The sequence below is a fragment of the Thermodesulforhabdus norvegica genome (assembly GCF_900114975.1).
Classification (GTDB): domain Bacteria; phylum Desulfobacterota; class Syntrophobacteria; order Syntrophobacterales; family Thermodesulforhabdaceae; genus Thermodesulforhabdus; species Thermodesulforhabdus norvegica.
Window position 1 is genome coordinate 1 of record NZ_FOUU01000006.1, and the last position, 57671, is coordinate 57671.

Consider the following 57671-nt stretch of genomic DNA (forward strand, 5'->3'; position numbering starts at 1 on the left):
CTTTTTCTTGTTTACTATGAGGCCCATACGTCGGCGGAGCATGACGGTGATCCGTCGATAACCATAACGGGGATAACGTTGGATCAGCTGGTAAATGGCCTGTTCGACCTCGCGGTCAACTGTTACCGGTTTGCGCTTTCGAGGCTTGTACTGAACCGTTGACCAGGGCACCCCTAACCATTCGGCAACTTTTCGCAAGCTGACCTTATGGCCCTGGGCCTCAAGCTCCGTTTTCACTCGCAGCACGAGCTCTCTTCCTCGCTGAGAATAGCTTCGGCTTTTTTTAAAACATCGATCTGCAGCACCAGTTCACCGATCTTTTCCCTGTGCCGCTTGAGCTCCTTCTGGTAAACCGCCTCCATGGATTTCGGATTGACCTTGAGGGCCTGTGTGCCGAACTCAATGAACGTATCGATCCATTGCTGGATCTCGCTCTGCTTCAGATCGTGCTCGCGCGCCACGTCCACGATGGTCTTGTGACCCTTGAGGACCTCCAGCACGATCTCCCTTTTACGATTGGCTGTCCATCATCTTTGGATACGAAACGGCTTGACGACTTTCCCTTCCATCACGCTCCCCCTTTCCAGAACCAGATTTACCTCTTATTACTGGTCCAGTCCAGTTGGGGGTCACTATAGGGGGGCAGTAGTTGTATTTTACGCGCAGTTGAGGCGAGCATAACGGCTTTGGTATCTTTGCAAAGATAAACGTAAAGAAAAGAAGGGAATGGAGAGAGAAGGAAACAGAAGTTAAATAGAATTGCTTTCCCTATTACCTGCCTTGCTGCCTAATCCCAAGTAAATACGCATTTTTCGAATCGGGCTAGGCGCTCATTGCAGCCGGGGAAAAACACGACGTCAACTCATCAAGGCCCTGCAGAAGGCCGCCGGTAAGGAACTGGCTGAGAAGGCAAAACACGAAAGGGGAGAACTCGATTAACGACCCGCGTCAGCCGCCGCGAAGCAAGGGAGCAAAGCAACCGAGTGGAGCGGTCGGCTGCACGGGATGTTAGGCGTTAAGCCGGCTCCCTTTCTAGCTCCAATGGCGGTCGGAAGATTCTGCTTAAGAGGAATACTTCTTCGGCCTTCTTGTTTAGCGAGATGTAAACCTCCATAGGATTTTCCGCTATTTGCCTAAACAAATCTTCTACGCGCATTTCAGTAATTTCTAATCCAATCCAACACTCAACCAAACCTTGAGCAAACGGTCCCCACCTAAAATACCGTTCAACCTCACCGTTCTTAATTTCTTCGGCGGGCACAAAGCGGCAATGATAAAGGGCAACTTCCTGCAGACGTAAGTCGGTAAAATCCGGTAAGCAGTAAAATATCCATCTTGCTTGCCCTATCATCTCTTGTTGATGTAGAGTAATATTGAACCGGGGATGAGAGGCTTCGGTTAATGGCCTTTTGAATTGGAGTCCTACTATTTTGTTACCCACAACTAAAACTCTATCCACCGGACAAAGTCTCTCTTTAACATGACCGATGGAATATGTCAATACTCTGTAGCCAAGACGCCGGAAGTATTCCTTGATGTTTAACAAAACCCACTCGATGTAGTTGTTTTCGGTCGGGATCGCCATAGGAGTCACTCGCTTTGCGTGAATACGCCTAACGGCCTGCGCTTCAGCTGGCCGCGAAGCGCAGCTGAGCGGGTCAGCTGAAAGCGCTTGTTAGGCCACCCCCTCTCTGGCAAACACATATTCTTCTCACGCTTAAATACTCTACAGCGTTTCTAATCCGCTCGTTTCATCCGACAATCCTGTAAGGAAGATCAACATCTCCGCCTGTCTGGTTTGGCCCATCTCCTTGGCTTGAGGAGTATAGAGCCTGTCAGGCAACTCTCGACTAAACCGTTCGATCAGCTTAACCGCACTAGCCAAATCAGGTGTCCAATCGTCAAGCCCCACAATCGAAAGCAACCGCGCAATACCAACCCATCCCATAAATTCCAATGTGTCAGCATCGTGGAAGAGGATCACCTCGTTGCGGTCCACCGGATCCACGTAAAACATATGCCCCCGAATGATCTCTTTCACCAATGGTGTTTTTTCCATAGGAAAACCAACTGAAGCGAGTATCTCATCCGCAATCAGAGCTGATCTTTCGGCATGATCCACTCCTGATTGCTTGTAAGGTTCAAACGCGCCGATATCGTGTAGATAGGCCGCGGCAAAGAGACACTCCTCATCGACTTTCATTCCCTGTAACTCGGCTAAGTGCAATGATAACTCGTAGACTCGCTTGAAATGTGACACTCCCCAAGCGGGGTGCTCAAACTTCTCAACAAAAGAAAGAATCTCTTGCTTCCACATTCGCTGTAATCCCCTCACCTAGACAAATGATGTCTACTTAGCCGATGAAACTGACCAACGCCAAATGGGCGGCCTAACATTGAACTCACCTGACCGAAAATGCGATAGCATTTTCGGTCAAGTGTAGCGGTTCGTTATAGTTTTACTTCTCTATCTTGAATTAAAATTAAAAGCATAGGCATTCCACCTTCACCATTTTTTACCATTTTACTATAATTGTTGTAATCATTAAAATCGTTGAATTCATTCACTATACTCATTAATGAATTTAAATTTGACCCTCTTCTTTGTCCTTTAATCAAGGATTTACTCGTAACATGAATTAAGTCCCATATAATTGCACTCCAATTTTGACATCTGTATGGTTGTTTGCTAAACCTTAAAGTAGTATTTCCAAGTAAAGTCCAAAGAAAGGTGGTGGACCAAGTTGTAGTGACATTAGCATCCCAAGGAATAAAAATAACTTGAGGTTCGATATGCTCCCATAGTATCAAATATTTAAGTGCCCTACTCCTATTATTCCAATAATAAGGCCAATATCGTTCTGGATTATGTGGACAACATAATGAAGTAGAGTACAAATTTGATGGAAACTTGAATGAGCGATCATTATCATATAATTATTCTTTTTGACATAAATTATCGATTTTAAAATGTTTTTTTGCTTGTGCAATAAAAGCACTATTAATAATGGGTTTCTTACTTATATCAAATAAAATAAATATTACTAACAAATCGCCCAATTCACATTTATTAAATCGCACATTTGATAATCTGGTAACTTGTGGCTTTTGGTGTACATATATAGATGCAAATTTAACTATAAAGCCATTTTTACTTAAAATGGGTGCTAATTTTTGATTTAAAAAATCAATTCCTACATTTCTTTGTAATAAGTATTGTCTTATTATTTCTTGTTCTTCTTTTGAGAGATCAATACCAGTCCATGAATGAATTGCTGCATTTAAAATATCTTCTTTGTGTTGAAGACATATTGCTTGAAAATTTTTATATCGATCTCTCCACATTTCTCTATAACCTCCAGGGTCACTTGCCGCTATGGAGCAAGGCCGACGGCCGCAGCGGAATAGCGGTCAAGTGCACCCATTTGTTCGACTCATATAATTGGATTATTCAACCTTTTTACCCGCGAATCCTGACCAAGTAAATTAAAGTTTCCCGCATGTAATCCTAATATAATGTTCATAGGATATGCGGCCATCAGCCCATCAACCATTTTAAGATGTAATGCCCTAGCTGAACCTCCAACAAACAGTGCTGGTGCAAGATGCTTACCATCTTCATTTATTAACTTATAGATATCACAACTTTCATACCAGTAGTGACCGGCAATCAAAGTGCCAAGAAAAGAAACTAGTAATTCATGGAAAGGGACTAAGCTTTTACATTCATGTGCTGCTATTATTCTTTCTGATGGCACAAAGAAAAAACGTCTCTTTCCTGATGCATAATCTGCGTCTTTGATATTTAAAATTTCTTCGTCTTTAGGTATGACAACTATATCTGGAGTAAAATATATATATTCGCCAACATGAGATTTAATCCTAACCTGCTGTCGAATTTCTATGACTTCGTCGTCACATGACATCTCCATATAAGAAAAATTTTCAGGATTTCCATTAGGTGTAGTCAAGTATCTGAATGAATTATCGGCATCTAAGTTTTGTGGCACTCCACTAAACCTATTTTCCTCATAAAATTGAACTAGGGCTAAAAAACAGCCAATTTCAAAATAAGCTGACAAGGCTCTATCAGTTTTAGAATATACAGTACCAAATTCGTTTGAAAATTCTCGTATCTTCTTCTTTACTTTATTTAGCCAGACTAAATCACTCGAATTCATTGTCTGCCTCTTCCCAGGGTCTAGCTAATCGGTAAAGTAAATCCTGATAATGATTTGCCTGCAAAGCCCAAAAGTCGATATTTAGTTCTGCTATAATTTCTTCGAATTTATTGTGACACTTTTGTATCTATTTTATATCGTCACTAGTTATCAATAAGCGCCCAAATTTTATACGTGAATTTGTAATGAGACCTGACTTTGAGTTGCTAAATGTAGAGCTCGATAATGGCCCCAATACTACCTGATAAAAAGCATTTAAGGCACAAACGATATTGATCTTTTGAAGAGACCAACCTTTCTTTTCAGCCAACAACCAAAAACGATGTTGCTTCTGAGCAAGGTAGCTAATTCCCCGTGCTAGATTTTCGTATCTGGAATTCAAAGCATATCGAATCTTAGTATTAAGATTCTTACACAGAATGTTTAGTAGTTCATTCATTTTTCAATGTCGAACTTTTTATTCTACCCAAAATCTCCATTACGCCCGAAAAACATATTTCCTGCCGATAATTTTTTATCTATCCTGGAAGTCTCTGTAAAGCAGAAATCGGACGGGAAGGGAAATTTTTTGACTCGAATCTACGAAATGATTGTCATAATCATCATATTACATATGTTATAGGGATTGTGTTCAACCTGGAGCCTGAATATGAGTGGAGTTGACGAGAAGTTGCAGATCATACTGGAAGGTTAATTCACCTTCTTGAGGGAAAAGAGGTTGGCCCTGCCGAAGCATCAGCCGCACTTGGTGCAGTAGGTGGCAGCAGTTCCTGTTATTTGCCAGAAAGCACAAAGACTAAACCTTTGAGCAAACACCGGATTTTCTCCTGACCGCACTAAATCAGCGCACCGGCGTCAATCCGTGGCAGATCCAGCAGGCTGCTAATGCCATCCGCATTTACCGGAATCACTGTCGTGGGGGAACTGGGCCTAAAGATGATATACAGAAGGTTGTCGGCAGTTCCGACAGTGAAGAGACGTTGATCGGCAGGATGCGCGAGGTAACTCGATTGCGACGCTACGCAAAAGCACGGAGAAAACATATCTGCATTGGACGCCGAGATTTCTGCGTACCGCAAGCACTCCGGGCTTACTGGTGGGCCTGCTGCGTCCGATGTGAAGGCGTTTCTTACGCGCCTGGCAATGGTAGAGAACGTGGGCGTATAGACGCAGAATCAGGCATTCATTGTATTGCCTTTTCTTTTCAGGGCCAAGCGAAGGGTGGAGGCGTCCAGACGGTATTGTCCGCCGGCAAGGTTCAGGTGTTGCTAGAAGCTTTCGAGCCCGATTACAAGTTGATAGTGAAGCTGCTTTGCGGAAACGGTTTGTGCTTGATGGAGTTGCTTCGTCTCCGGATTAAGGATATCTACTCAGATGTTGGTCTGACAACCGTGCTAAACGGTAAGGTAGACAAGGATCAAACGGCTCTATTGCTCCAATCTTTGTGCAAAGAACTGCATGTCCATACGGAAAAAGTGAGCAAACGGCATAAGACGGGCCTGGCCGATAGTTGCAAATAATTATCGATGTAGTTATTTTTAGAAAACAAAGGTGAAAATTCGAAGGAGGCTTCTCATGAAAGTAAAAATAGATTACGAGCTTTGCATGGGAGATCGTAATTGTAATTCCCTCTGCCCCGAAGTGTTCGGCTTTGACGAAGATAAGCTAAGGGCGGTCGTTTTGGTAGAAGAGGTTCCCACACATCTGGAAGATACGGTTCGCCGGGCCGCCCGAGAATGCGGAGCCAGTGCCATAATCATCGAAGAATAAGGGGGTTATACATGGATGCTCTGAAAGCCATAACCGAACGTAGGGCCATAAACTTCTTCGACCCCGGTAGAAACGTTCCCGAAGAGACCTTACAAAAAATCATCGAAACGGCAAACCTCGCCCCCTCATCCTTCAACCTCCAGCCCTGGCATATAATAGTCGTTCGGGATGCCGAAAAGAAAAAGATACTCAGGCAGTGCGCCATGAACCAGCCAAAAGTAGAGGAAGCCCCCGTTGTTTTGATAGTCGTGGCGGATCCTTATGCCGTTGAGGAGCATCTGGAAAGAGTTCTCGAAGATCGGCTCAAAAAGGGATATCTGACCGATGAAGGTCAGAAAGAAGCAGTCCGAAAGGCCGTAAAAAAACTCTACGGTGAGCCCGATTCAAAGAAACGAATCATATTCGCCACAAAAAATACGGCCTTCTTCGCAATGACTCTGATGATAGCCGCCAGGGCCTTCGGGCTGGAAACCCATCCCATGGATGGATTTGACGAAGATTGTGTAAAGAAAGAATTCGCAGTTCCGGAAGATAAGATAATTCCTTGTCTTATCGCCATGGGATACCCAAAACCCGATCTTAAGCTGTTGGAACGACCGATGAGACGCCCTGTTAACGAGTTTATTCACGATGACCTATGGTAGAGGCTTGCAGGTTCATTTACCGATCATTTTCTGGGGCAGGTAGAAAACGACCTGGGGAAAGGCCGTAACTATAACGACCATTAAAATCATAATCAGAAAAAAAGGAAAAGTGGCCCTTAATATCCGGGCAATGTCCTCACCGGATATTCCCTGAATGACAAAAAGGCTGAAACCGACAGGAGGGGTTATCTGGGACAATTCCACCATGAAAACCAGGAAAATTCCAAACCATAGCGGATGAAAACCGGCTGCCGTAACGATTGGTAATGTGATGGGGAGTGTCATTACGACAATCGATATCCCGTCGAGTATCATGCCGAGGAACAGGTACATAACCCCCAAAACCATAATAAGCACGTAGGGAGAAAGTTTCATAGCCGCTATAAACTCGCTGATAGACCTTGCAATGCCCGTAAAACCCACAACCTGCGAGAGAAAGGCCGCTCCCATAATTATGAAACAGATCATACAGGTTGTTTTTACTGCCTGGAAAAGAGTCTCCGAGAAGATTTTCCGGTTCATATTCCCGGAAAAAAAAGCCAGAGCGTACGCACCCATCACACCGATTGCCGCTGCTTCTGTTGGTGTGGTTATCCCCAGATAAATGCCTCCGAGCACCGCAAAAATCAGTCCAAAGGTGGGCAGGAGCTGACGGAGTCTCCTGAACCGCTCTGCCCATGAATAATCTTCTCTTTCCTGCGGCACAATCGACGGGTTCAGCAAAGCCCTTATCATTATGTAACCGGAATACATCCCGGCCAGCATCAAACCGGGAATGATTCCGGCAATAAAAAGCTTACCTATGGAAACGTCGGACAAGACGCCGTAGATTATCATTATGAGGCTTGGTGGTATCAAAAAACCCAGAGTTCCCGCCCCGGCAAGGGATCCCAGAGCGATGTCTCGATCATAACCTCTCCTTGAAAGCTCACTCAAAGTAATACGGCCTACCGTTGCGGTTGTGGCCGCGCTGGAGCCTGATATAGCCGCAAAGAGAGAACAGGCGAATACATTTATATGAAGTAGCCTTCCCGGTACCCTGGTAAGCCACGGTACCAGGCCGTTTAAGAGCTGAGTTGAGATAGCCGTGCGATACAGCACTTCTCCCATAAGCACAAAGAGGGGCAATGCAGTCAGTGACCAGGAGTTAAGGCTGTTCCAGACCGAATTAGCTATCAGTGCTCCCATTTTACTCCAGATGGAGATGGACGGGGGGAGCTGAAAATTATAAAGAAGCATGCCGCACATTCCCGCCAGCATAAGAGAAAAGCCTATCCATAACCCCGCCAGAAGGAAGATAAACATAAGGGTAAACATGAATAAAGCAAGGATTATCGGATCGGAAATCATGGCTTCCTACCCGCTATAATCTGGCTTGAGATTTTGGAGAATACGCCGAACGAAGGCTATCGTGAGAAAAAGAAAACCTGCCACCACAGGAATTTGCGGAATAAATAGCGGTGTCTCCGCTATAGAATCCGCCCTCATTCCCAGGCTAAAAGTGTCTTTGACCATGAAAAAGGAGTGGTAAGTGCAGAATGCCGAAAGCACTGCACCTACAAAAGAGGTCAGGGTGTCGAGAAGACGGTACTTCCCCGGACTCAGTCTGGAAGTCAAGAGAGTAATTCTAATATGACCTTCCTCGGTAAGGGTATGGCCGAGGCCGAAGGCCACTATGGAAACCATCAGATATCCGCTGTATTCGTCTGCAATCAGTGTGGAAGTACGAAAGAGAGATCTGAGAAGAATCTCCAACCCTATCAGCAAAACAACAGAAATCATTGCCAGAGAAGCCAACACGGCCCCGACCCTGGTTATGGTATCCAAAAGACGTACCAGTCTATTCATCTATCTACTCGATGTATTTTTCCAGAATTTTCCTTTCCTCATCGGAAGCATCTTTCAAAAATTCCATTACTATCTTTTTGGCCGCCTCATCCATTGCCTTCGTGAGTTCAGGGGTTTCTTCCTCCACCTTTATGCCCTGCTCCTGGATGATCCTGAGTGCTTCTTCGTTGCGTTTTTCCGAAGCGGCCCACTGAGAAGCTTCAATCTCGGCAGCCGCTTTTAGTATTGCCTCCTGCTGTTCCCGGGAAAGGGCATTCCAGTAATCCAGATTGATCGTTACCATGTTTAACGGATAGGCATAGTTGATCTTTGTAAAATAGCTCAGAACTTCCCAGAACTTACCGTTTTTTGTCGATTCTGCCGAAGTCAGAACCGAATCTATCATACCCGTTCTCAGAGAAGAGTAAACCTCACCCCAGGGTAGTGATACCGGTGATCCCCCAAGCTCCCTTAAAAAGTTTGCCCCATTCTTGTCGTAGGTTCTGGTTTTTAACCCTTTTATGTCCTCGGGCTTTCTGACCGGCTTCTTGGTAACCAACCCACTGGGAGGCCATGGAGCTGCGTAGAGGAATTTCTGGTTCCACTTCATTGCTGCTTTTTCGTAAAGAGGCCTGCATTCATCATAGAGCTTACGTGCTTCATCGTAAGATTTTACAAGGCGGGGCAGAGAACTGATGCCAAAGACATGTTCGCTACCTGCAACGACACCCATAAGTATGTCGGACATCGGAACCTGCCCGTCTTTTACGACTTTTAGGAGTTCAGGGCCTTTAAATCCAAGACTACCTCCGGGATGAACGGTTATCTCCACAGTTCCTTTGGTATACTCCTTTACCAGCTCTGCAAACTTCACAGCGCCTTCCGTATGAAAGCTCGTGGGACCGTAAATGGCGTTCAGGTTCAGCTTTATGACTTCCGATGCCTGAGTCGTAAAAACGGGCAGTCCGAAAATCAACAGAACCATGGTCAACGCCGTTCTTTTGAATTTCAAAGGCTTCATAACTTTAACCTCCTTTTTAGTCTTTACCCCCGTGTTACTCCAATATCAATCAGTGAAGTATCTGGCTTAGAAACAGCTTTGTTCTCTCATGCCTGGGATTGGAAAAGAACTCCTCAGGCGTGTTGCTCTCAACTATAACCCCCTCGTCCATGAACATAACCCTGTGGGCCACCTTTTTTGCAAAACCCATCTCGTGGGTCACCACAATCATTGTCATACCTTCCTCGGCCAGTTCAACCATTACATCCAGAACCTCCTTTATCATCTCCGGATCCAGAGCCGATGTGGGCTCGTCGAACAGCATAATCTTGGGAGACATGCACAGGCTCCTCGCAATGGCCACCCTCTGCTGCTGTCCTCCCGAGAGCTGTCCCGGGTATTTGTGAGCCTGATCGGCTATGTGCACCTTCTCCAGAAAGTGCATGGCTATCTCTTCCGCCTGCTTTCTGGGCATTTTCCTTACCCATATAGGCCCGAGAGTCAGGTTCTCGAGCACTGTGAGGTGAGGAAAAAGGTTAAAATGCTGAAAAACCATTCCCACTTCCGAACGGATTTTTTCGATATTTTTTACATTGTCGGTCAGCTCAATACCGTCCACGATGATTTTTCCCTTCTGGTGAGTCTCAAGACGGTTTATGCATCGTATAAGGGTTGATTTTCCCGATCCGGAGGGTCCACAGATTACTATGATCTCCTTTCTGTGAACCTTTAGATTAATGCCTTTCAGTACATGGAAATTCCCGAACCACTTATGAAGATCAACGATCTCAACTATAACGTCTTCGTCGTAAGCCTTAACCATGCTCCCTTATTTAACCTCCTCTGTGAAGCTCCTTTTCCAGCTTCTGACTGAACCTGGACATGGAAAAACAACCCAGAAAATACAATATTGCGAGGAAAATGTAAGCCTCTCTGCTAAAACCCATCCACTTGGGATCGGACAACACGGTTTGTGTGGTCTTCAAAACGTCGTAAAGAGCTATGATAACCACGAGAGATGTATCCTTAAAAGCCGATATGAGAACACTTACCGTGGGAGGTATTACTATTTTGAGCGCCTGCGGAAGTATAACCAGCCTCATGGTCAGGTAATAGTTAAGACCCAGAGATGCGGCTGCTTCATACTGTCCTCTGGGTATAGCCTGAAGACCTCCTCTGACCACTTCGGCTATATAGGCTGCCGTAAACAGTATTATCGCTATCTGGGCTCTCAGGATTTTGCTTATGGTTATTCCCTCCGGCAGGAAGAGAGGGAAAATTATGGACCCCATAAAAAGAAGGCTTATGAGAGGGACTCCCCGTATGAGCTCAATGTAAACGACGCATAGAAGCTTGACGGCAGGGAGTTTTGATTGCCTGCCGAGGGCCAGAATAACACCGAGAGGATAGGCTGCCGTAAGGCCAAAGAGGGCAAGTAATAGGGTTAAAGGCAAGCCACCCCATTTAGAGCTTTCCACGGGAGGCAGTCCCAGCAGTCCGCCCTTCATTAAAAGGCCCATAACCGGTAGAGCAACGGCCCAGACATACAAAAGGTTTCTATTCCACCTTCTGCGGTCTCTGCTGTAAGCAAGTATTCCAAAGAGAATTAACATTGCCAGTAAGGGCCGCCATTGCTGGTCGTAGGGATAAAACCCAAAGATAATGAAACGTATATTCTGAGTGATAATGGACCAGCAGGCCCCGCCGGAATCACGGCATATTTCCGGTGATGTAAACCATGCCGAATCCAGAAAAGCCCACCTGAAAAAAGGCGGAACCACTTCCCAGAGGATCAGTAGGACGATGACGGTGAGCAGTGAATTATACCAGGTATTGAAAAGGTTTTTCTGCAGCCATTCCAGCGGCTTCATAATCTAGCGCTCCACCAGCTTCACTTTCCTGTTGTACCAGTTCATAAAAGCCGATGTGGACAGACTGAAAAAGAGATACACCAGCATTATGAGAGCAACTCCTTCCACGGCCTGACCGGTCTGATTAATAGTCGTGTTGGCAACGGAAACAAAGTCCGGATAGCCTATGGCTACGGCAAGCGAACTGTTCTTTGTCAGGTTCAACATCTGACTGGTCAGAGGCGGTACGATTACACGAAGTGCCTGCGGCAGCACGACCAGACGCAGCACCTGACTGTGAGTAAGCCCCAGGGATAAAGCTGCTTCCCACTGTCCTTTACTCACCGATTGAATGCCCGCCCTGACTATTTCCGCAACGAAAGCGGCCGTATAAAGGACGAGACCCAGCAGAAGAGCCATAAATTCTGGAGAAAAAGACAGACCGCCCACAAAGTTAAAACCCCTGACCCTGGGTATTTCAAAGTCAAGAGGTTTCCCTGCCGCAAACCACGACAGAATTGGAAGAGAGACGATTATGGCCAGAGAAACTCTGAAAACCGGAAAGGTTTTTCCGGTCCTGGCCTGACGTCTGTCGGACCATTTTTTCAGGAGAAAGGAGATCAAAGAGGCCGCGACAAAAGAAAGAGCAATCCACTTGTAGGCAGGGTTATAGATAATTCTGGGAAAGAAAACACCACGGTTACATATGTAAACGCAGTCAAAAAGAGACAGTGCCTGTCTCGGCCCCGGAAAGGTTTCGTAAAAGAGGGCGTACCAGAAAAAAAGGTGCAGGAGGACCGGAATGTCCTGCATTGCTTCAATGTATGCCGCAGCAAGCCTTGAAACCAGCCAGTTACTGCTTAGACGGGCAATTCCTATAAAAGTGCCGACAATAACCGTAATCACGATCCCTATCAGGGAAACCTTAAGAGTATTCAGAGCCCCAACGATAAGAGCCTTTGCATAGGTATCGGAAGAGCTGTAAGGTATTAAAGATTCGCCTATTTCAAAGGAAGCGGGTTTGCCGAGAAAGTCAAAGCCCGTGGCTATATTCTGGCGCCTGAGGTTTTCCACCGTGTTTGAAATCAGATACCAGGCTGCCAGAGCCACAAGAAGGACGACCACGACCTGAAAGGCAACCGCTCTTACCCTGGCATCAAGCCAAAATCTGATCATTTTATCCCACCGTAATATGGCTAAGATCGGGCGGTTTTGGGCAGGGTCGGCTATCTTCACGATATACCGACCCTGCGGGTGGCCATTAACGGAAAGGAGCTGCGTACATCAGGCCGCCCTGAGTCCACAGAGCGTTAAGGCCTCTGGGAAGCCCAAGAGGAGTGTTAGGTCCCACGTTTCGTTCGAAGATTTCACCGTAGTTGCCCACCTGTTTGATGATATTGTAGGCCCACTTGTCATCAAGTCCAAGGGCCTTACCAAGCCCCGGAGTTACACCCAGAAACCTCTGGATTGCAGGATCATCACTTTTCAACATTTCGTCCACATTCTGAGAAGTTATGCCGAACTCCTCGGCCTGTATAAGGGCCATCACCGTCCAGTTGACTATATCAAACCACTGGTCGTCGCCGTGACGAACAACCGGGGCAAGCGGTTCTTTTGAAATAACCTCCGGAAGGATAATGTAATCATCTGGATTTGGGGCAACGGCTCTGTGGGCCGCAAGCTGAGATACATCGGAGGTAAGAACATCACACCGACCGGAAAAGAAGGCCTTGTTGAGCTCCGCAGCCTGCTCGATAACTACAGGCTTCCAGGTCATCTTGTTCTTCTTGAAAAAGTCGGCCGCATTCAGTTCCGTCGTGGTACCGGGAAGAACGCACACGGTAGCACCGTTTAGCTCCTTCGCGCTCTTCACACCGAGCTTCTTTGGCACCATGAAGCCCTGACCGTCGTAGAAATTTACGTGGGCGAAGTTTAACCCGTTTACGGTATCCCTGGTTAAAGTGTGAGTTGTGTTTCGACATAAAACGTCCACTTCCTTGGACTGAAGGGCCGGAAGCCTCTGAACCGCCGTAAGCGGCACAAACTTAACCTTGCTCGCATCGCCAAAAACGGCAGCGGCAATTGCCCTGGCAGTGTCCACGTCAAGCCCGCGCCACACTCCCTTCTCGTCGGGCATGCTGAAACCGAAGACACTACCATTCACACCGGCAATAAGGTACCCCCGTGCCCTGACCTCTTCCAGCGTACCTGCCAAAGCCTGCGAAACCATAAGCATCATAACGCACAAAAAAACCAGGACCTTCGTCTTCATGACTTAATCCTCCCCGGTTTTGAAGTGTTTAAACGCCACTATCCTTCAACCCTGCAGACTGCTTTACGGCGAAGGCCGCAGAAGTACCGGGACTTTAGCCTTCAGGCGAACCATATCCCCCGCCTCCGGGGGTCTCGATCCTCAAAACATCGCCGGCTTTCAGATATCCGTGGAATTTCCCGCCGACTTCTCTTTCCACACCATCGCTTACTATAATGTTACGCCCTCTACTCCCGGGTTCACCTCCGTAAAGCCCATAGGGACCACGACGGCGCCGCTCCGACAGGATTGTGACCTCCGAGTCCGTGAGAAGCTTAATCTCCCGCACAATCCCATCACCGCCTCTGAACCTTCCTTCCCCCCCAGACCCTCTGCGAATGGAATATGTGGTTATCATAAGAGGATAAGTGTACTCCAGCGCTTCCACCGGTGTATTGAGCGTATTCGTCATGTGACTGTGTACGGCCGATTCACCGTCTCCATCAGAAGCGGCACCCATTCCTCCACCGATGGTCTCGTAATAGGCAAAGGACACACCGGAATCAGGTCGCACGCCACCTATTGTAATGTTATTCATGGTTCCCTGACTTGCGGCAGGTATCTTCTCCGGGATTGCCTGAGCCAGAGCACCCAGGATTACATCCACAATCCGCTGAGAGGTCTCAACATTCCCCCCTGCAACGGGCGCAGGAAACACGGCATCCACAATTGTGCCCTTACGCGTAACCACCGAAATGGGCCTGATTAAACCCGCATTCGTCGGGACGTCTTCATCAACAAGGCATCTGAAGACATAAAGAGCCGCAGAAAGGGTTATAGCGTATACGGCATTTATACTACCTGCAACCTGTGGATCGCTCCCGGTAAAATCCAACACAGCCTCGTCGCCGCTGACCTTGAGCTCAAGCCGGATTGCTATATCTTCCCTTTCAACCCCGTCATCGTCCATAAAGTCGGTGAAGGAATACGTACCGTCGGGAATTCCCGAAATGACCCCCCGCATGACCTTTTCTGCATAATCCATCAGAGCTTCCGCATAACTTACGCAGGTTTCCAGACCGTATTTTGATATGAGCTCTTCCAGACGCTTTATACCGGTCATGTTAGCCATTATTTGAGCGTCAAGATCCCCTTCCCTTTCTTCTGGAGTACGAACATTGTTTAACAGGATGTCCATGATTTTCCTGTCGAGTCTGCCCTGTTCTACAAGCTTAACGGGGGGTATGATAAGTCCTTCCTGGTAAAGAGACCTGGACAGGGGCATTGATCCGGAACTCATACCGCCTATGTCCGCATGGTGAGCCCTGTTGGCAACAAAGAAAACGGGTCCGTCACTGCCGGCAAAAACGGGTGCAACCAGCGTTACATCGGGCAAATGAGTCCCGCCTTTGTAGGGGTCATTCAGAATGACCATGTCCCCCGGTGAGAAACTGCACGTCTCAATGGCCGATTTTACCGAAAGAGGCATGGAACCAAGATGAACGGGAATGTGGGCAGCCTGAGCAACCATCTGACCTTTAGCATCGAAAAGAGCGCATGAAAAATCTCGACGCTCCTTGATGTTAGGCGAATAGGCCGTTCTGTTCAGCGTAACCCCCATCTCCTCTGCAATCGACGCAAAGCGATTCTTGAAAACCTCAAGAAGAACAGGATTTATCTCTCTACTCATTACCCCTCCCGCTCCAGAACCAGGTTTCTGTACCGATCAACCCGAAGCTTCCATCCCGGCGGAACCACCGTAGTTCCGGAATATTCCACAATAATTGCGGGCCCAAAAATGGAATTACCAAAGGCCAGCAGATCCCTCCTGAATACAGGAGTGGTCACAGCCTTCCCACCGAAAATCACCTTTCTTCTTCCTGCCAGAGCCTTTTCATTTAATTCGCTTTTCGGTTTCTCATCGGGTTCTGGAAAGGGTTTTACGAGAGAACCTACTGCCCTCACCCTGACGTTTACCACTTCAACGGGTTTTTCCGAACGAGCATATCCGTAGGTTTTTCGATGTTCCTCGTGAAATTTAGCAACCGCACCGGAATCCCAGGGAATTATGAGCTCATACGACTGACCAACATACCTCATATCGAGATACTTTTCCATAGTTATCTGATCTTCTGAAAAACCCTCCTGCATAAGGTCGCTCTTTGCCTGGCTCAGAAGTTGCGAAAAGTGGGTTCCAAGAACTTGCTCCATCTCTGCGGATACAGGAATCATAACGGTCCGGGAGTAGTCCTTGACCACATCGGCGAGCAACATTCCTACTGCCGACATAATTCCGGGATCTTTAGGAATGAGCACCCTGGGAATGTTCAGGAGCTCTGCAAGAAAGGCGGCATGCAGGCCTCCCGCGCCCCCAAAAGAAAAAAGAGTGAACTCCCTGGGGTCGTAGCCTCTCTCAACGGAAATTACCCTTATGGCCCGTTCCATCGTTGTGTTCGCCACATTGAGAATGCCCTCGGCCAGTTCAAGGGGGGTCAACCCCAATTGACGGGACATCTTTTCAAAATAGGTTTGAAGCCGCTCCTCATGCAGGCGCATTGCTCCTCCCAGGAAGAATTCGGGAACAAGACGGCCCAGATACAGATTTGCATCGGTCACGGTGATTTCTTCGCCTTTCCCGTAGCATATGGGCCCGGGATCGGCCCCGGCGCTAATCGGCCCCACCCTCAAGGCACCTCCAGAATCTCTATAGGCAATCGATCCTCCGCCGGCTCCGACGGTGTGAATATCTATCATGGGAACCTTGACGGGAAATCCATCTATCGCGGATTCAACGGTCAGCGGTAACTTGCCGTCAACAAGGGCAACGTCGGTGCTGGTTCCCCCCATGTCGAAGGTTATCAAGCGGTCAAACCCGGCAAGCCTCCCGATTTCAAGGGCTCCCACAACACCCCCGGCAGGACCCGAAAGGATGGTTCTTACCGATTCCCGCATGGCCGTTTCTGCGGAAATGCTTCCTCCGTTGGACTGCATTATCCTGAGAATACTCTTCTCCGGCATGTTGGCCTTAATATACTGAAGATAGCGTGTCATTTTCGGAGAAACATAGGCATTGATAACAGTCGTGGACATTCGCTCGTATTCCCGAAATTCCGGAAGCACTTCCGAAGACAGGGAATAGAAAATATTCCTCTTTTCCAGTATGCGGCCGACGGACTTCTCATGCCCGGGATACAAAAAGGAGAAAAGCAAACAGACGGCTACCGATTCAACGCCTTTTCTGACGAGTTCGTCGGCCAGAGCCTCGAGTTCCCTGAAATTTAACTCTTCCAGAACATGGCCCCTGGCATCGACGCGACCGGAGATGCCAAACCTCAGGTCTCCCGGGACGAGGGACGGCCTCTTGCGATATTTGAGATCGTAAAGAGCGTGACGGTTCTGCCGTCCTATCTCCATCAGGTCTTCGAAGTTTCTGTTGGTTATAAGGGCCGTGCGGGCACCCTTCCGCTCGAGTATGGCATTTGTGGCAACGGTGGAGCCGTGCACAACATGAGCAGGATTTCCGCCGGTGATGCGATTTAGACCTTCCAGAACTGCTTCTGCAGGATTATGCGGAGTCGAAAGGAGCTTATATACCCCCCATGTTCCATCTTCACGGCGAAATATGAAATCCGTAAAGGTTCCTCCCGTATCAACCCCGATAATCGTCATTGCGCAACAACCTCCGTTATAGTTTTTCGGGATACCCGCACGTGGCAAAGGGGAACTCTTAAAGAGCTTTTTCTCCCCTCTCGCCCGACCGAATCCTCATAACGTCCAGTAACTCATACACGAAAATCTTTCCATCGCCAATCTCTCCCGTCCGTGCCGTCGAAGCTATTGCCTGTAAAATGCTTTCCAGTTCCTCGTCTCTGCAGGCAACCCTGATTTCGCACTTCGGCAACAACTCCACCCTGAACTCCCTTCCGCGAAACTGCTCCACAAGCCCGGCCTGACGGCCGTGACCTTCAACCTGATAAACGGTCACGCCCGGGTGTCCTACCTTTTCCAGCATCTCCATGACCTCGTTTAATTTCTCCGGTCTTATCACCGCCCTGATCTCTTTCATGGCCTTATCTCCTCAAGGTATAGAATTCAGGATAAGCTGGTGTTCCGTGTTCAAACAGATCGAGTCCGTGAATCTCTTCTTCGGGAGCAACCCGAATGCCCAGCAGGACATCCAATGCCTTGAAAAGCACCAATCCCGTCACAAAAGCCCACGCAAAGAGAACCACGGCCCCCACAACCTGGGACACCAGCTGCCCTATTCCTCCTCCGTAGAGCAAACCGGTAACAAAGGGTGGCTCAACCGAATAGTTTCCGTAGGTACCGTCTGCAAAGATCCCAACGGATATAAGTCCCCACAGACCGTTAAAGCCGTGAACCGGAACAGCTCCTACCGGATCGTCTATCTTCAGGCCTTCCAGGAAATAGACCCCCGCAACAAGAATGATCCCCGCAACAATGCCTATGACCACCGCAGCCCATGCTTCAACCCAGGCACAGGGCGCCGTTATAGCCACAAGCCCGGCGAGAACACCGTTAAGAGCCATACCCAGATCGAATTTGCCCGTTTTCGCAAGGATGATCAGAAGCGCCGTAACCGATGCGGCAGAGGCCGCCAGAGTGGTGTTTACGGCAATAACCGAGATCCGGAGGTGATGGGCAGAAAATGTAGAGCCCGGGTTGAAACCAAACCATCCGAACCAGAGGATAAAGACCCCAAGAGCCGCCAGAGGAATGTTATGACCGGGAATTGCCCTGGGTTTTCCTGATCTGTCGAACTTCCCGTATCGGGGCCCCAGAACTATAGATCCCGCAAGTCCCACTATACCCCCTATGGCGTGGACCACTCCGGAACCTGCGAAGTCAACGTGACCCACGCCAAAGGGGAGCTCAGACAACCAACCTCCACCCCATACCCAGTGAGCATAAACAGGGTAGATGAACCCCGTGATAACGATTGAATAGAGAAGATAAGCTTTGAACTTAATCCGCTCAGCCACGGCACCGGAAACGATGGTGGCCGCCGTTGCCGCAAAGACCATCTGCCAGAAAAAGGAAAGATAGGTTCCCACATCGTAGCCATCACCTGCCAGGAAGAAGCCCGAGGTACCGATAAGGCCGTGCCAGTCTTCTCCGGTTATAAGTGCGTAACCCACAATCCAGAAAGCCAGAGAACCTGCGGCGAAGTCCATGAGATTTTTGGTCAGTAGATTGGTGGCATTTTTAGCCCTGCAGAATCCCGCTTCGACGCAGGCAAAGCCAGGCTGCATGAACATTACCAGAAAGCCGCAGATAAGAACCCAGACGTAATCCACGGCAAGCCCGGGATCACCTTTAAGCGTCTCCGCTCCCGCAGGATCCCCGGCAATTGCTACCGCAGGTCCCGTCACAATAGCGTACAAAAAAGGAACACACATCATCCGTCGCAGTTTTGAACATAACCCTCCCATAGCCGAACCTCCTTATCCATGGATTCGTTTAACACCCCACTTCTGATGCATAACAAGAGTCGTGCCAGCAATCGCTCCGGCTGAAAGCCTGTAAGATCGGCTTGCCGCGAAAACGTTAGTGTACGAATTTGTACATAAGATGATCTCTTTTACTTATTGGTCCATCCGCAAAGGTTACCCATGGACAAAGCGCCAGACCGGCGCGGTCAAAACACGCTGTACATCTTTGGCAAAGTTGATGAACCCCTCATATCCGGCAAAAGACCCCCGGAATTCTTCCTGTGGCAGGGCAAGAGTGGGAAATCCAAGCTTGACGGACCGCCACTGTTCTCGGGAATTGGTAACAACGAGATCCGGAGTGAACGCCCTCAGTAGCTTTTCGAATTCGTCATCTCCTGGATCGTCCATGGTAAGAGGAGGATTAAAACAGATCCCCCTGTAGTCCTCGTTAGATGCGAATATGGAAGCAATGCCGATGATCTCGAAGCCCAGTTCCCTGAGCAGTGCCCCTATGCTTTTAATTCTGGCAGCGCCCAGAACCACCAGGGCCTTCTTGCCCTCACAGGCCTTTCGTATCGCTTCGGTTTCATCAAGTGCTCTGAACTTCTGCTCCATAACTCCCAACAGCATGTTTCTGTCCATAAGGTCAAAGAAGTCGGCTATCTTCCTCACAGCTCTGCTCGTTGCAGTCGTTCCGTAAAACGACGCCTCCACATGGGGTATGCCGAATTTTTCCCGCATCAATCTCGCAAACTTCCTTCCTGTGGACCCGCATATCAAAATGTTAAGGTGAGCGGACGAAGAGGTTGAAATATCTTCAAGTTTCGCATCACCGGTGAAAACCGTATTAACTCGAAGGCCGAGACCGGACAGAAGGGCCCTGATTGATTTCGTCTCACCTGCGACATTATACTCGCCGATGATGTTTACCGTGGGCTCCTGAGCCTTTTTTACGGGTTTTATAAGTCGAAAAAGGGCGTCATAGGCCAGTGAATGTCCTCCGGACTGATGGATTTTTGAAAAACCCGGGCAATGAATAACCACGACCTTCTTACGGGTTTCCTTTTCTACCTGAGCGGCAACGCCTTCCACGTCGTCTCCCGTTATTCCCGGGCCACAGGTCATGTAGACGAAAGCTCCGGATTTTTCAGGCCACATCCTGAAGGCTTCGATCAGAGCATCCTTCAGCCGGCTTAACCCCCCCATAACGATCTCCCCGACCCCCAGGTCGGTTCCAACAACCTTCTGGAGGCGGCCTCTTACCATGGAACCATAGTAAAGGCATCCTGCGGGACCGTGAACAACGTGCAGAACGTCTTTTATCGGTCCCAGCACGTATCGGGCGCCGAAGTAGGCACAACTCCTCTGGGTCATGTGACCCGGCTCGCTTGCCATCCCACAGGCCCTCATCGGTACAGAACCACAGAGCCCCATATTGTCTCCTTCTTACTGATGCGTTCTGTCGTCCGGATAGTGGTGATCCAGAAGGGTGTTTACGATCAGGGCCAAAAATCTTTCGCCGCCCCGATAGCCTATGAAAGGCTGTCTCTGGTATCCTACTCGATCGTAAACGGGAAAGCCGAAACGCACCAGAGGCACACCTATCTCTCTGGAAATGTTCACACATCGGGAATGACCCAGTATCAAATCGGGAGGGTCGTTCTTGAGGGCATATTCCCATTCAAACTGATCCCCTCCGTTGAACACGACGGGTTTTACGTTGTATTCTTCTGCTGCCTTCCAGACTGTCTCAGGAGCCGTTGAGCTTCTGGTTCCTATGAGGATGTAAGTTGGAATCATCCCGAGTTCGCAGACGAATCTGGTTGCAGAAGCCACAAAATCCGGGTCACCACAGAGAGCCACTCTCTTCATCATTGTGTAATGAAGCGTGTCTGCCATAGCGTCCAGCAGGATACCCCGTTCCCACTTGATTGAATCGGGAATGGGAACCTCGGCAATCTCACTCAAGGATTTTATGAACTCATCGGTACAGCCAATGCCCATGGGAATCGGCATAATCCTTGCCGCAACCCGATGGACCTTTTCCAGCCAGAGTGCACCTGCTCTTCCGGCATCGGGGGACAGGGCAAAGATCGCGCTACCGTCTCCGGCTCTAACGAAGTCTTCCACCCTTGTTCCTCCGGGGGGATAGTAGGGAATCCTTTCGGGCATTCCCACAAGTGGGCAATCAAGGGTATCACTTATGTCGAAGAGTATGCGGAAAGAGACATCCATCATTTCCAGTATCCGCTTGAGTTCTCGAATATCGCCGGGCGACATGAATCCGGGTATAAAGTAGAGCGTCCTGGATTTCTGACCGGTCGATTTTGCCAGAGCCCGTAAAAATTCCCTGGATGCCCTGTTGTAACCTTCCACGTGAGAGCCCGCAAAACTGGGAGTGTTCACGATTACGAACCTGGTGACGTCCAGAACTTCCCGGCCGAACTCTTCCTCCAGCAGGTCCATCGCCTCGGATAAAAAACTGTGTATGTCGTCGCCTATGACCTCGCTGGAACAGGTTGTAACGATGGATATCAGCTCTGGCCTGTAGCGACACACGAGATTTCGGATGCCCCTTATGAGATTCTGTCTTCCGCCGAAAACGGCCGCATCCTCATGAAAGGATGCGCTTGCAATTGATGCGGGCTCCCGGAATATTCTGGCAAAAGTGTACCTCACGTAGGTCGTGCACCCCTGTGCTCCCTGAACAAAAGGAATGGCCCTGTGAACGCCCAGTGTTGCCCACATAGCGCCCAGGGGCATGCAGGTTCTGCTCGGGTCTATGCAGACGGCTCTTTTACTTGAAGGTACAAGCTCGAGAGGCGGGGGTACGTAGTCCTGCGTAATGGGTTTTTTTTCTATTTTAAGATTTTTGTAAGTGATTCCCTCAATGGGAATTTCCGAAAGGCTATTTATCATGATCGATACCTCCTAGAGTTCTGTGGTTGCGAGTCTCCAGACAGGGGCAGAGATTGCCTGATAGATATCCCTGGCAAAATTTACGAACCCTCTAAATCCGGCATAGGGTCCCTTTTCGTAAGAATGAGAGTTAAGGGTTGGTACTCCAAATTTTCTGACCAGATACTTTTCTTTCAAACCCGTCAGAAACAGATCGGGCTTACAGGTTTCTATCATCTCTTCGATTTCGAATTCGTTCGGGTTGTCTATTACCAGCGTGCCCGGTTTAGCCCTTTCGTTAATCTTCGCGTAGTCGTCGCTGTGGCCGAAGGTTGTCATTACCGCAACGACTTCCATTCCCAACTCCTCCATAGCCCTGATCCAGTGCCATACTCTTGGCGCACCCACGTAAATGGCAACACGTCTTCCCGACAGGCGCTCTATATACCAGGACAAAGCCTTCCTGACGGCAGCCCTTTCCTCTTCGATAATGGCCTCGGCCTTATCCATTAACTCCTTCTCTCCGTAGAATGCGGCTACGTCTCTCAGGGCCTTTGCGGTCTGACCGATGCCGAAAAGGCTTACCCTTACGTAAGGAACCTTGAAGCCCTGCCGTATTAGCTCGGCAATGTAGGTCGCCGATCTCTGACAATGGACGATATTGAGCTTTGCATCGGGAAGCCTGAAAAGGTTGTTAAACCTCGCATTCCCGGTGAATACGTTAATAACCTTCAGACCCATCTTTTCAAAAAGCGGGAGAATTACCATTTCGTCCCAGTCAATGTTGTACTCCCCTATAAGATTTACATCGTAGGGGGTTCTTTCATCTTCAGGGATTACCACCTCAGGATGTTTTTCCCTGTACTCAATGATCCAGGAGTAAAACTGAAAGTTGAACTCATGATGGCCTTTGGACTGCGAAACTCCGCAGAAACCCGGAGAAGCACAGGCAAACACGGGTTTGCCCGTGATTTCGCTAACTTCTCGGGCCACCTGCTCAATGTCGTCCCCGATTAGTGCCGTCGAGCAGGTATTGTAGATGATTGCTCCGGCAGCTCCCGGGTTCAGCCTGAAAGATTCCAGCAAAGCTTGTTTGAGCTTTTCCATTCCCCCGAATATTATGTCTTCTTCCGTCATTGCGGTGGTGTAGCAATGTCTTCTGTGATTTGCTTCGTTTTCCAGAACCCCGGGTTTTGCCCAGGCATAAAGGTCTCCCAGATGCCGCCTCGTACCCCAGGTGTAGTAACCACAGCCTACAGGTGCATGAATCATCTGGATAACGTCCGTTATGGGTCCTCCTACAACACCCCGGGCTCCGGCAAAGGAGCACCCCCTTTCCGTAAGATCTCCGGGCACGGTGGGTGCGTTACATCTGGGGAGAGTCCGCCGGTCTTCGTCCACGGTATAAATATGTTCTGTTCGCTCCGGAATGCAGGTATTACACTTCATCCTGTAGAAACCCATGAGTTCCCTCCTTCTGCAGGCAAATACCTGCCCCTGTATCCCATCTCTTCCTCTGCCGGGATACCCCACGCATCGGCCCGACATCTGCGACAGAGGAGAAACTGGGGCATTATGGATGCCGCAGCCTTCCTGATTCTTCTCAGTTCACCCTCACCGGGAGGACGCATTGTTTTAAAAGCTCCAAGAGGCAACATGCCGATTATATTCATAATATGTGCTCCTGCTCCCCTTACGGCTCTGGCAATTTCGGTAATTTCTCCGGCATTCAATTTCGGTATAAGCACCGTATTGACCTTAACCCTCATCCCCTTCTCGACGGCCCTCCGGATTCCCTCAATCTGCCGGGAAACAACGAACAATCCTGCCTCGACCCCCGTGAGCTTTACGTTCCCCTTGAGAGCCCAGAGATAGATTTTCGAGGCAGTCTCCGGGCTTATGGTATTTACGGTCACCGTAATGTAGTGAACCCCGAGTTCTGCGAGCAGGTCGATGCTGTTGGGTAGGAGCAGGCCGTTAGTAGCAACACATAGCTCGAGATGGGGAAAGGCTCTTCGGATCAATTCAAGGGTTGTGAAGGTCTCGTCGTTGGTCAGTGGTTCGCCCGGGCCCGCTATACCCACAACACGAATACGGGGCTCGGCTTCTATTTTCGCTGAGAGATACTCGACGGTTTCTCCGGGTTCCAATAACTTACGGTACAGGCCGGGCCGATTTTCGTTAACGCAGGAAAAACGGCGGTCGCAATAGCCGCATAGCACATTGCACTTTGGGGCCACCGGCAGGTGAACCCTGCCAACACTTCTGTGGGCTTTTTCATCAAAACAGGGATGATTTACCGATAAGTTCATATCCGTCACTCCTTTTCTCATATGAGGGCCTCCAGGCCGTGCTCGCCCGTTCTAAGTCTCAGGGCGTCGTCTACCGGAAGTACGAAGATCTTTCCGTCGCCTTGCTCTCCGGTGCGGTTAACGCGGATGATCTTTTGAACAACGAGGTCAACATCCGAGTCCTTGACAACAATCATGAGCAGTCTTTTTGGAATAAAGGACGGCGGGGCATCCTCGAGCTTTCTCTTCAGATCCTCACTCACGGGATATGCGAGCTCAGAAACCCTTCCACCCTGTTTGCCTCTGCCGAGAACCCTGTAAGCCGTAAAAGAAGTAATACCGATTTCGTCAAGAGCTTTTTTGGTGGTCAGAACCTTGTTTGGCCGGATTACGGCCATGATCTCCTTGAGTGCCATGGTCATCTCCCTGTTATGATTCGATCTCGCCTGTTCTTATGGTGTAGGTTTTTTCGACGGTGGAAATGAAGATCTTCCCGTCACCATAGCGGCCCGTGTATGCCCTGGACTTAATCACATCGCAGATCTTGCTTACATCTCCGTCGGGCACAACGATCATAAGAAGGCTTTTTGGAATTTCGTCGTAAACGACTTCTCCCACCTTCAAACCTCCCTGCTTACCACGCCCCACAACATCTACCCTCGTTACTGCGGGAAAGCCTTCCTCACTGAGGGCCGCAAGAATGGTCTCAACCTTTTCGGGCCTGACTATAGCCTTTATCATTTTCATGACTCTCTGCTCCTTTTTTGCGATTTCTCTCAGACCAGCCCGTACTTCATCACCAGCGACTCAAGCTCAGGCATTGACAGAGGCTTCGGTATTACGAGGTCACGATTCTCGATAACTCTTTCGGCAAGCTTTTTGTAAGCTTCCGCCTGGGAATGATTTGGGTCGAATTCTATAACCGTTTTTCGGTTAAACTCCGCTCTCTGCACGATATTGTCTCTCGGGATAAACATGATCATCTTTGTTCCAAGTCGTTCGCAGAACTCCTCCAGGATCTCCTCTTCTCTGTCGACCTTACGGCTGTTGCAAATAATGCCCCCCAGACGAACCCCAGTACGCTGAGCATACTTGACCATGCCGCGACAGATGTTGTTTGCTGCGTAGAGCGCCATCATCTCACCCGAGGCCACTATGTATATCTCCCTGGCCTTGCCTTCTCTGACGGGCATGGCAAAACCACCACAGACCACATCACCCAGGACATCAAAGAAGAGGAAGTCCAGATCTTCGGGATAACCCCTTAATTCTTCCATGAGATTTATGGCCGTGATCACACCTCGGCCCGCACATCCCACCCCGGGCTCAGGGCCGCCCGACTCAACGCACCTGATGCCTCCAAAACCGGTTTTAACAACCTTCTCCAGGGTAACCCTTTCTTCTCCTTCTTCTCTGAGAACGTCCAGAACCGTTTCCTGGGGCTTTCCGCCGAGAATTAACCTTGTGGCATCAGCTTTTGGATCGCATCCGTGTATCATGACCTTCTTACCGAAGAAGTGGGCCAGGGCAGCCGCCAGGTTCTGAGTGGTCGTGGACTTGCCAATCCCGCCCTTTCCGTAAATACCGATCTTTCTTACCTCACCCATTTCCGATTCCCTCCTTTCACCCATGTGGTTTCCGCCCCTGACAGAGGGCAATATCGATGCCAGCCAGCAAACTGAATGTTTTCAATCAGTTACAAAATGGACAAAACTTACAAAAACGACAAAAGAACTATTCAATGTTGATTTTGTCTGGTTTTGATGTTCAGATATCTGGAAACGATTTGAAAGGCCTGGAGAAGGAAGATGGAAAGGAGCCTGGAAGCCGTAAAACTTGAGGTACTTTACGCAACTCATGCCCTGATAGGTGATGCTCTCGAGTTTGATAAAACCCTGCGGGAAATACTCCGAATCCTGGGAGAAAAACTCGATATGAAAAGGGCCTCTGTGGTACTCTGGGACAACGAGGATGGGCGACTCAAGATCAGGGCTTCTTACGGACTGACCCCGCAGGAAGAGACTCACGGCGTTTACGATCCGGGAGAGGGGGTTACGGGAACGGTGTTCTTATCGGGGGAACCCTGTGTTGTATTAGATGTTGCGCGGGAACCGTTGTTTCTCAATCGAACCGGCGCCAGAGGTATAACGAAAGAAGCAATCTCCTTTATAGCCGTTCCCATAAAATCCGACGAGGAGGTCCTCGGGGTCCTGTGGGTAGATAGGCTTTTCAGTTACAAAGTGGCCCCTCAAGAGGACGTCAAATTCCTTGAGGTTCTTGCAATACTCATTTCTCAACTGATAAAGCTGAAACATCGCATAGAAGCGAGAGAGACCTATCTCAGAGAAGAAAACCTAATTCTTAGAGATGAGCTAAAAGCGAGGTTTGGAGAATTCATGTATTCTTCCAGAAGCCCGAGAATGAAGGAGGCTCTATCGCTTGTCCGTCAGGTGGCCTCCACTCCCGCCACGGTCCTTCTTCTGGGCGAATCCGGGACGGGAAAAACACTGTTGGCGCGGCTCATACACGATCTGAGCAATAGACGGAACAAACCTTTCGTAAAGATAAACTGTGCGGCCATACCGGAAAACCTTCTTGAAGCCGAGCTGTTCGGCTACGTAAAAGGAGCCTTCACCGGAGCGGACAGAAACAAACCGGGACGGCTTGAACTTGCAGACGGCGGTACCGCATTTCTTGACGAAATAGGAGAATTGCCGCTCTCGCTTCAGGCAAAGCTTCTCTACTTCATACAGGAGAAGGAGTTTTCGCCTTTGGGGAGCACAAAAACGCGTTCGGTGGACGTGAGACTGCTTGCGGCGACAAACAAAAACCTGGACAGGCTGGTAGCCGAGGGACGTTTTCGTGAAGACCTTTTCTACAGGTTAAATGTTTTCCCTATTCATATTCCTCCACTTCGAGAACGCCGGGAAGATATAATAGGTCTTACTCACTTCATATTAAGGCGCCTTGAAAAGAGCTACGGAAGGCGGCTGACCTTCACTGCCGAGGCCCTGAGGAAGCTCGTAAACTACCCCTGGCCCGGGAACGTCAGAGAACTGGAAAACGTTCTGGAAAGGCTCTTTATAATGGCGAGGGATGATAGCATATCTGACGAGCTTATTTCACAGATTCTGGGAATCCAGGCCGACCACGTGAACCTTGCAAATGCGGAGCAAACCCCCGTCAGGCCCTTCGCCCGTTACTCCGGAGAAATAAAGGCGGAAGAAATAACAGAGGCCCTGAAACGAAATGGTTTTGTCGTCGCAAGGGCTGCCAGGGAGCTGGGATTGTCCTTCCGTCAGCTTCGTTACCGGCTAAAAAAACTGGGCCTGGAAGCTGACTTACCTATTTCCCGGGGCCGCCCGCCGAAGTCGTCAAACAAATTACGGGGTCTTGAATAGCCGGGAATAGGAGGGCTATAAATATGCATACTTTTAAAAACGGGAATCGGTAATAACAGGCCTTCACACCGGTGCCTGAAACGGAAAGGAATTATGAAGAATGTCGAAGGTTACAGCAAAAAGGTTCGCACTCCCGGGGAAAAGACGGGACTGGGGCCCGGTGCACTGGTATTTGTAGGAAAACCGAGACCGGAAGCCGTCAGGGTCGATGTAATTCATTACGACGAAGGTCGGCTGGTCGAACTTTACGACGTTTCGGCCGAGGAATGTGCAAACCTGGTTGCGCAAAAAGGGGTTACATGGATTAACGTGACGGGAATACACGACGTCGAACTGATCGGTAAGCTGGGAAAATGCCTCGGCCTTCATCCGCTTACTACGGAAGACGTGGTCAACACGGCTCAGCGTCCCAAAGTCGAAGAATTTCCAGATTACATTTTCATTGTGCTTAAAATGATTTACCTTGGACAAAGAACAGATGAGACAGATACGGAACATCTGAGTCTGATTCTGGGCAGTAATTTTGTTGTGCTCTTTCAGGAGAAAGAGGGAGACGTTTTCGACGGAGTGAGGGAGCGAATAAGGAGCGCAAAAGGCAGAATCAGGTCAATGGGGGCAGATTACCTGGCCTATGCTTTGATCGATTCCGTCGTGGACCACTACTTCCTTTTTGTGGAGCATTTCGGAGACGTCATAGAAGATCTGGACGACCGAATCATTGAAGATCCAAAACCGGAAGATCTCGCACTATTGCATAAAATCAAGCAAAACATCATAAAGATACGCAAGGTTGTATGGCCGCTCCGTGAGGAGATAAGGGTTCTGGAAAAAGGAGAGTCTCCTTTAATAAGGTCCGATACTCGGGTTTTTCTCAGGGACGTTTCCGACCACATCATGCAGATCGTTGAGATGATCGAAACCTTCAGGGATCTTATATCGGGTTTGCACGACCTTTATCTCTCCAACGTCAGCAACCGTATGAATGAAATCATGAAGGTTCTCACCCTCATAGCCACAGTTTTCATGCCAATAACCTTTATTGCCGGAATCTACGGTATGAATTTCGAGTACATGCCTGAGCTGAAGTGGCGCTGGGGTTATTTTGCCGTTCTTGCCGTGATGCTTCTGGTCGTCCTCGCTATGATAGGATTCTTCCGGAAAAAGAAATGGTTGTAAGATTTTCAGGGCCCTTATGGACGATGATCCGCAAGGGCACTTAAACTGTCCCCGGCGAATTTTCGGTACGGCCGCCCGTACCCGGGCAAGGGCGAGCCCCACCGCCCGGCAAAAAACATTAAAGCGACAGAGCGGCGTAAACGGGTTTATTCACCCTGCCCGATCTTATACATCTGGTGCATACCCGGACTTTTCTTATCCTGCCGTCGTCACATACATGCTTTACTCTCTGCAGGTTTGGTACCCATCTGCGGGCGGTTTTGTTGTTCGCATGGCTCACATTGTGACCGGATACAGGGCCTTTGCCGCATATGTAACATCTCTGTGCCATTGCTCCACTCCCGATCCAGAAAATTGCGCAAATTCCTACCCGAACAACCACTCAAGGCAAGGGCTTGTAGCACAAAAGCCGGATATTTAGCAAGTAAATAAATACCCTTTTGGCCTCGGGGAATTTTGGTGTAAATTTAACAGACCCTGGGAGCAATAACACACGGAGAAGAACCATGGAAAAGATAAGAAGGTCTGTTATTGCCGGTTCATGGTATCCTGGAGATCCCGAAATATTAAGGCGGAACATAATGACTTACATTAGAAAGGCCAGCGTGCCCGATATAAAAGGAAGGCTCGTGGCACTTATAGCCCCTCATGCTGGATACATGTATTCCGGTCAGGTAGCGGCATATGCTTACAAGTTACTGGAAAATCACAAATTCGACAGAGTTGTGGTAATATCCCCCAGTCACCAGGCCTACTTTCAGGGGGCCAGTGTCTATACCCTTGGAGGGTATGAAACACCCCTTGGCATAATACCTTTAGATCGGGAACTGATCGATCAATTGCTTTCGGTGTGTCCCGTGGTAAGGGACCTGCCCGACCCTCATGCTCGTGAACACTCTCTTGAGATTCAACTCCCCTTTCTTCAGGTAATGCTCGGCAAAGACTTCCTGCTGACCCCGATCATGATAGGCACTCAGTCGTACGATCTATGTGCTCAGCTGGCCAGAGGGCTGGCCGAGGTATGCAGAGACAAAAAGGTTCTGCTGGTAGCAAGTAGCGATCTTTCTCATTACCACTCTGACCGGGAGGCTCGTATTCTCGACGGTGCCGTGATCAATCGCATTGAATCTCTTGACCCGGAGGGCCTTTACCGAGATCTGAAAGATGGACGGGCAGAAGCATGTGGTGGGGGGCCCATGATAACCGTCATGCTGGCCTCTAAAGCACTGGGAGCAACAAAATCCAGAGTGCTACACTATGCCACCTCGGGCGACGTTACGGGAGACAGATCGGCGGTTGTAGGATATCTGTCGGCCGCCTTCTACGATAATCCGGGATCGGGCCGTATTAAGGTGGGCGTGGATCTCGGGCTGTCCGACGAAGAAAAGCGTGTATTGAAAGAGCTCGCCCGTGAAACTATCGAAGCCAGAGCCTTTGGAAAGGCCTTACCGGTTATCAACAACCCTTCTGAAAAGCTGAAAGAACCCAGAGGCGCTTTCGTCACCATCCATAAAGACGGTAAACTTCGGGGATGCATAGGGATGATCGAGTCCTATCGTCCGGTGTGGGAAACGGTGCGGGACATGGCAATACAGGCTGCCTATCACGATCCAAGGTTTCCCCCCGTTCAGCCTCAAGAAGTGAAGGATCTGGACATAGAGATTTCCGTCCTTACTCCTCTGAAACCTATCAGTTCTCCTGAAGAGATCGAGGTGGGCCTGCACGGGCTCGTGGTGCGTCGTGGACCTTACAGCGGTTTACTCCTTCCGCAGGTAGCAGTCGAACACAATTGGGACAGGGAGACTTTTCTGGAGTGGACGTGTAGAAAGGCAGGGCTTGAACCCGATGCGTGGAAGGATCCGCTAACCAAGATATTTGTTTTTTCCGCCGATGTGTTTTAACCTTTTACGGGAGATCGCTTATGCCTCTTAAAGTAATGGTCGACGAAAACAAGTGTGCTACCGTGGGGATTTGTGTTAAGGAATTGCCGGAGCTATTTCGTTTTAAGCCCGGTAGTAAAAGAGCCGAGGTCATTGTGGACAGCGTACCACCTCATCTTGAAGAGAAGTGCAGGCAGGTTGCCGAAAAATGTCCGAACAAAGCAATCATTGTATGTGAATGCTAGTCGGTGAGGGTGAAAATGGAAAAAAAGGAAAAGAGTAGGGGCGGAGGAGTTTCCTCCTTTTTCAGCATTGAGGAAAGAAAAGAAATCCTGAGAAAATATCTGTACTTTCTGGGATGGTTAGAGGTACTGATATTTGTGGGGTGCTGGATATATCAACTGGGCTCCTATGAAACTCCCGGAGCAGGACCGGTTGATATACCTTTTCCCTGGAAGGCATACTTTGCGCTGGCCTTTCTTGCTCCGATAGCCACTACGTTCATAATTGGTACAATTCTCGTCGGTTTTAACCGCTACTTTGGCGAAGGCGAAATTGCTCCGGGTCCGGCAGGAAGCGAATTCCCCGAGGAGGCCGAATCTTCGGAAAAAATACGAAAACTCTATCGCATCGTAAGATGGTTCCATCACGTCCCCTTTCTCGGTCTATTGCTCCTGCTTGGTATGGCGGTGGGATTTTTCTACAAGCTCGATACAATTCTGGCTTTAATAGGAACCTTTGGGGAGCAGACCATTAAGGCAATACTTATACTTCTTGTATCACTGCTTGCTCTGGTCTCCTGCTTTGCCATGATCCTCATACTCCTTAACTACCGCCTGAGAAAACGTGCTATGGAATATCAGTTTAGAAGCGAAATGGCCGAAAAATTCGGGCTCATTATTCTGGAAGACAATACGGTTATTGATCGCAACGGCCGACTGTTAATCCAGGGTAAGAAATGGAAAAAGGCCCTGCCGTCTCTGGCAACTGCGGCTCAGAAAGGACAGGAAAGCCCGGAATCGGAGCAAAAATCCCTACCCTATGCACCCGGATCGCCTCATGTCGCATCGGCAGGCAACACGGAGTGAAGCCGAACTGCATCCTCTGGAGCGGGCGGTTCTGACTTATCTGAGCAGGAGGGGTATAGAGCTTAAGAAGGATAGTCATGTACTCGTTGCTGTTTCAGGAGGGCCCGATTCGATTGCCCTTCTTCTGGTATTGATTGCTTTAAAAAAGTTGCTCCACATCTCAAGGTATGGAATTGTTCATTTTAATCACAGGTTGAGAAAAGAAGCCGATGAGGACGAGAACTTTGTTCGTAAACTTGCTTCGAATTTTGGCATTGATTTCTATTCCGGCAGTGAGGATGTGAAAGAATACGCCCTGAAGAGAAAAATCTCTATTGAGATGGCTGCCAGAGAATGCAGGTATCGCTTTTTCTTTCATATCAAAGCAGAGCTTAAGGCCGATTACCTGGCTCTGGGTCACACGGGGAGTGATCAGGCCGAAGAAATTCTACTTCGCCTCATTCGTGGCACGGGGCCGGACGGTTTTTCGGGTATGCCCGTTTTAAGTAAAAAAGGGCTCTTTCGCCCTCTTCTCGGAGTATTCCGTAGCGATATCATCTCATATCTTAATGAAATGAAAGCAACCTACAGAACTGATGAATCGAATTTTTCACTCCGTTTTCAGCGCAACAGGATCAGACACGAAGTCTTTCCTCTGTTAGATAAGATTTCGGGTCGGTCTGTGGAAAGAATTATATGCCGCACGGCCGAGCTTTTTACCGAAGACGCTATCTTTATTAACGATATAGTTGAGCAGGCTTGGAATGAGATTTCTCTATTCTCAGCCCGGGACCGTCAGTGGATATGGGACAGGAAAAAATTCTGTGAAAATAAAGTGGGCCTGCAGAGAAGAATTATTCGAAAGCTTTTCGGGGAGATCAAAGGCGATCTTTACAGTCTTTCCTTCGAACAGGTGGAGAACTTAAGACGCTTTATCCTGGAAGGGCATTCCGGGAAAAAACTCGAATTACACGGCATATCTGCTCTTATTGAGGGAAATTTCGTCAGGTTTTCTGATGAAATTTCGGAAAAAAAACCTTTTCCCGGGGACAGGCAGATAATTCCTTCACCGGGCCGATACGAGATAAAATCCACCGGAGGGCAGCTGATTCTGACCTTGATTTCGCAATCGGAAGCAAAGCAGATCGTGGCCAGAGGAAACGAAGCTGAAGTGGTTTTTGATGCCGATAAAATATCCTGGCCTATGGTTCTACGGTTCTGGCAGCCGGGAGACCGATTTCAGCCTCTGGGCATGCGGGGCCGATCGAAGAAGGTTCAGGACTTCTTTACGGACAGAAAGATACCTCTATCCCGGCGTCACAGGATTCCGATCTTGTGTGATCAGGAAAAGATTTGCTGGATAGCAGGAATGCGTGCAGATGAACGAACCCGCATAACCGAATCAACAAAGCGATTTCTCCTGGCAAGATATACTGAAACGTAGGATCCACCACGAAGCCTGAGAAAGGGCCTTCGTGGCGGACCGACATCACTACATCGAATACAGCTTCTGGCCCTCTATAACCTTCACGTTGTTTTCCAGCAACGTCTTGATCGCCTCGTCGGTATTGTCAAACCTGAAAATCAAAACGGCATTATCGCCGCTCTGCTGCACGAAAGCGTACATATATTCAACATTTATGTTGGCCTTTCTGAGTATCTCCAGAATCTTATATAGCCCACCCGGTCGGTCTTCAACTTCTACGGCAACGACATTGGTCTTTCCCACGGTAAAGCCGTTTTCCTTAAGAACCCTCTTGGCCTTTTCGGTATCGTTGACTATGAGCCTCAGGATACCGAAATCCGATGTGTCTGCCAGTGACAGGGCTCTTATGTTAATTCCCGCCTCCGCAAGGACGCGGGTTACCTCCGCCAACCTACCTGCCTTGTTTTCAAGAAACACCGATATCTGCTCAACGCGCATGGCGGCGTCCCTCCTTATCAGAGTTTCCTCTTGTCTATTACCCTCTGAGCCTTCCCCTCACTGCGAGCAATGGTTTTCGGTTCTACAAGTTTAACCTTTGCCGAAACTCCAAGGTACTCTTTTATATTCTTTTCTATTTTTTTCTCCAACTCCTGAAGCTTGCGCACTTCATCAGAGAAGGCCTGTTCTCCCACCTCCACCAGTACCGTCAGGGTATCCAGGGATCCCTCGCGATCGACTATTAGCTGGTAATGTGGTTCGACTTCCTCAATTTCCATGAGCACGCTTTCTATCTGAGACGGAAATACATTCACACCCCTGATTATCAGCATATCGTCGGAGCGTCCCGTAACCCTGTTCATTCTTATATGGGTTCGCCCGCAAATGCAGGGTTCGGGATTTAAAGAAGTAATGTCCCGGGTCCTGTAGCGGATCATCGGGAAGGCTTCTTTGGTTATGGTCGTTATAACGAGTTCCCCCACTTCCCCGTAAGGGAGATTTTCTCCCGTTTCCGGATCGATTATCTCCGCTATGAAGTGGTCTTCAAAGATGTGTAGCCCTTTCTTGGCCTCAATGCATTCGACCGATACACCCGGCCCGATTATCTCGCTGAGACCGTAGATGTCCAGAGCCACCAAATCCAGAGCTTCCTCGATCTCCTGTCTCATCTTTTCCGACCACGGTTCGGCTCCGAACAATCCCGCTTTAAGCTTAAGACTCCTCGGATCAACACCCATCTCCCTTGCAACTTCGGCAAGATGAAGGGCATAAGAAGGCGTGCAGGTAAGTATGGTCGCTCCAAAGTCCCTCATGATCATAATCTGTCTTTTCGTGTTACCTCCTGATATCGGTATAACCGATGCCCCGAGTTTTTCAGCCCCGTAGTGAACTCCAAGTCCTCCCGTAAAGAGCCCATACCCGTACGCATTGTGGATTATGTCACCACGGGTGGCACCAGCGGCAGAAAGAGCACGAGCCATCAGCTCCGCCCAGGTCTGAATATCTCTAGCCGTGTAGCCCACTACAGTGGGTTTACCCGTGGTACCCGAGGATGCGTGAATTCTTACAACATTTTCCATCGGTACGGCAAAAAGGCCAAAAGGATAATTATCCCTGAGATCCTGTTTGGTGGTAAAAGGTAAGCGCTTCAGATCATCAAGGGTCTTAATGTCCTCCGGCTTTACTCCCGCTTCGTCGAATTTCTTTCTGTAGAAAGGCACTACTGCATAAACCCGCTCCACGGTATTTTTCAACCTGCGCAACTGTATTGCCTCAAGGGCTTCTCTGGGTAATGTTTCAAACTCGATGTTGTAAATCATCGCTATCAATCCCTCCTCGCTTAAAGAAAATTTAAGGCCATGGGAAGAATGCCTTCGACCTTCCCATGGCCTGTACTTCTTTCTTCTAGGCCCTTCAGGCCATGGGCGGACTAGAGAAAGCCCGCCTTAAAAAATCCAAAGTTAATCCCGAAAAAAGCCGCAAAAGGATTAAAACTCAACCGATACATGTTTATTCTCAAATTCACGGCAGATAGGTCATACACCTTTCAGTAAGAGCGAAAAGGCTTTGAGGGAAAATTCCCAGGTAAAGAATCCCGATAGAGGTTATCAAAAGTGTCAAATTTACCGAAGATGCCTGTGCGGAAGGAGCCACCGCTCCCGAAAACTCCTCGAAAAACATGTACACAAGAACTCTTAAATAGAAATAAGCCGACACTGCCGAATTCAGAACGGCAAGAACAACAAGCCACACATAGCCCGCTTCAAGAGCTCCTTTGAAAATGTAAAACTTACCCATAAATCCACCCGTCGGAGGCAAGCCGACCATGGAAAACATAAAAATCGTCATCATCAGGCCGAGGAAAGGATACTTGAAACCACTTCCAGAAAGCTGATCCAGATAATTGCCCCTGTCCTCAAAAAGAACCAGAACGGCAAAGGCCCCTATGTTCATAAGAGCGTAGGCCACCAGATAAAATATTATAGCTGCCAGGCCGGTCTTATTAAGCGCCACAAAACCAACCAGTATGTAACCGGCATGGGCAATACTGGAATACGCCAGCATTCGCTTTACGTTCCTTTGCAATAAGGCGGTTACATTGCCCAGCGTCATGGTAACGGCAGCAATGAGCATGACCACCGTCGTTAGATCAAACACAACGATCTTGAGGGCCAGAGCAAAAACACGAATAAGCATAACGAAAGAGGCCGCCTTCACGCCGGAAATCATGAAGGCAGTTACCGAACTGGGAGCACCTTCGTAAACATCAGGAGTCCACATGTGGAAAGGAACCGCAGCTATTTTGAAAAGCACTCCCGCCAGGACCAGACCGACACCGGCAAGGAGAATTCCCGTCTTTTCGCCTCCCATCTTCTGATAGGCTTCGACAATCTGACCATAAGAAGTGGTCCCCAGGGCTCCGTAAATGAATGCTATCCCGAGAAGCATAATGGCCGTCGAAAAGGCCCCCAGCAGGAAGTATTTCATAGAAGCTTCCACGGATCTCTCATCGGTCTTAAAAAGACCGGTTAGCACATAAACCGAAAGAGACATTGTCTCCAGACCCAGAACGAGCATTATCAGGTCATAGGATGTGGCCATAAAGCTCATGCCAACGCTTGAAAGCGTAACCAGGGCATAGTATTCGCCTTTGTGACGAATCCTTCCGCAAATGTAAGGCTCCGATAGCAATGCAACGAGAAAACCAACGCCGTAAAAGATAAATCTGAAAACGCCTGCCAGATTATCAAACATGAACATATTGAAAAAACTGATGCGTTCCGAACCCATAACAATGAAGTTGGCAACGATGGCCATTAAAAAGCCGAGACCCGCCAGCATATTGAGGTTGACCTGTCTTTCACTGGGGACAAAACCACCGGCCAGAAGTAATGCAAAGGCAAATCCTATCAGGATGACGTCCGGCAAGATGGAGACTAAATCAAAGTTCCCCATTATTTACCCCCTATGAACAAAGCAAGAGGTTGAGTTGGTCTGTCAACGTTCATCACCACTCGCTTATGGTAGTTATCCAGAAAAGCTTCAACAGATGCGTGCATCTTTCCGAGAAAATAGTTGGGAAATACGCCCATAACCAGGTACATTATGGTAATAGGCACCAGAAGGCCGATTTCGCGGGCATTCAAGTCGGGAAGGTTTCGGTTTTCATCGTGAACGATCGGACCAAACATTACCCGTTTGAACATCCAGAGCAGGTAAACCGCCGCCAGAATTACACAGGTTGCCGCGGTTACGGTCCATACCGGATTGGCCTTAAAGGCACCCAGAAAGATCAAAAATTCGCCTATGAAGCCGTTAAGCCCGGGCAGACCGACAGAAGACAACACCGTGATCATAAAAAAGGCCGCAAAGATGGGCATAACCTTTGCCACTCCGCCAAAGTCCTTGATGAGCCTCGTATGCCTTCGTTCGTAGAGCATCCCCACAAGGATAAACAGAGCCCCCGTGCTCAAACCGTGATTAAGCATCTGATAAATTCCACCCTCAACACCCTGCATATTCAACGCAAATAGCCCGAGCATAACCGCTCCCAGATGGCTTACCGACGAAAAGGCAACGAGCTTCTTAACATCCGGCTGCACTATGGATACCAGTGCCCCGTATACCACTCCTATTATGGAGAGCACAACCAGAAGAGGTAGCGACGCATGGGTTGCATGAGGAAAAAGTCCCATAGCAAACCTTATAAACCCGTAGGTTCCCATTTTCAGCAGAATTCCGGCAAGGATCACACTTCCCGGAGTAGGGGCTTCAACATGCGCATCGGGAAGCCATGTGTGGAATGGAAACATGGGAACCTTGATGGCAAAGGAAAGAGCAAAGGCCGCAAAAAGCCAGATCTGAACTCCGAAGGGCGGCAATACCTGGTACCATTTTAGCAAATCGAAGGTATATTCCCCTGTGACCCTGGCCACATAGAGATAGTAGAAGATTATCGCCGCAAGCATCAACACGCTTCCGAACAGAGTATAGAGAACGAACTTGATGGCGGCATAAACTCTTCTGGGGCCGCCCCATACCCCTATGATAAAGTACATGGGGATGAGCATGAGTTCCCAGAACACATAGAAAAGAAGAAGGTCGAGAGCACAAAAGGTACCGAGCATTCCCACTTCAAGAACAAGCATGCAGATTAGAAATTCCTTCACATGCCTGTCTATGTAGCGCCACGCTGAAAGTATGCATATAGGACAGGTAAAGGTCGTGAGCAGGTAAAGCCAGAGAGAAATGCCGTCAATGCCCAGAAAATAGGTAGCACCTATCGACTCAATCCAGGGCCGCTTTTCGACGAACTGAAACCCAGCTTCCCCGGGGTCAAAACCCATGATCAGATAAAGCGAAAAGAGGAAGTCGAGAAACATCACCGCCAGGGTGACCTGTTTCTGCAATTCCACATTCTCCCGACGAATCAGGAAAAGCAGCGGGACTCCAACCAGCGGAAAAAATGTAACCAAACTTAGAATGCCAAAGCCATCCATAGTGCCCCTCTTACATCAGAAGAATAAGAACACCGATTACAATTCCCCAAATGTAATGATATATGTACCCCGTCTGAAGCTTCGACAATAGAGCACCAAACAGGTAAATGCTCTTACCGGTACCGTTTACGGCACCGTCAATAACGACCTCATCGAACTTCTTCGACGAAAAGGCACTGCCAAGAACGCCTCTGACAAAGGTTGCATTGTAGATCTCGTCCACGAAATACTTATTGTACACAACCGTATACAGTCTCCGGTATTTCTCAGTAATACGGGCCACCAGTGAAGGATCACGAACGTAACACCAGTAGGCCGCCAGGAATCCTATAAACGCAAGGGTAACGGATATGATCATCAGAGCATATTCCAGAAAATGAGGATAGTGCGGCCATTCAACCCTGTAGGCATGTTCCGTAATGGGTTCGAGGAAGTGATGGAGATGACTCTTGCCACCCAGGGCCTCGGGAATATTGATGTAACCACCCACCACGGAAAGGACTGCCAGGATAAAAAGCGGAATCAGCATGCTTTTGGGAGATTCATGAATATGATGCTTAGTCTCTTCGTCCATTCTGGGCTCACCAAAGAATATAAGAAAAAGCCACCGAAACATGTAGAAAGCAGTCATACCCGCCGTGATTGCTCCAATAAGCCATAAGATCGGGCTGCCGTAGGGACTTGAAAAAGCATACCATAAAATTTCGTCTTTGCTGAAGAAGCCCGAGAAACCGGGCACACCGGCGATTGCAAGAGTTGCAATAAAAGCAGTTACAAAGGTTGCCGGAATGTACTTCCTCAATCCACCCATCTTCATCACATCCTGTTCACCGCCCATGGCATGGATGACACTTCCGGCACTGAGAAAGAGCAGAGCTTTAAAGAAAGCGTGGGTTACCAGATGAAAAATACCGGCGGCAAAGGCACCGACACCAACGGCAAGAAACATGTATCCGAGCTGGCTTATTGTAGAATAAGCGAGAATCCTTTTGATATCTCTCTGGGCAAAGCCCATACTCGCCGCAAACAGGGCCGTAACCGCACCTACCGTTGCCACGACGGCCATGGACACGGGAGCCATTGTAAAAAGTGCGTTGCATCTTGCCACCATGTACACACCGGCAGTAACCATTGTAGCGGCATGGATCAATGCAGAAACCGGAGTAGGACCCGCCATGGCGTCAGGCAACCAGACGTAAAGGGGTATCTGGGCAGATTTTCCCGTAGCTCCCATAAACAGAAGAAGGGTTATGGCCGTGGCAAGAAAACCGTTGTATTTCAAAACGTGTCGGGCATTTTCGAAGACCTCCGAATAATTCAGACTGTGGAACGTAACAAATATGAGAAACATGCCCAGGAGAAAACCGTAATCACCAATTCGGTTTACTATGAACGCCTTATTCCCGGCGTAGGCATTATAATCGTCCTCGAACCAGAAGCCGATGAGAAGGTAAGAGCACAGACCCACACCTTCCCATCCGACGAACATCATGGGAAAGTTATTGCCCATCACAAGGATGAGCATGAAGAAGACAAAGAGATTCAGATAGCTGAAAAACCGGGCGTAAGAGGGATCGTCGTGCATGTAACCAATCGAATACACATGAATTAGAAAGCTTACGCCGGTTACCACCAGCATCATAACCATGCTCAGCGGGTCGAGCAGAAAGGCAATATCAAGAGAGAGATCTCCTGAAACCATCCACTTGTAGAACAAAACTTCAACAAACCGTTTTTCTACGGGAAGCTGTATCAATTGATAGAAGGCTATCGAAGACAGTATGAAGGATAGGCCTATGGAACCTACACCAACCCCATGAACCAGGGTTTTATTCCATTTATAGCCAAAAAGCACATTTAAAAACCCTCCAAGAGCTGGTATCAGCGACACCAACAGGACGGGATAACCAACCTTCTGGTAAATAAAAAACACCAACACCGTGAAGGCTATACCCACGGCTCCGGCCGAAAAGGCATGGACAAACTTTCTGCCCCATTTATCCGCAAAAACACCGAACAGGCCGTTCAAAAACGCTCCAAATAAGGGAAAAAGCGGCACCAAAATGATGTAATCGAACATATTTCCACCTCTAGCCCTTCATGGTGTTGAGCCTATCCATGTCCACAGACCCGGTAAGCCTGAATACCATAAGGATAATCGCCAGTCCTATGGCAACCTCTGCGGCTGCAATGGCCATTACGAAAAGTACATACATCATACCGATGGCAGACTTAAGAAAATGACTAAAAGTAATAAATACCAGATTAACTCCATTCAGCATAAGCTCAATACACATAAAACAGATTATCAGGTTTCTCCTTATCAGAAACCCAATTGCTCCAATGGAAAACAAGGTTATTCCGACCAGCAGAAAGAAATATTCCGGCTTCACAAACATAATCAACAGTGCTCCTTTGATTTACCGTGTTGTTTCTCTTTTGCCCAGAATAACGGCCCCGATCAGACCCACAAGCAAAACTACAGATGCAACTTCAAAGGGTAACAGATAATTAGAGAAAAGGTATTTACCGATAACCCGCGTTGAATCCCAACCCTCGGGAATTTTTATGTATCCCGAATCTATAGCAATCTTTGCGGTGTAACCGACGATACAGAGCTTCAGAGCAAGAGCCAAACCCAGAAGCAGCCCCACAAGCCGCCTCTTTACGAACAAAACCTCACGCCTTGCCTCTTCCACGTTGAGCAACATTATCACGAATACGAAAAGCACCATTATGGCGCCGACGTATACTATCACCTGAATGGCCGCGATAAAATCCGCCTTGAGGATTACGTAGTCGCACGCCAGCATGATCATAACGGCTATGAGAGAAGCAGCGCTGTAAATAGGGTTCTTCTGCAATATCGTGGAAAGTGCGAACAATATGGCAAGCCCCGAAAAAAGGTAGGCAAAATGCATAGAAGTCATGACACCATCTCTCCCCTTTTCATGAGAGTGTCCCGATCCAGAAGCAATTCTTCCTTCCTGTAGCGTACATTCTCATATTCAGGAGTAAGATAAATAGCATTAACGGGACATACATCTTCACACAGACCGCAATATATGCATCTGTAGGCGTCGAGAATGTATTTCTTCGGAAACCTCCGTCCGTCCTCGGTCTCCCCTATCTCAAGAGTAATAGCCCTGGGCGGGCATATGGCTTCACAGAGCCCACAGGCAACGCATTTGATATTTCCCTTTTCGTCCTTCCTCATGGCCTGTAGGCCTCTATACCGCTCAAAAGAGCCGACCTTCTCTTTGGGATACTGAACGGTAATAGGCCTAGTAACCAAGTGCTTCAGAGTAATCATCAAACCTTTTACAAGAGGACCTACCATAGCCTTTTACCTCACAAGGAGCATTATCATGCCCGTTACGAAAATATTTACAAAACTCAGAGGAATCAAAAACTTCCAGCCGAACTTCATTAGCTGATCATACCTCAACCTGGGATAGGTTCCCCTCAGCCAGATTATCACAAAGATAAGAGCAAAAACCTTCAGAAGATACCACACGAACGGTGGAAGTATCCCCGGACCATTCCACCCGCCCAGGAAAAGCACCGTCCCAATGCAGGAACAGGCAACGATGCTTGCATACTCTGCCATAAAGAACATGGCAAACTTCATACTGCTGTAATCCGCATGAAACCCCGCAACCAGCTCACTTTCAGCCTCGGGCAGGTCAAAGGGAACTCTCTTGAGCTCTGCCACAGCCGCAGTCAGGTAAATCAGGAATCCTACAGGTTGATAAACGATGAACCAGACATCCTTTTGCATTTCCACAATCTTGTAAAGATCAAGGGTACCCGAAAGCAATATTACGCCGAAAACCGAGAGCGTAAAGGCAACCTCGTAGCTTATAAGCTGTGCCGCTTCCCTAACACCGCCCAGCAAAGCGTATTTGTTATTCTGAGACCAGCCTCCGAAGACCACTCCGTAGGTGGAAAGCCCACTCAGAGCGAAAATAAACAATATATCAATCCCTATACCCGTAATCCTGAGACTAACGGGTTCCTTTAACAGCCCAAAAAGAGTCGTCTGATCTCCAAAAGGAATTACGGCAAACATCAGCAAAACCGGCACGATACTCAATGCCGGAGACAGAAAGTAGAAAAGCTTGTCGGCCTGAGCCGTTATGATGTCTTCTTTGAAAAAGAGTTTTATACCGTCTGCTATGGGCTGAAGTATTCCGTGCCAGCCGGCATACATGGGCCCCAGACGAATCTGAATATGCCCCAGAACCTTGCGTTCTAACAGGGTAAGATAGGCCACAGTGAGCATAAGGAGACCAAAAACAACGAGGATTTTTACGGTTATAAAAACAAGAGCTCCTATATCCATAGCCAGTCCCCTTCTATGCCTTTTCTATGCGGACCGCCGTAACCTTAAACTCGGGAATCTTTGCCACAGGATCCAGTTCGGCAATGGTCAGGATATTCGCCGCCGCTTCGGAAAAGTGAAAGGTGGAAAATACTTCTCCCCGTTTCACTCGATCGCTTATCTTCACCTTTACAGCAATTTCACCCCTTCGACTCATAACCTTAACCACCTCGCCGTCGCTTATTCCCATCTCTTCTGCATCATAGGGATTCATCTCCAGATACGGTTCAGGCACGTAGTAATTGGACACCCTGCTCCTTCTGGTCATCGTACCGGTATGGTAATGATAGTAGTTCCGGCCCGTAGTCAGCACAAAGGGGAATTCAGAATCGGGCTGTTCCACAGGCGGACGGTACTCAATGGGCGTCAACAAGCCCCTGCCTCTCGCTATCTTTCCGACATGCAGAATAGGGGTTCCCGGATGATCTTCCGAAGGACAGGGCCACTGAATTCCGCACTTCTCTATTCTCTTATAGGTAATACCGGCGTACTGAGGCGTTACCTTCCGTATCTCTTCAAAAATTTCCTCTGCACTCTCGTAGCTCATAGGATAGCCCAGGCGAGATGCCACCTGAGATATTATCCACCAGTCGTCACGGGCCTCACCGGGCGGATCAAGCGCTCTTCTCACCCTCTGAACTCGCCGTTCCGTATTCGTGAAGGTGCCGTCCTTCTCGGCAAAGGACGCAGATGGGAGAACGACATGAGCATACCTGCAGGTGTCGTTGAAGAAAATATCCTGCACAATCAGTAAATCCAGCTTTTTAAAGGCTTCCTGGAGATGATGGAGATCCGGGTCGCTCAGCGCCGGATTTTCTCCCATCACGTACATTGCCTTAACACGACCGTCCAGCGCCGCATGACCCATCTCCACAACGGTAAGACCGACCTTGTCGGAAAGCTTAACTCCCCAGGCCGCCTCAAACTTCTTCTTTACATCCGGATTATTTACCGGTTGATAGCCGGGATATGTGGCGGGAAGTCCGCCCATATCGCAGGCACCCTGTACATTATTTTGACCTCGCAGGGGATTTATCCCGCTACCCGGCTTGCCGATATTTCCGCAGATGAGGGCCAGATTGGCCAGACTCTTTACGTTGTCCGTGCCTTTGGTATGCTGAGTTATACCCATACAGTAAACGATAGCCGCCCTTCCCGCCGATCCGTACATTCTGGCGGCTGCAATAATATCTTCTGCTTTGACACCCGTTATCTCTGCGGCATACTCAGGCGTGTACTTTTCTACAACCCGCCTTAAATCCTCAAACCCTTCGGTGTGCTCATCAATAAAGGCCTGATCGTGCAGGCCTTCTTTCAGGATTACGTGCATCATGGCATTGACAAGGGCAATGTCCGTTCCCGGGCGAATGGGGAGGTAGATATGAGCCTCATGGGCCAGATCGATTTTCCTGGGATCTGCCACTATGAGCTTTACTCCCTTTTGCCTTACCGCCCTCCTGATCCTCATCCCGATTACAGGATGATTCTCCGTAGTGTTACTTCCGATAACAAGGATAACCTCACCCTGATCGATATCCTCAATCGAGTTGGTCATAGCGCCGGAGCCCAGCGTTGTGGCAAGACCTGCCACAGTTGAGGAGTGTCAGAGCCGGGCACAGTGATCGACGTTATTCGTGCCGATCACTGCTCTCATGAATTTCTGAAAGACGTAATTGTCCTCATTGGTACACTTTGCCGAAGCAAGCCCCGCTACCGCATCAGGCCCGTGTTCTGCCACGATCTGCCTGAGTTTGTCCGCAACAAAATCCAGAGCCTCATCCCAGGAAGCTTCAACAAAATCATCGTCCTTTCGAATCAGAGGCTTTGTCAGTCTCTCTGAACTGTTTACAAATTCGAATCCAAAACGCCCTTTCACACACAGGGTGCCGTAGTTAGGCGGCACGCTTTCATCTACCGTGACCTTTATTACCCTGTTCTGAGCTACATTGAGTTCCAGCACACATCCCACACCGCAATAAGGACAAACCGTGCGGACCGTGCGTTTCTGCCAGGGACGGGCTTTCAGGTCACTTACGTTCTCCGTAAGAGCCCCGACGGGACAAACGGCCAGGCACTCACCACAGGATATGCACTTTTCGGGATAAGCCACTTCAATACGGCCGTCGCCGTTTTCCCCTTCGACTACAAGAACCCCCTGACCAACATACTCAGAACAAACGGTCACACAGCGCCGACAGAGAACACACCTGCCGGGGTAATACTTTATGGCAGGAGTTGAATACGAAACCGGGGGTTTTTTCAGCATGGGAATTCCGACCGTTCTATCGGCTATTCTCCTTTCGTACCCCAGTTCGTAAACCAGATCCTGAAGCCTGCATTCACCTGCCTTGTCGCAAACGGGGCAATCAAGAGGATGTTTTTCCAGGAGTACCTTAAGGGCGTTCAAACGGGCCGTTTCGATGCGTTCGCTCCTGGTGGTCACCACCATCCCATCCCTTACAACGGTACTGCAAGCCGGAAGCAAGTCCTGTTCGCCTTCTACCTCAATAACGCAGAGCCCGCAGGAACCAATAGGATCGACTTTTTCCAGGTAACAAAGTGTGGGGATAGAAATACCTGCAGACCTGGCAAGTTCCAATATGGTCTGCCCTTCCCGTGCTTCAATTTGTTTTCCGTCTATTGTGACCACCATACGTTACATGCTCCCCTTATCTATCGACTTCTCCCAGAACGATATCAATACTTCCAAGAGCCGCCACAACATCGGCCACCATGTGCTTCCCTTCCACCATGAAGGGAAGAGCCGAGAGGTTAACGAAACAGGACGATTTGATCCTCATTCTATAAGGCCTGGATGAACCATCGGAAACTATGTAAAAACCGAGCTCTCCCTTCGGGTTTTCAACGGAGCTGTAAACCTCACCCTTGGGAATCTGGAAAAGGCCGGAAGCGATTTTGAAGTGTTTTATAAGGGCTTCTATATCGGTAAGAACTGCTTCCTTGTCGGGCATAACGATGTAAGGTACATCGGCACGGACAGGCCCATCGGGTATGTCTTTCATGGCCTGTCTTATGATCCTAAGTGACTGGCGCATTTCCTCTACACGAACCATGTAACGATCATAGCAGTCACCACGAGTGCCATAGGGAATGTCGAATTCATAATTTTCGTACCCGCAATAGGGCTTGGCCTTGCGAAAATCAAACTGAACACCCGATGCCCTGAGAACCGGACCCGTTGCGCCCCAGTTTATCGCATCTTCTCTGGGCAGAACCGCAACATCCCTGAGGCGTGATACCCATATCGGATTTTTGGTAAGAAGCCCTTCATAGTCTTTCAGGTAAGTTTCGAAGGTATCGACGAATACGCTCAGAGCTTCACGAAACCGGTCCGTTATATCCTTCCTTACACCGCCAATGCATATATAGGACGGTGTAAGCCGCTGTCCCGAAACCATTTCGAACATATCAAGAATCTTTTCGCGTTCTCTGAAACAATAAAAAAACGGAGTAATAGCCCCTATGTCGATTGCGTAAGTTCCCAACCAGAGAAGATGGGCAGCAATTCGATTGAGCTCTGCCATGATGACCCTGATAACCCGGGCTCGCTCGGGAACCTCTATTCCGCAAAGCTTTTCTACTGCAAGAGCATAGGCAAGATTGTTGCACATTCCACTGGTGTAATCCAGCCGATCGGTAAAGACTATGTTCTTGATGTAGGTATTATATTCTCCAAGCTTTTCAATTCCTCTGTGCAGGTATCCTATAACGGGGATAACCCTCTGGACGACCTCACCTTCCAGATGAAGTATGAGCCTCAGCACCCCGTGGGTTGACGGGTGCTGCGGCCCCATGTTGAGAATCATCTCCTGCCTGTTTTGACCCTTCTGATCGTTTGTTGCCGGCACCGTCATCTCTTAATCCTCGATTCCTTCAAGAGGAAACTCTTTTCTCAGAGGATAATATTTGTAATCTTCGGGCATCAAAATTCGACGCAAATCGGGATGATTATTAAAGGGTATCCCGAACATGTCATAAACTTCCCGTTCCAGCCACTCCGCTCCTCGCCAAAGGAAGGTAACGCTATCGACCGCTTCCCCTTCTCCTACCGGAACCTTAACCCTTATCCGTTCGTTGTTCTTGAGCGAAAAGATGTGATAAACCACATCGAACCGGGGCGTCCTCGTATCGGCGTAATCCACGGCGGTGACATCGGATATAAGGTCAAAAGCCAGCTCTGAATCTTTTTTGAGAAACTCCATGAAGGGAATCAGACTTTCTTTTTGGACCACAACCTGAGGACAATCTATACCCATGCTAAGATCCACCACTCCACTCGGGGCCTCAGCGCCGATCCTGTCCAGTATTTCCCGGGCCGTCATGCTGAGCCTATCTCCTGTCTTTCAAGGATTCCTTATCGATTTTTTCCCGAAGCTTTATAATTGCCGTAAGAAGGCTTTCAGGTTTAGGTGGACATCCGGCCATGTAAACATCTACGGGAATATAGAGGTCTATCCCCTGGACGACACTATAGGTCCTGAAAACACCACCGGTACATGCACAATTTCCGTAAGCGATAACCCATTTGGGCTCGGGCATCTGCTCATAAAGCCTCAGAACCATGGGTAGCATCTTTTTAGTCAGGGTACCGGGAACTATCAGCAGATCGGCCTGTCGAGGCGATCCGCGATAGACCTCTGCTCCAAATCTCGCAATGTCGTGCCTTGCCGATACGGTCACCATCATCTCAAGTGCACAACAGGCGAGGCCAAAAGTCATAGGCCAGAGAGAATTTTTTCTCGCCCAGTTGACAATTTTGTCAAGGCATGTTGTTACGATTCCGAGGTTGCTTTCTATTCCCATTCCAGCGCTCCTTTGCCCCACACATACAACAAGCCCAGCAAAAGAATTGTCACAAATATGACCATTTCAACGAACCCCAGCAGGCCCAGTTTTTGGAAAAGAACAGCCCACGGAAACATAAAGGCAACTTCTACGTCGAAAACTATGAACAGCATGGCGAAAATATAAAACCTTATCGGAAAGCGCTCACGAGCCGTTCCAATAGGAACATTTCCACACTCGTAGGGCATCAACTTATCTTCGCTGGGCTTACGCTGACCTATCAGGTGAGACAGAAGCAGTGTAACTGCCGCGAACAAAACGGCTATTACCGCAAAAATCAGGACCGGCACATAGGCACTCAACATGTGCACTCCTTAACGATCCAACAGGCGGGAAAGAGGTTACCTTTTTTAAACCGATATGCCCAAAAATACCTTACGTGCTTCCTTTAAACCACAAAGGTCCTTTTTGTCAAGGCGAATTGTGAAAAATATCTCGTTTAAAAAACGAAAAGGCCGATATCCGATGCTCAGCAGGATATCGGCCTTTCTCCGCCGTGTGGCTTTACGGATTTAGTAGTTTTTCAAGAAATCGTCCAGTATGTCCACGCTCTTTTTCTCGACTATCATATCGAACATCTTATCCTTCACATCCTTCGGCAACAGCTCAATACTCTTTGTGGTTGCCGAGTCAAACTTGGCGGTCGGGAAAACCTTGAGGATTTTGTCCTTCTGAGCGTCATTTGCATAAACCCGGATTACCTTGAGTCCGGCCAGCATTTCCTCACACATGTCAGCCAGACCGGCCTGACGAAGCTTCTCGTATCTTTCTTCGTTGACCCAGATATTTATAGGATATCTTTCTTCCGTCATTATCCCTTCCTCCTCAAAGATAAGCGTTTTAACACCCTATACCGTAGTTATTCCAGCGGAGGTACGCTGAATACAGGAGTTCTGTTCTTCAGGTACTCATCCGTCACAAAGGGGGATCCGAATCCGTATTTTTCGGCACATTCCATGACAAGATCGAACACTTCGGGCCTGAAAATCAACCTGGGCGGTTTCACTCCGTCCATAACGATACTTCTAATGACGGTACCGCTGAACTTCTGCCATTCGTCTCTGTGGTTGCACAGCCCTTCCGAGGTAACTTCACCACAATGAGGACAATAGAGCCAGTTCATTGAATAGACCGGGGTAATCCTCAGGTCATCCTTCACGCTTTCCAGAAGGCGATGGGCATCATAAGGTCCGTAGTAGGTTCCTACTCCTGCGTGATCGCGGCCGAACATGTGATGGGTCAGGCCCAGGTTGGTTCTCAGGATGGCGTGAAACACCGCTTCCTTAGGTCCTGCATAGCGCATATCCCAGAAGGTCAAGGAGGTCATATGATTATGATCTCCGAAATAACCTGCCTTCCTCAGCTCATCCTGGCAGAGAATAATGGCCTCATCGATATAATCACCCTTCCTCTTTTCGCCGATAATGGCATTTACAAGAATTCCAACAATGGGCTTTTCTATTGGGAGTTCTCCATAGGTCTGGAACCAGGCTCCCTTCATGAGCCATTCATGACCGGTATGAGGCACGTTTCGAGTCTGATGGGCCACAATACGCACCCATCCCTTTTCCTTAAAGCGCTTCCTCATTTCCAGAGGAGGAATGAAGAAGGGTTCAAAGGGAGGATTAATCTTCGGACGGTTTACAAGGGTTATCTTTCCGCCCAGGAACTTGTCTTTGTATGCGTAGGTTCTTGCACATCCGGGATGTTTATCCTCCGTTGTGCCGTACACTGCCTGACAGATGGCCTTTTTGTCATACTCGTAGATTTCCTCAATTTCAAACAGAGCCAGTGGGTTCCCCTGATAGGTCAGAACAACCGAATCGCCTACCTTAATTCCGTAGTCGGCAATCTCGGCATCAGACATATCAAAAAGAATCGGAATGCTCCACAGGACTCCGTTGGCAAGCCTCATGTTCTTGCACACGGAATCGAGATCAGCCTTACCCATAAAGCCTTCCAGAGGACAGAAGAAACCGTAAGCGATGTCGATAACCTCGTTGGCTATCTGGCTTCTGATGGGGATTTGTTTGAGTCCTTTGATTTTTTCTTTGGCCTCTGCAGGCTCTAAAATCCTTTCAACAATTTCTTTTCCGCCGTGCCCTATCTCTGCCATGACCTCTCCTTTCTACTATTACGTTATGTCTCATGAGCACCCTGGAACACGCCAAGATCTTCCAAACCTTTATAGAGACTTTTCCACGTAAGGCGCATTGTGAATTTTAGCTCAATTTCAGGCGCTGTCAATAAAGAAAGATAACCCGACATGTAATAACCCCTTTTCCCGTCCTGCTATGTCATATGAAGGACGAAACACTTTAAATAGCGCGTCTCGGGCATGCCAAGAAGGATGGGATGATCGGGTGATTGTCCCCTGATCTCCAGAATGGCAAACCTTCTTCCGCTTGCCAGTGATGCGTCCATGAGCACCTGGTGAAAGAGGGTTTCGGACATATGGTGTGAGCATGAACAGGTTATCAAGATGCCGCCCTCGGTCAGTTTCAGCATAACCCGCCGGTTCAGGTCGGTATAGCCCTTGATGGCACTGGAAAGAGCTTTTTTATTCTTGGCAAATGCGGGCGGATCGCAAATAATTACGTCAAAACGATCCTGATCGTTTTTGAGAAAATCGAAGACGTCGGCTCTTATAAAGGAACATCTGTCGGCAACGCCATTTTTCGTTGCGTTAACTTTCGCCCTTTCCAGAGCCGGGGCCGATTGATCTACCCCCACCACATATCTCGCCCCGTAGAGTGCAGCATGGATGGACCAGCCGCCATCGTAGCAAAAAAGATCCAGGACCCTTTTATCTTTTACGAGCTCTTTTAGCAACTTGCGGTTTTCCCGCTGGTCCAGATAAAGCCCTGTTTTTTGACCCTCTATTGGATCGACCCAGAACCACAGACCGTCAACGTTTACCCATAGGCCCTGTTCTGTAAGGCTTCCGAAAGCAATCCCCTTGTCCGTGTCAAGCCCTTCCAATTGTCTGGCCGAGCTGTCGTTTCGATAAACAATGCACCGGGGATTAAAAAGTTCTGCAAGCATTTTTACCAAAATCGGCTCGATGGCCGAAATGCCGTGAGTATTGGCCTGATAGACGAGTACATCGTCGTATCTGTCCACGATAAAGCCGGGCAGGCCGTCGGATTCGCCAAAGAATAACCGATATACCTTTGAGTCTTTAAAGATCCTCCGACGTAGAGAATTGGCCCTTGTCAGCAGGTCTCGAAAATATCCCAGCGTTGGTTTCTTCCCGGGAGGACAGAAAATTCTTATAGCGATCAGGGAGTTGGGATTAACGTATCCCAGCCCCAGGTAAGCGCCTTTGGCACTCACAACTCTGACCCAGCTCCCCGGTTTGAAACCTTTTAGAGAAACGGTTATCTCATTGCTGAATACCCACCTGTGGCCGTGAAGCAAGCGTTTTTCTCTACCCTTTTCCAGAATAACCTCCGGATAAGACTTTATATCGCCCGAAAATTCCATTTCGATACGCCTACCTCCATCCTGACGGAACAAAAAATTGGCGGGATAACCCGCCATAAGCAAATTTTTCTCAGACCGGCTTGAATTCCGCAAAGGGTGCTACCACTCAAGAAAGCTTTCAAGCTCTTTGCGTCGACTCCGATGCCTTAGCTTTCTCAGTGCTTTGGCCTCTATCTGGCGTATTCTTTCCCTCGTGACATGGAAATCCTGACCAACCTCCTCCAGGGTATGGTCGGCCTTTTCGCCTATGCCGAACCTCATTCTCAGTACCTTTTCTTCCCGCGGAGTCAGTGTGGCAAGGGCTCTTCTCGTTCTTTCCGTAAGGTTCAGGTTTATGACAGCCTCGGCCGGATTTACGGCCTTCTTGTCTTCGATAAAATCTCCGAGATGGCTATCCTCTTCTTCGCCGATCGGGGTTTCAAGGCTGATGGGCTCCTTTGCGATCTTTAAAATTTTTCTTACCTTGTCCACGGGAAGTTCCATCCGCTCTGCAATCTCTTCGGGCATGGGTTCTCGACCGAGTTCCTGCACCAGCTGGCGTGATGTACGTATTAACTTGTTTATTGTTTCGATCATGTGAACGGGGATGCGAATCGTTCTGGCCTGATCAGCGATTGCTCTGGTTATGGCCTGCCGTATCCACCAGGTGGCGTAAGTACTGAACTTGTAGCCCCTCTGATATTCAAACTTATCCACCGCTTTCATTAAGCCGATGTTTCCCTCCTGAATCAGATCCAGAAACTGAAGACCCCGGTTCGTGTATTTCTTGGCGATGCTAACAACCAGCCTCAGATTGGCTTCGATGAGTTCCGTTTTTGCCTGTTTGGCCTTTTGCATGCCGTCTTCAACCCGGCGAAGGAGCTGCCTGAGCGTTTTCGAGTCGAGCTTTGCTTCCATTTCAAGCTCGGTTATTTTCTCCCTGGCGGCCTGAGCCTTTTGAAAAAGCGCCTCAAATTGCTCGCCCGTCATACCGAACTGAGATGCAAGTTTGGAAATACCGTCATCTTCAGAAAGAGCTTCCTGATAAAGGCGTTGAATTTCATGGAAGGGTTTGCCACATCGGACGATGCACTCTTCAAGATCTCTCTCGGCACCTTCGATTCTTTCCAGATAATACTGAAGCTTTTCGACCACACGGTCGATCTGACATTTGCCAAGATGAAGGCCCTTGAGAAGGTTTACGATCTGTTCTTTGTTATTTTGAACGGCCTCCTTAAGTCTCTCTTCTTCTTCGGGGGGAAGATCATCCTGTAAAAGTTTCATCTGCATTTGCCGGTTTTCGTTGTCCAGATTTTCGACCTGGCTCAGTATAGATACTACATTGTTTTTTAATTCTTCCTTTTCCTCATCCGACATGTCGTCATCAAGTCCTCGAAGAACGTCGGTAACCTGTAGCTTTCCCGACTCCAGCTTTTCCCTTATAGAAAGGATTTCCTTAACCCCAATGGAAGATTCCATTATGGCATTGAAGACTTCTCGCTCTCCGGCCTCTATCCGCTTGGCAATTTCCACTTCTTCTTCTCTGCTGAGAAGGGCCACCTGACCCATTTCACGAAGATACATTCTTACGGGGTCTCCCACTCTGGTGGCCGTATCTTCCGCGTCCTCCGTTTCATCTTCTCCATCTTCAACTTCTTCTTCGTCGGTCGACAGCCCCGTTCTGGCTTTGTACATGGCAACTTCATCCTCGGAGTCGACGATCTCTATGTCCATTTCATCAAAGATCATCATCATGTCATCGAGCTTTTCAGGTGATACAAGATCTTCCGGCAAAACCTCGTTCAGCTCATCGTAGGTTAGATAACCCTTTTCCTTGCCGCGGGATATCAGCTCTTTAAGCTCTTCAATCTGAATCTGACGCTTCTCGTCCCTGGCATTATTTTTGGATGCTCCAGTCATATCCGTTCTCTCCCCCCTCTAATACTCATTTCACAGGCTTCAAGCGCCTGCAGTTCCTTCAAAAGCACCTTTATCGTTTCCACATCACCCTGCCTGTTTGCCTCAATGAGCTTATCCTTGAGGCGTGATTTTTCAATCTCAGAGCCCCGCTTTTTACAGGCTTTTATCAGATCCGCACAGGCCATAAGTGCCATTTCTTTATCGTAATATGGGTTATCGTCGACGACAATACGGGACAGGGCAGATTTTGCCGCATCCGTTGAAAGCTTTTCGTAAACCCCCTGAACGTCCAGTTCTCCATCACCCTGAACTGCCGCATCGACAACGGCACGGGCGACTTCAATCAAGGCCGGTGAAGCACAGGAAAGGGCTTCCCGAATCTGATCCCGAAATTCCCCGATAACCCAGGGGTTCTTGACCACTAGGCGAATTAGCTCTTCTTCGGGAGAGTACACAGGAGTGGTTTTGCCTTTTTCCGCCGGGTATTTATCTGAGGCTAATTTTTGGGAATTTCCCCGTCTTTTCGACCATTTTTTGAACTGAAACAGAATAGCGTCTTCCGGTACCTGTAAACCCTCGGAAATCTTTCGCACATAATCTCTCAGGATAATCGGATCGTCCAGATCCTTTAAGAACTCGTGAAGTTCTCTCACCACGGCAATTTTCCCTTCCGTAGTACCGTCCCAGTCTCGAATGTGCTCTTCCAGAACAAAGCTACCCAGCTCAATCCTCCTGCGAAAAAGTGCTTCAAAATCCTCACGATTGTGGCTTCGGAAATAGTCATCAGGATCAAGCCCTTCAGGTAATAAAACACAGCTAGCTCTGATCTGTTCTTTCAACAGAAAGGGAAAGATCCTCATCATAGCCTTCCGACCGGCACTATCCCCATCATAAACCAGGACGACCTCATCGACCATGCGTTTCAGAAGACGGGCATGACGTCCGGTGAAAGCAGTTCCCAGAGTGGCCACTACTCTAAACTCACCAACCCGATGGAAAGCCAGAGCGTCCATGTAACCTTCGACCAGGAAAACGAATCTGTTCCCGGATGTTAAGGAATCCAGGGCTTTTCTGGCCCTGTCATATTGATAAAGAAGGCTTCCTTTGTTGTATATGGGGGTTTCCGGGCTGTTTAGATATTTGGGTTCAGTACCGTCCAGACTTCTCCCTCCGAAGGCCACCACCCTGCCCTTCGTATCACGTATGGGAAAGATCAGCCGACGACGGAAGCGATCATAGATTCTGCCGCCGGAAGATTTTACAAAAAGCCCGGCTTTAATCCCTTTTTCCGGATCGAACCCCTTCCTTCGGAAGTGATTGAGTAATGCATCCCATTCATCGGGTGCATAGCCAAGCTTTTCTTCCTTCGCCAGCTTTTCCGGGACTCCACGCTTTCTGAGATATTCGTGGGCTTCCTTTCCTCTACGGTCGTAAAAGAGCAACCCGTGGTAAAATGCCTGAGCCTCTTCGATTAATTTATAAAGCTCTTCCTTTTCTCCTGCTCTGTTGGGATCTCCGGAACCGGCCTCCAGAGGAATGTTGTAGCGTTCCGCCAGATATCTGACCGCCTCATGGAAGTCCAATCCTCTATGTTTCATAACAAAGGCAATCACGTCACCACCCGTCCCGCAGCCGAAACAATAAAAGAGCTGCTTGTCGGGATCCACGAAAAAGGACGGGGTTTTTTCTGCATGAAATGGGCATAGTCCGGAGTATCTACGGCCGGATCTCTTCAGTCTTACCGTTTCAGACACGAGATCTACAAGATCAACAACTTCCTTGATCTGATCAACAAGACGATGTCCGGCCAAGGCAACTTTACCCTCTTGGAAGTGTTTTCAAACTACTGCAACACATCGGAAACGCTTATTTTTAACCAACACCCCTTTAAAAGTCCATAGCCGCCTTCGTAGAGTCGGAATGCCTCAAAAAAGCCTTAACTCAATGATGGGCTTCACCCTGTGAACGATAACTCTTATGTAATCTCTGGAAGAAGGAAAAAAGATGAATTTCTCAACAGACTCCCCGGGAAGTAGCCGATAGTCGGTAAGCTTTTCCTGCCATACTATGCGATCGTGAAGGGGTCTATCGACCACAAGGGCCCTGCCCGAGAGGGTGATGCAATAGAAGTCGTCGGGTTTAACGGAAATTTCTTCGGTGCCTCTGTTTTCAAGGCGTATTTTGAAAATATCCATAAAGAAAGGGCTTTCTTCGTCGGGAATCAGGGATTTCACCGGTACGGTGCCGTAATAGGTCGCACAGAAGAGCAGGTTTTCTTCTAAGGCACACTTCTCGCCACTTTCGCCAATTGTAGCAGCGTAAGTCTTAGGCCCCTCTTCCAGTAAACATATCAGGCATGCTAACAGTATTATCCCTTTGAGCAGCCTAGTAGGTCCACTTACCGTTCCTGTAGGAGAAAATTTCCGTGACATTCTGGTATCCACAGGGCTTGAATTGATCCGTATTACCTTCTTCCAGGCAGTAATTAATCACAGAATATTTCAAAATACCCACATAAGGAGATTCCGGTACGAGTGTCTTCTTCACCACCATTGATGTTACCTTTTCTATCGAGGAATACCCGGTTATTTTGACTTCGGGATCGGATTTATCCTGAAGCTCACAGGGCCGTTCTGGACTGTAACATCCCCGGGTTTTCAGTTTATGTAACCATTCTCTGCAGAAAGCATCAAATCCCGTCTGTGCCACAAGATCCTCCGCCCTGCTATCGACACCGATACTCAAAGCCAGAAGAAAAAGGACTGGCAAAAAAAGGGTTAAACGACGACCTTTCATTTAGAAACTCCATTTATAAAGAAATCCACCGTCTGGATCGTCAAAGCAAAATCCAGACGGCGGACAAAGGGTGGTATTATGCTTATTCGCTTATTTCACCACTTTTAGCTCCACTCGACGGTTTATTGCCCGACCTTCTGCCGTGGAATTATCGGCCTTAGGTCGGCTTTCGCCGAAGCCAACGGTTTTCATTCTATCGGGTGATATACCGTGGCTTACGAAGTAGTCGAAAACAGCCTTAGCACGACGCTCGGAAAGCTTCTGGTTGTACTCATCCGTTCCGATCGAGTCCGTATGTCCTTCAATTATGATCTTTATGTCAGGATGCTTCTTCAGGATTTCAACACCTTCGTCGAGCACGGGCACCCACTCGGGCTTGATGTCGTACTTGTCGAAATCGAAATGAATGCCTCTGAGGACTATCACTTCTTCCTCTTCGGGCACTTCTTCGTAGAATACGTCTTTTACAAACTGAGCCAGAGCCTGTTTGTCCGTAAGCAGGGTAAGCCCGTCTGCCTGGACGCAGTTGCCTATCTGGCTAATCTGGTTGAGGATATTCTGTCCGTACTCCGTTTCGGCAAAGGACACAACGTGGAAGCAAAGATTGGAATATTTGCTGGCAAGAGACCTGGCTTCCATAACCGGGTCTGTTCCCTCATTGGCTTCGCCGTCTGAGAATATGATAACGGCCTTTCTTCCATCCATTCGGGCGAGCAAAGGATCAATTCCACTTATACCGGGGCCCATTGGAGTTCTTCTCCCATAAATTCCCTGATCTTCCGGTATGCCGACTATAGCCTGACTGAAGGCGGCCCGGTCGTAAACTCTGGGGGCCAGCACTTCCTTAAGCGGCGCGAAAAGCTCAATAGCTCCCTGATAACCCAGTTCCGGAATCATTTCGTTCATATCGGCGAGAACCTGCTTGGCAAGCCTGATCTTCACATCCTTTTGCTTTCCGTGAGTCATATACATCGATCCCGATTGATCGACGAAGAGGATGAAGTGATCCACTTTGGGAACCATCTTGGCCTGGACCAGGCTTGCTCCAAATAAGACCAGTGCCATCACAGCAACAAAACCTGCGAAACCCTTTCTTCTCATAGCCTAACCTCCGTTTTTTGGTTTTACCCGGTTACCTCATATTTTACAAAGCGCCACCCTTTGAAAAAATACTCTATCCCACACAACAAAAGAACACCCGATCCAAAACCACTTCACAAGATAAAAGCCATAGAGAGTTTGAAAATAGTGTTTTTACTTAAGAAGCCCCGTCTGCAAGTATCATATCAATCGTTTGACCCATACAAGGCCCAGCTTTTCATCGGCGTTGTATTTAAAAAATCTCTCCAGCAGAGAAGCATCGCTTGCTTCGCGTAGCGAAAGAAGACGATCAAAATCCTTTTCTACCACGATATTGCAAACGTCAACAGGCACATTCTGTATGAAAGTTAACTCTTCCTCGGTCCACAACTCACCGGCTATCTCGTAAACCCCTTTTTCAACCGCATTAATGCTACATACCTTGTAGCATGCTCCGCACTCGCACTTATAAACCGCATCAAAGTCCGAAGGAACGGGAAGACAGGTTTCGCAGAAAGGACATACGATTATGTGACTTGGAACCTTCTGGGGACCGAATGCTACCATGGAAGCCCACTGAACCTCCTCTCATTCAATCAATTATAAGGTCTGCTTCATTACCACAAATAGAACAGGTTCTCACCTCTTTTTTCCGTACCTCTTCCCCGCTATCATCTACTCTCACATAAGAACACCTGATGATCATCTCCGCCTCGTTACCACAATTCTCACAAACACAAACTTCTCTTCTTTCTTCCATCGGAACCAACCCTCCGCAAACAAACCCTTATCACCGAAACCGTCCTTTAAAATATAGGCACTACAATTGAAAATGGCAAATTTAAACAGTAACTCTTCGTAACCTTTTGCTACTATCTGACCAGGAAGGTATCAATCCGCCGTCGGTCAATAGGTTTAACGGTAACCGTCTCAATACCCTCTTCTTTTGTTAATTCTACGGTCACCATGTCGTCTGGATCAGCATCGCTGAAGGCTGCCACAATGGAGGCCGCAAGCTCTATTCGGTCGTTATCATATCCTCCGCACA

General features: G+C 48.5%; 57 protein-coding genes and 1 pseudogene (1 of these 58 running past the window's edge). 8 read left to right on the forward strand and 50 right to left on the reverse strand.

From position 1 onward, the window contains the following. From BM091_RS09005 to BM091_RS09030, 6 genes and pseudogenes are all read right to left on the reverse strand, one after another. Positions 1 to 246: IS3 family transposase (locus BM091_RS09005; protein WP_143083126.1), on the reverse strand; the 246-nt coding region annotated here is incomplete at its 3' end. Next, positions 234 to 515, reverse strand: a pseudogene (locus BM091_RS09010) (helix-turn-helix domain-containing protein); the annotation flags it as partial. The pseudogene BM091_RS09010 and the gene BM091_RS09005, both read right to left, overlap by 13 nt. 500 nt (positions 516 to 1015) lie before the next feature. Next, positions 1016 to 1585: a hypothetical protein gene (locus BM091_RS09015; protein WP_093395162.1), complete on the reverse strand. Its 570-nt coding sequence runs from the start codon at positions 1583 to 1585 to the stop codon at positions 1016 to 1018. Between the two features lie 141 nt (positions 1586 to 1726). Next, complete coding sequence (locus tag BM091_RS09020; protein WP_093395163.1) at positions 1727 to 2317, reverse strand: HD domain-containing protein; 591 nt, start codon at positions 2315 to 2317, stop codon at positions 1727 to 1729. A gap of 620 nt (positions 2318 to 2937) precedes the next feature. Next, positions 2938 to 3345, reverse strand: a complete 408-nt coding sequence (locus tag BM091_RS09025) for a hypothetical protein (RefSeq protein ID WP_093395165.1) — start codon at positions 3343 to 3345, stop codon at positions 2938 to 2940. Between the two features lie 89 nt (positions 3346 to 3434). Further along, a complete protein-coding gene (locus BM091_RS09030; RefSeq protein ID WP_093395166.1) occupies positions 3435 to 4181 on the reverse strand; it encodes a hypothetical protein in 747 nt (248 codons plus the stop codon). Positions 4182 to 5756: 1575 nt separating this feature from the next. On the opposite strand from BM091_RS09030, the gene BM091_RS09045 reads away from it, so the two are divergent. Further along, a complete protein-coding gene (locus BM091_RS09045; protein WP_093395171.1) occupies positions 5757 to 5951 on the forward strand; it encodes a ferredoxin in 195 nt (64 codons plus the stop codon). 11 nt (positions 5952 to 5962) lie between these two features. Beyond that, the gene (locus tag BM091_RS09050) at positions 5963 to 6595 is read left to right on the forward strand and encodes a nitroreductase family protein (RefSeq protein WP_093395173.1); all 633 of its coding nucleotides are present in this window, start codon (positions 5963 to 5965) and stop codon (positions 6593 to 6595) included. A gap of 12 nt (positions 6596 to 6607) precedes the next feature. Here BM091_RS09050 and BM091_RS09055 read toward each other — a convergent pair whose 3' ends face one another. From BM091_RS09055 to nifH, 18 genes are all read right to left on the reverse strand, one after another. Continuing rightward, a complete protein-coding gene (locus tag BM091_RS09055) occupies positions 6608 to 7945 on the reverse strand; it encodes a TRAP transporter large permease (RefSeq protein WP_093395174.1) in 1338 nt (445 codons plus the stop codon). 6 nt (positions 7946 to 7951) lie between these two features. Further along, entirely contained in the window at positions 7952 to 8443 is a 492-nt protein-coding gene (locus BM091_RS09060) for a TRAP transporter small permease subunit (protein WP_093395176.1), read from the reverse strand. A 4-nt stretch (positions 8444 to 8447) separates the two neighbouring features. Then, positions 8448 to 9443 carry a TRAP transporter substrate-binding protein gene (locus BM091_RS09065; protein ID WP_218148857.1) on the reverse strand — a complete coding sequence of 332 codons (996 nt, stop codon included), beginning with the start codon at positions 9441 to 9443 and terminating at the stop codon, positions 8448 to 8450. A 49-nt stretch (positions 9444 to 9492) separates the two neighbouring features. Then, positions 9493 to 10245 (reverse strand): amino acid ABC transporter ATP-binding protein, encoded by a 753-nt coding sequence (locus BM091_RS09070; protein ID WP_093395178.1) that lies wholly within the window; start codon positions 10243 to 10245, stop codon positions 9493 to 9495. A gap of 10 nt (positions 10246 to 10255) precedes the next feature. Beyond that, on the reverse strand, positions 10256 to 11293 hold the full coding sequence (locus BM091_RS09075) for an amino acid ABC transporter permease (protein WP_093395180.1): 1038 nt from the start codon (positions 11291 to 11293) through the stop codon (positions 10256 to 10258). 3 nt (positions 11294 to 11296) lie between these two features. Continuing rightward, complete coding sequence (locus BM091_RS09080) at positions 11297 to 12448, reverse strand: amino acid ABC transporter permease (protein ID WP_093395181.1); 1152 nt, start codon at positions 12446 to 12448, stop codon at positions 11297 to 11299. Between the two features lie 85 nt (positions 12449 to 12533). Continuing rightward, complete coding sequence (locus tag BM091_RS09085; RefSeq protein WP_093395183.1) at positions 12534 to 13544, reverse strand: amino acid ABC transporter substrate-binding protein; 1011 nt, start codon at positions 13542 to 13544, stop codon at positions 12534 to 12536. A 94-nt stretch (positions 13545 to 13638) separates the two neighbouring features. After that, the gene (locus BM091_RS09090) at positions 13639 to 15213 is read right to left on the reverse strand and encodes a hydantoinase B/oxoprolinase family protein (protein ID WP_093395184.1); all 1575 of its coding nucleotides are present in this window, start codon (positions 15211 to 15213) and stop codon (positions 13639 to 13641) included. Continuing rightward, a complete protein-coding gene (locus tag BM091_RS09095; RefSeq protein ID WP_093395186.1) occupies positions 15213 to 17192 on the reverse strand; it encodes a hydantoinase/oxoprolinase family protein in 1980 nt (659 codons plus the stop codon). Before BM091_RS09095 ends, BM091_RS09090 begins: the two co-directional genes overlap by 1 nt. A gap of 58 nt (positions 17193 to 17250) precedes the next feature. Beyond that, complete coding sequence (locus BM091_RS09100) at positions 17251 to 17589, reverse strand: P-II family nitrogen regulator (protein ID WP_093395187.1); 339 nt, start codon at positions 17587 to 17589, stop codon at positions 17251 to 17253. A 4-nt stretch (positions 17590 to 17593) separates the two neighbouring features. After that, positions 17594 to 18946: an ammonium transporter gene (locus BM091_RS09105; protein WP_093395399.1), complete on the reverse strand. Its 1353-nt coding sequence runs from the start codon at positions 18944 to 18946 to the stop codon at positions 17594 to 17596. Between the two features lie 204 nt (positions 18947 to 19150). Next, positions 19151 to 20410, reverse strand: a complete 1260-nt coding sequence (locus tag BM091_RS09110) for a nitrogenase component 1 (protein WP_093395189.1) — start codon at positions 20408 to 20410, stop codon at positions 19151 to 19153. Between the two features lie 12 nt (positions 20411 to 20422). Then, positions 20423 to 21895, reverse strand: a complete 1473-nt coding sequence (locus BM091_RS09115) for a nitrogenase component 1 (protein WP_093395190.1) — start codon at positions 21893 to 21895, stop codon at positions 20423 to 20425. 12 nt (positions 21896 to 21907) lie between these two features. Further along, on the reverse strand, positions 21908 to 23338 hold the full coding sequence (locus tag BM091_RS09120; protein ID WP_093395192.1) for a nitrogenase component I subunit alpha: 1431 nt from the start codon (positions 23336 to 23338) through the stop codon (positions 21908 to 21910). Continuing rightward, on the reverse strand, positions 23320 to 24207 hold the full coding sequence (locus BM091_RS09125; RefSeq protein ID WP_218148859.1) for a radical SAM protein: 888 nt from the start codon (positions 24205 to 24207) through the stop codon (positions 23320 to 23322). The genes BM091_RS09120 and BM091_RS09125 overlap by 19 nt, the downstream gene beginning before the upstream one ends. After that, positions 24204 to 24581 (reverse strand): P-II family nitrogen regulator, encoded by a 378-nt coding sequence (locus BM091_RS09130; protein ID WP_218148860.1) that lies wholly within the window; start codon positions 24579 to 24581, stop codon positions 24204 to 24206. Before BM091_RS09130 ends, BM091_RS09125 begins: the two co-directional genes overlap by 4 nt. 13 nt (positions 24582 to 24594) lie before the next feature. Beyond that, positions 24595 to 24912 (reverse strand): P-II family nitrogen regulator, encoded by a 318-nt coding sequence (locus BM091_RS09135; RefSeq protein ID WP_093395195.1) that lies wholly within the window; start codon positions 24910 to 24912, stop codon positions 24595 to 24597. 29 nt (positions 24913 to 24941) lie between these two features. Continuing rightward, on the reverse strand, positions 24942 to 25772 hold the full coding sequence (gene nifH / locus BM091_RS09140; RefSeq protein ID WP_093395402.1) for a nitrogenase iron protein: 831 nt from the start codon (positions 25770 to 25772) through the stop codon (positions 24942 to 24944). Between the two features lie 201 nt (positions 25773 to 25973). Here nifH and BM091_RS09145 point away from each other — a divergent pair, with 201 nt between their 5' ends. Next, positions 25974 to 27566: a sigma-54-dependent Fis family transcriptional regulator gene (locus BM091_RS09145; RefSeq protein ID WP_093395196.1), complete on the forward strand. Its 1593-nt coding sequence runs from the start codon at positions 25974 to 25976 to the stop codon at positions 27564 to 27566. 93 nt (positions 27567 to 27659) lie between these two features. Then, positions 27660 to 28742 (forward strand): magnesium/cobalt transporter CorA, encoded by a 1083-nt coding sequence (corA, locus tag BM091_RS09150; protein WP_093395198.1) that lies wholly within the window; start codon positions 27660 to 27662, stop codon positions 28740 to 28742. A gap of 118 nt (positions 28743 to 28860) precedes the next feature. Here the strand turns inward: corA and rpmB are convergent, their stop codons facing one another. Next, on the reverse strand, positions 28861 to 29073 hold the full coding sequence (gene rpmB, locus BM091_RS09155; RefSeq protein ID WP_093395199.1) for a 50S ribosomal protein L28: 213 nt from the start codon (positions 29071 to 29073) through the stop codon (positions 28861 to 28863). Between the two features lie 175 nt (positions 29074 to 29248). On the opposite strand from rpmB, the gene amrB reads away from it, so the two are divergent. Genes amrB through tilS form a run of 4 tightly spaced genes read left to right on the forward strand, consistent with a single transcriptional unit; the run spans position 29249 to position 33133 of the window. After that, positions 29249 to 30643, forward strand: a complete 1395-nt coding sequence (amrB, locus tag BM091_RS14310) for an AmmeMemoRadiSam system protein B (RefSeq protein ID WP_177193595.1) — start codon at positions 29249 to 29251, stop codon at positions 30641 to 30643. A gap of 20 nt (positions 30644 to 30663) precedes the next feature. Next, on the forward strand, positions 30664 to 30867 hold the full coding sequence (locus BM091_RS09165) for a ferredoxin (protein ID WP_093395201.1): 204 nt from the start codon (positions 30664 to 30666) through the stop codon (positions 30865 to 30867). 15 nt (positions 30868 to 30882) lie between these two features. Further along, on the forward strand, positions 30883 to 31710 hold the full coding sequence (locus BM091_RS09170; RefSeq protein ID WP_093395202.1) for a hypothetical protein: 828 nt from the start codon (positions 30883 to 30885) through the stop codon (positions 31708 to 31710). Beyond that, a complete protein-coding gene (tilS, locus tag BM091_RS09175; RefSeq protein WP_177193596.1) occupies positions 31682 to 33133 on the forward strand; it encodes a tRNA lysidine(34) synthetase TilS in 1452 nt (483 codons plus the stop codon). The genes BM091_RS09170 and tilS overlap by 29 nt, the downstream gene beginning before the upstream one ends. A gap of 48 nt (positions 33134 to 33181) precedes the next feature. Here the strand turns inward: tilS and BM091_RS09180 are convergent, their stop codons facing one another. The 25 genes from BM091_RS09180 to BM091_RS09295 form a co-directional block, all read right to left on the reverse strand. Then, the gene (locus BM091_RS09180; RefSeq protein ID WP_093395205.1) at positions 33182 to 33613 is read right to left on the reverse strand and encodes an ACT domain-containing protein; all 432 of its coding nucleotides are present in this window, start codon (positions 33611 to 33613) and stop codon (positions 33182 to 33184) included. A 17-nt stretch (positions 33614 to 33630) separates the two neighbouring features. Then, positions 33631 to 34932, reverse strand: coding sequence for a phenylacetate--CoA ligase PaaK (gene paaK, locus BM091_RS09185; RefSeq protein ID WP_093395207.1), 1302 nt, complete (start codon positions 34930 to 34932; stop codon positions 33631 to 33633). 202 nt (positions 34933 to 35134) lie between these two features. Beyond that, complete coding sequence (locus BM091_RS09190; protein WP_093395208.1) at positions 35135 to 36568, reverse strand: NADH-quinone oxidoreductase subunit N; 1434 nt, start codon at positions 36566 to 36568, stop codon at positions 35135 to 35137. Then, positions 36568 to 38112: an NADH-quinone oxidoreductase subunit M gene (locus BM091_RS09195; protein WP_093395210.1), complete on the reverse strand. Its 1545-nt coding sequence runs from the start codon at positions 38110 to 38112 to the stop codon at positions 36568 to 36570. Before BM091_RS09195 ends, BM091_RS09190 begins: the two co-directional genes overlap by 1 nt. A gap of 10 nt (positions 38113 to 38122) precedes the next feature. Beyond that, entirely contained in the window at positions 38123 to 40192 is a 2070-nt protein-coding gene (gene nuoL / locus BM091_RS09200) for an NADH-quinone oxidoreductase subunit L (protein ID WP_093395212.1), read from the reverse strand. 10 nt (positions 40193 to 40202) lie between these two features. Further along, positions 40203 to 40511: an NADH-quinone oxidoreductase subunit NuoK gene (gene nuoK, locus BM091_RS09205; RefSeq protein WP_093395214.1), complete on the reverse strand. Its 309-nt coding sequence runs from the start codon at positions 40509 to 40511 to the stop codon at positions 40203 to 40205. 21 nt (positions 40512 to 40532) lie between these two features. After that, on the reverse strand, positions 40533 to 41042 hold the full coding sequence (locus BM091_RS09210; protein ID WP_093395216.1) for an NADH-quinone oxidoreductase subunit J: 510 nt from the start codon (positions 41040 to 41042) through the stop codon (positions 40533 to 40535). Next, positions 41039 to 41452 carry an NADH-quinone oxidoreductase subunit NuoI gene (nuoI, locus tag BM091_RS09215; RefSeq protein ID WP_093395218.1) on the reverse strand — a complete coding sequence of 138 codons (414 nt, stop codon included), beginning with the start codon at positions 41450 to 41452 and terminating at the stop codon, positions 41039 to 41041. Before nuoI ends, BM091_RS09210 begins: the two co-directional genes overlap by 4 nt. A 6-nt stretch (positions 41453 to 41458) precedes the next feature. Continuing rightward, complete coding sequence (gene nuoH / locus BM091_RS09220; RefSeq protein ID WP_093395220.1) at positions 41459 to 42457, reverse strand: NADH-quinone oxidoreductase subunit NuoH; 999 nt, start codon at positions 42455 to 42457, stop codon at positions 41459 to 41461. A 13-nt stretch (positions 42458 to 42470) separates the two neighbouring features. Beyond that, entirely contained in the window at positions 42471 to 45149 is a 2679-nt protein-coding gene (gene fdhF / locus BM091_RS14315; protein WP_093395222.1) for a formate dehydrogenase subunit alpha, read from the reverse strand. Between the two features lie 16 nt (positions 45150 to 45165). Beyond that, on the reverse strand, positions 45166 to 46323 hold the full coding sequence (gene nuoD, locus BM091_RS09230; protein ID WP_425443311.1) for an NADH dehydrogenase (quinone) subunit D: 1158 nt from the start codon (positions 46321 to 46323) through the stop codon (positions 45166 to 45168). Positions 46324 to 46374: 51 nt separating this feature from the next. Then, entirely contained in the window at positions 46375 to 46839 is a 465-nt protein-coding gene (locus BM091_RS09235; RefSeq protein ID WP_093395226.1) for an NADH-quinone oxidoreductase subunit C, read from the reverse strand. 7 nt (positions 46840 to 46846) lie between these two features. Next, on the reverse strand, positions 46847 to 47320 hold the full coding sequence (locus tag BM091_RS09240) for an NADH-quinone oxidoreductase subunit B (RefSeq protein ID WP_093395228.1): 474 nt from the start codon (positions 47318 to 47320) through the stop codon (positions 46847 to 46849). Beyond that, on the reverse strand, positions 47311 to 47667 hold the full coding sequence (locus BM091_RS09245; protein ID WP_093395230.1) for an NADH-quinone oxidoreductase subunit A: 357 nt from the start codon (positions 47665 to 47667) through the stop codon (positions 47311 to 47313). Before BM091_RS09245 ends, BM091_RS09240 begins: the two co-directional genes overlap by 10 nt. A 207-nt stretch (positions 47668 to 47874) precedes the next feature. Beyond that, positions 47875 to 48174, reverse strand: a complete 300-nt coding sequence (locus BM091_RS09250) for a DUF6955 family protein (RefSeq protein ID WP_093395232.1) — start codon at positions 48172 to 48174, stop codon at positions 47875 to 47877. A 47-nt stretch (positions 48175 to 48221) separates the two neighbouring features. Beyond that, the gene (sat, locus tag BM091_RS09255; RefSeq protein WP_093395234.1) at positions 48222 to 49478 is read right to left on the reverse strand and encodes a sulfate adenylyltransferase; all 1257 of its coding nucleotides are present in this window, start codon (positions 49476 to 49478) and stop codon (positions 48222 to 48224) included. 176 nt (positions 49479 to 49654) lie between these two features. Beyond that, positions 49655 to 50905 (reverse strand): class I SAM-dependent rRNA methyltransferase, encoded by a 1251-nt coding sequence (locus BM091_RS09260; RefSeq protein WP_093395236.1) that lies wholly within the window; start codon positions 50903 to 50905, stop codon positions 49655 to 49657. A 42-nt stretch (positions 50906 to 50947) separates the two neighbouring features. After that, positions 50948 to 52747, reverse strand: coding sequence for an RNA polymerase sigma factor RpoD (gene rpoD / locus BM091_RS09265; protein WP_093395238.1), 1800 nt, complete (start codon positions 52745 to 52747; stop codon positions 50948 to 50950). Continuing rightward, on the reverse strand, positions 52744 to 54558 hold the full coding sequence (gene dnaG / locus BM091_RS09270; RefSeq protein WP_093395240.1) for a DNA primase: 1815 nt from the start codon (positions 54556 to 54558) through the stop codon (positions 52744 to 52746). Before dnaG ends, rpoD begins: the two co-directional genes overlap by 4 nt. Before the next feature lie 114 nt (positions 54559 to 54672). Next, on the reverse strand, positions 54673 to 55179 hold the full coding sequence (locus tag BM091_RS09275) for a hypothetical protein (RefSeq protein WP_093395242.1): 507 nt from the start codon (positions 55177 to 55179) through the stop codon (positions 54673 to 54675). Next, a complete protein-coding gene (locus BM091_RS09280; RefSeq protein ID WP_093395244.1) occupies positions 55133 to 55543 on the reverse strand; it encodes a hypothetical protein in 411 nt (136 codons plus the stop codon). Before BM091_RS09280 ends, BM091_RS09275 begins: the two co-directional genes overlap by 47 nt. Before the next feature lie 90 nt (positions 55544 to 55633). Continuing rightward, the gene (locus tag BM091_RS09285; RefSeq protein WP_093395246.1) at positions 55634 to 56644 is read right to left on the reverse strand and encodes an OmpA family protein; all 1011 of its coding nucleotides are present in this window, start codon (positions 56642 to 56644) and stop codon (positions 55634 to 55636) included. Between the two features lie 180 nt (positions 56645 to 56824). Then, the gene (locus BM091_RS09290) at positions 56825 to 57190 is read right to left on the reverse strand and encodes a hypothetical protein (RefSeq protein ID WP_093395248.1); all 366 of its coding nucleotides are present in this window, start codon (positions 57188 to 57190) and stop codon (positions 56825 to 56827) included. A gap of 25 nt (positions 57191 to 57215) precedes the next feature. Beyond that, a complete protein-coding gene (locus BM091_RS13950) occupies positions 57216 to 57383 on the reverse strand; it encodes a hypothetical protein (protein WP_177193597.1) in 168 nt (55 codons plus the stop codon). A gap of 112 nt (positions 57384 to 57495) precedes the next feature. Beyond that, positions 57496 to 57671 carry the end of a tRNA 4-thiouridine(8) synthase ThiI gene (locus BM091_RS09295; RefSeq protein ID WP_093395249.1) on the reverse strand. The gene runs 817 nt beyond the window's last position, so only the last 176 of its 993 coding nucleotides appear in the window; its start codon lies off the right edge, out of view; it ends in the stop codon at positions 57496 to 57498.

Excerpts from the sequence above, each read along its gene's own strand:
- BM091_RS09015 (WP_093395162.1), bottom strand. The coding sequence starts at position 1,585 with ATGGCGATCCCGACCGAAAACAACTACATCGAGTGGGTTTTGTTAAAC.
- BM091_RS09020 (WP_093395163.1), bottom strand. The coding sequence starts at position 2,317 with ATGTGGAAGCAAGAGATTCTTTCTTTTGTTGAGAAGTTTGAGCACCCC.
- BM091_RS09025 (WP_093395165.1), bottom strand. The coding sequence starts at position 3,345 with ATGTGGAGAGATCGATATAAAAATTTTCAAGCAATATGTCTTCAACAC.
- BM091_RS09030 (WP_093395166.1), bottom strand. The coding sequence starts at position 4,181 with ATGAATTCGAGTGATTTAGTCTGGCTAAATAAAGTAAAGAAGAAGATA.
- BM091_RS09045 (WP_093395171.1), top strand. The coding sequence starts at position 5,757 with ATGAAAGTAAAAATAGATTACGAGCTTTGCATGGGAGATCGTAATTGT.
- BM091_RS09050 (WP_093395173.1), top strand. The coding sequence starts at position 5,963 with ATGGATGCTCTGAAAGCCATAACCGAACGTAGGGCCATAAACTTCTTC.
- BM091_RS09055 (WP_093395174.1), bottom strand. The coding sequence starts at position 7,945 with ATGATTTCCGATCCGATAATCCTTGCTTTATTCATGTTTACCCTTATG.
- BM091_RS09060 (WP_093395176.1), bottom strand. The coding sequence starts at position 8,443 with ATGAATAGACTGGTACGTCTTTTGGATACCATAACCAGGGTCGGGGCC.
- BM091_RS09065 (WP_218148857.1), bottom strand. The coding sequence starts at position 9,443 with ATGAAGCCTTTGAAATTCAAAAGAACGGCGTTGACCATGGTTCTGTTG.
- BM091_RS09070 (WP_093395178.1), bottom strand. The coding sequence starts at position 10,245 with ATGGTTAAGGCTTACGACGAAGACGTTATAGTTGAGATCGTTGATCTT.
- BM091_RS09075 (WP_093395180.1), bottom strand. The coding sequence starts at position 11,293 with ATGAAGCCGCTGGAATGGCTGCAGAAAAACCTTTTCAATACCTGGTAT.
- BM091_RS09080 (WP_093395181.1), bottom strand. The coding sequence starts at position 12,448 with ATGATCAGATTTTGGCTTGATGCCAGGGTAAGAGCGGTTGCCTTTCAG.
- BM091_RS09085 (WP_093395183.1), bottom strand. The coding sequence starts at position 13,544 with ATGAAGACGAAGGTCCTGGTTTTTTTGTGCGTTATGATGCTTATGGTT.
- BM091_RS09090 (WP_093395184.1), bottom strand. The coding sequence starts at position 15,213 with ATGAGTAGAGAGATAAATCCTGTTCTTCTTGAGGTTTTCAAGAATCGC.
- BM091_RS09095 (WP_093395186.1), bottom strand. The coding sequence starts at position 17,192 with ATGACGATTATCGGGGTTGATACGGGAGGAACCTTTACGGATTTCATA.
- BM091_RS09100 (WP_093395187.1), bottom strand. The coding sequence starts at position 17,589 with ATGAAAGAGATCAGGGCGGTGATAAGACCGGAGAAATTAAACGAGGTC.
- BM091_RS09105 (WP_093395399.1), bottom strand. The coding sequence starts at position 18,946 with ATGATGTGTGTTCCTTTTTTGTACGCTATTGTGACGGGACCTGCGGTA.
- BM091_RS09110 (WP_093395189.1), bottom strand. The coding sequence starts at position 20,410 with ATGGGGCTCTGTGGTTCTGTACCGATGAGGGCCTGTGGGATGGCAAGC.
- BM091_RS09115 (WP_093395190.1), bottom strand. The coding sequence starts at position 21,895 with ATGATAAATAGCCTTTCGGAAATTCCCATTGAGGGAATCACTTACAAA.
- BM091_RS09120 (WP_093395192.1), bottom strand. The coding sequence starts at position 23,338 with ATGGGTTTCTACAGGATGAAGTGTAATACCTGCATTCCGGAGCGAACA.
- BM091_RS09125 (WP_218148859.1), bottom strand. The coding sequence starts at position 24,207 with ATGAGAAAAGGAGTGACGGATATGAACTTATCGGTAAATCATCCCTGT.
- BM091_RS09130 (WP_218148860.1), bottom strand. The coding sequence starts at position 24,581 with ATGGCACTCAAGGAGATCATGGCCGTAATCCGGCCAAACAAGGTTCTG.
- BM091_RS09135 (WP_093395195.1), bottom strand. The coding sequence starts at position 24,912 with ATGAAAATGATAAAGGCTATAGTCAGGCCCGAAAAGGTTGAGACCATT.
- nifH (WP_093395402.1), bottom strand. The coding sequence starts at position 25,772 with ATGGGTGAGGTAAGAAAGATCGGTATTTACGGAAAGGGCGGGATTGGC.
- BM091_RS09145 (WP_093395196.1), top strand. The coding sequence starts at position 25,974 with ATGGAAAGGAGCCTGGAAGCCGTAAAACTTGAGGTACTTTACGCAACT.
- corA (WP_093395198.1), top strand. The coding sequence starts at position 27,660 with ATGAAGAATGTCGAAGGTTACAGCAAAAAGGTTCGCACTCCCGGGGAA.
- rpmB (WP_093395199.1), bottom strand. The coding sequence starts at position 29,073 with ATGGCACAGAGATGTTACATATGCGGCAAAGGCCCTGTATCCGGTCAC.
- amrB (WP_177193595.1), top strand. The coding sequence starts at position 29,249 with ATGGAAAAGATAAGAAGGTCTGTTATTGCCGGTTCATGGTATCCTGGA.
- BM091_RS09165 (WP_093395201.1), top strand. The coding sequence starts at position 30,664 with ATGCCTCTTAAAGTAATGGTCGACGAAAACAAGTGTGCTACCGTGGGG.
- BM091_RS09170 (WP_093395202.1), top strand. The coding sequence starts at position 30,883 with ATGGAAAAAAAGGAAAAGAGTAGGGGCGGAGGAGTTTCCTCCTTTTTC.
- tilS (WP_177193596.1), top strand. The coding sequence starts at position 31,682 with ATGTCGCATCGGCAGGCAACACGGAGTGAAGCCGAACTGCATCCTCTG.
- BM091_RS09180 (WP_093395205.1), bottom strand. The coding sequence starts at position 33,613 with ATGCGCGTTGAGCAGATATCGGTGTTTCTTGAAAACAAGGCAGGTAGG.
- paaK (WP_093395207.1), bottom strand. The coding sequence starts at position 34,932 with ATGATTTACAACATCGAGTTTGAAACATTACCCAGAGAAGCCCTTGAG.
- BM091_RS09190 (WP_093395208.1), bottom strand. The coding sequence starts at position 36,568 with ATGGGGAACTTTGATTTAGTCTCCATCTTGCCGGACGTCATCCTGATA.
- BM091_RS09195 (WP_093395210.1), bottom strand. The coding sequence starts at position 38,112 with ATGGATGGCTTTGGCATTCTAAGTTTGGTTACATTTTTTCCGCTGGTT.
- nuoL (WP_093395212.1), bottom strand. The coding sequence starts at position 40,192 with ATGTTCGATTACATCATTTTGGTGCCGCTTTTTCCCTTATTTGGAGCG.
- nuoK (WP_093395214.1), bottom strand. The coding sequence starts at position 40,511 with ATGTTTGTGAAGCCGGAATATTTCTTTCTGCTGGTCGGAATAACCTTG.
- BM091_RS09210 (WP_093395216.1), bottom strand. The coding sequence starts at position 41,042 with ATGACTTCTATGCATTTTGCCTACCTTTTTTCGGGGCTTGCCATATTG.
- nuoI (WP_093395218.1), bottom strand. The coding sequence starts at position 41,452 with ATGGTAGGTCCTCTTGTAAAAGGTTTGATGATTACTCTGAAGCACTTG.
- nuoH (WP_093395220.1), bottom strand. The coding sequence starts at position 42,457 with ATGGATATAGGAGCTCTTGTTTTTATAACCGTAAAAATCCTCGTTGTT.
- nuoD (WP_425443311.1), bottom strand. The coding sequence starts at position 46,323 with ATGATTCTCAACATGGGGCCGCAGCACCCGTCAACCCACGGGGTGCTG.
- BM091_RS09235 (WP_093395226.1), bottom strand. The coding sequence starts at position 46,839 with ATGACGGCCCGGGAAATACTGGACAGGATCGGCGCTGAGGCCCCGAGT.
- BM091_RS09240 (WP_093395228.1), bottom strand. The coding sequence starts at position 47,320 with ATGGGAATAGAAAGCAACCTCGGAATCGTAACAACATGCCTTGACAAA.
- BM091_RS09245 (WP_093395230.1), bottom strand. The coding sequence starts at position 47,667 with ATGTTGAGTGCCTATGTGCCGGTCCTGATTTTTGCGGTAATAGCCGTT.
- BM091_RS09250 (WP_093395232.1), bottom strand. The coding sequence starts at position 48,174 with ATGACGGAAGAAAGATATCCTATAAATATCTGGGTCAACGAAGAAAGA.
- sat (WP_093395234.1), bottom strand. The coding sequence starts at position 49,478 with ATGGCAGAGATAGGGCACGGCGGAAAAGAAATTGTTGAAAGGATTTTA.
- BM091_RS09260 (WP_093395236.1), bottom strand. The coding sequence starts at position 50,905 with ATGGCGGGTTATCCCGCCAATTTTTTGTTCCGTCAGGATGGAGGTAGG.
- rpoD (WP_093395238.1), bottom strand. The coding sequence starts at position 52,747 with ATGACTGGAGCATCCAAAAATAATGCCAGGGACGAGAAGCGTCAGATT.
- BM091_RS09275 (WP_093395242.1), bottom strand. The coding sequence starts at position 55,179 with ATGTCACGGAAATTTTCTCCTACAGGAACGGTAAGTGGACCTACTAGG.
- BM091_RS09280 (WP_093395244.1), bottom strand. The coding sequence starts at position 55,543 with ATGAAAGGTCGTCGTTTAACCCTTTTTTTGCCAGTCCTTTTTCTTCTG.
- BM091_RS09285 (WP_093395246.1), bottom strand. The coding sequence starts at position 56,644 with ATGAGAAGAAAGGGTTTCGCAGGTTTTGTTGCTGTGATGGCACTGGTC.
- BM091_RS09290 (WP_093395248.1), bottom strand. The coding sequence starts at position 57,190 with ATGGTAGCATTCGGTCCCCAGAAGGTTCCAAGTCACATAATCGTATGT.
- BM091_RS13950 (WP_177193597.1), bottom strand. The coding sequence starts at position 57,383 with ATGGAAGAAAGAAGAGAAGTTTGTGTTTGTGAGAATTGTGGTAACGAG.